Genomic DNA, 55513 nt, shown 5'->3' with positions numbered 1-55513 from the left:
ACTCCCGACTCGAGGCCAAGGGCCAGCTGACGGCCGCTAAGTGGGAACCATTCCTGACCGGCAACCTCTGGAAGACCTACGTGCTGCCCGGCGTGCAGGGCACGCTGACGGCGGCCGCGGTGTCGATCGTGCTCGCACTACTGCTGGGCTTCGCGCTGGGCATCGGGCGCCTGTCCCACCGCGACGCGATACGCCGCCCATGCGCGGTGATCGTCGAATTCTTCCGTGCCGTACCTGTGCTGATCATGATGATCTTCGCGTACTTCCTCTACGCCACCTACGACGTCTTCCCGTCGAAGTACCTGGCACTCGCCGGCGTCATCACGGGTTTGACGCTCTACAACGGCGCAGTGATCGCCGAGATCGTCCGCGCCGGCGTCAACGCCCTGCCCCGCGGTCAATCCGAGGCCGCCGAAGCCCTGGGCCTGCGGTGGGGTCAGGTCATGCGGTCGATTCTGCTGCCCCAAGCCGTCACCTCGATGCTCCCGGTCCTGGTGTCCCAAATGGTGGTGGTGCTCAAGGACACCGCCATCGGCTACCAGATCACGTTCCTGGAGATGGTCCGCCAAGGCACCCAGGTGGGTTCCGCCTACGGCAACTACGTTCCGGCGTTGATCGTCATCGCCGTCCTCATGATTTGTGTGAACTTCAGCCTCGGCGCCTTCGCGACGTGGCTGGAAGGCCGACTACGCCGTTCCAAGCGCGGACCCGAACCCCTGCACGCCGCCCCGGTCACCCAGGGCACCTTCGGGGCGGGTGCCGGCGGGACGATCTAGGTGTACTGCCCAGGCAACGCCGACGGCTAGACCCGGCGACGTTCCCGTTCGCTGGCCAACGCGACCTTCACGACGTCGAAGGCCATAGACTGGGCGTATCCCTTGCGGGCCAACATCCCGACCAGCCGACGCGTGACCTTCACGTCGTCACCGTCGTCGTCGAGGCGCTCGCGTCGCAACTTGTCGGCGACGAGTTGCTCGGCACGAACCCTCTCGGCGTCGGAGTCGACGTCGGCCAGCGCATCGGCGATCACGTCGTCATCGACGCCCTTGGTGCGCAATTCGGCAGCCAAGGCGCGCTTGCCCTTTCCGGCGTGGACGTGTCGCGACCGGACCCACTGCTCGGCGAAGTCCTGGTCGTCGACGAGCCCGACCGTCGCCAGTCTGTCGAGCACCCGTTCACCGACGTCGTCGGGAAATCCCCGCTTGGTCAGTCGCTCGGCGAGCTCGGCCCGGGTGCGGGCCCGCACGGTGAGCAGACGCAGGCACAGGTTGCGTGCCTGCTCCTCGCGTTCGCGGGGATCCTGCGTCTGCTCCTCGTCGGACTCAGAAGTCGACTGGGGCGGGAAGGGCTTCGACATTGCTGGCGTCGTCGGTCAGCACGGCACCAATGCCGAGCTTCTCCTTGATCTTCTTCTCGATCTCGGCGGCCACTTCGGGATTCTGGAGCAGGAAGTTGCGCGCGTTCTCCTTGCCCTGCCCCAGTTGCTCACCCTCGTAGGTGAACCAGGAACCGGACTTGCGCACGAATCCGTGCTCGACGCCCATGTCGATGAGCGAGCCCTCCTTGGAGATGCCCTTGCCGTAGAGGATGTCGAACTCGGCCTGCTTGAACGGTGGCGCCATCTTGTTCTTGACGATCTTGCAGCGGGTACGGTTGCCGACCGCGTCGGTGCCGTCCTTGAGCGTCTCGATGCGGCGGACGTCCAACCGAATGGAGGCGTAGAACTTCAACGCCTTTCCACCGGTGGTGGTTTCGGGCGAGCCGAACATGACGCCGATCTTCTCGCGCAGCTGGTTGATGAAGATCGCCGTGGTGTTCGAATTGCTCAGGGCACCGGTGATCTTGCGGAGCGCCTGGCTCATCAGCCGGGCCTGCAGACCGACGTGGCTGTCGCCCATCTCGCCCTCGATCTCGGCGCGGGGCACCAAGGCGGCCACGGAGTCGATGACCAGGATGTCCAGCGCGCCGGACCGGATCAGCATGTCGGCGATCTCGAGGGCCTGCTCACCGGTGTCCGGCTGCGAGACCAGCAGTGAATCGGTGTCCACGCCAAGCCTCTTGGCGTATTCCGGGTCCAGCGCGTGCTCCGCGTCGATGAACGCCGCGATGCCGCCGGCGGCCTGGGCGTTGGCCACCGCATGCAGCGCGACGGTGGTCTTGCCCGAGGATTCCGGACCGTAGATCTCGACGACGCGGCCGCGGGGCAACCCGCCGATGCCGAGTGCCACGTCCAAGGCAATCGACCCCGTCGGGATGACCGAGATCGGCTGACGCACCTCCTCGCCGAGTCGCATCACCGACCCCTTGCCGTGACTCTTCTCGATCTGAGCGAGGGCCAGCTCGAGGGCCTTCTCGCGATCTGGGGCTTGTGGCATGGTGCTCTCCGTCCTGGTGAGTTCTCGATCGGTTCCGATCGGTTGGCCGTGACGCTAGAGGAGGCCACCGACAAGATGTCCGTCGAACAGAGCCCACAGTAGACGAACACGTGTTCGATTCAAGAGGACACGCCGGTGACGTTGCGAGCTAGCGGTTCACCACTGGTCGCGGGGCACGTCGAAGTCGGCGCACAGCGCCCGCCAGACCTCGCGCGGGTCGACGCCCTCCTCGATGGCCTGAAGGGCGGTTCGACCGCCGATGCCGCTGAGGACGTGGTCGACGAGCAGTGAGGCGCCGCGCACTCGGCCAAACTGTCCGTCGACCAACTCGTGGAATTCCGTCAGCCGCACGCCCACCAACTTACCGAGAGGACACCAGCGCGTCGTGGCACACCCGTACCGGATCGGCGACGGAGTCGACGCTTCCGCCGGCCCGCCGGGCCCGTTCGCGATATCCGGGTGAGGTCAGCACCTCGTCGACGGCGGCGGTCAACGCACCGGCGGTCAGCGGTCGGACGAGTCGGCCAAAGCCTTGGCGCGCAACGCGATTGGAGATCTCCCACTGGTCTCCCCCGCCCGGTACCACGACCATCGGCACGCCGGCCAGCAGCGCCTTGGCCACCAGACCGTGCCCACCGCCGCAGACGACCACGTCCGCCCGGGAGAGCAGCTCGTCCTGACGGCCGAGTCCCACGACGGCCCATGGCGGCACCGCGGCCCCCTCGCCCCCGAGGCGCGAGACGACCACCCGTGCGCCGGTGGGCACCGTGCGCCCCGGCGTCAACGCCTCCAGTGCCAGTTCGGCGAGACCCTGCGTGCCGGTCACCGCCGTCGACGGAGCGACCACGATCACGGGCCCGGCGCCCTTGGGAATCTCGAGGACCGTCGACGTGGGTTCGAAGTGCAGGGGCCCGACGACGACGGCCTCGGCGGGCCAATCCGGGCGCGGCACCTCGAGTGCGGGCAGGGTGGCGATCAGGCGGCGCACCGGGCCGGGATCCGAGGCCGGCAGACCGATCTCGACGCGGGCGGCGCTGCGTTGCCGCTGCCCCGCGCGCCACGACCGCGCGGTCAGCGCCCGCATCACCGTGTCGCGCAGGTGTCCTCGCACGCCCACCCCCGGCGCCAGCCCCGAGCCCAGCGGCGGAAGGCCCGTCGACGGTCGGTACAGCGGGTGCGGATTGAGCTCCACCCACGGCAGGCCCAGCATCTCGGCGGCCATCCCGCCACAGGAGGTGATGACGTCGGACACCACCAGGTCGAGGTCGAGGTCGGCGAGCCCGCGCTCGTTGGCCACCGCCATGCGCGCCGCCCGCCGGTGCAGCTTGGCACCGGAGTCGGTGTCGTCGTCACCGTCGACGGGGTCCAGCCCGGCCAACGGCATGGCCCGCAGACCATGGTCTCTGGCCAGGTCCAGCCACGGGGCTCCGGTCAGCAGTATCGGCTCGTCCCCCGCGGCCAGGAACTTCAGGCACAGCGCCATGGCGGGGAAGGCGTGTCCCGGGTCGGGTCCGGCCACCACCGCCACGCGCATCGCCCTACCCTGCCACAGTGCTCGCCAACTACCCTTAGTCCATGACCGACCAGAATTCAGTCGTCGCGAGCACCACCAACGCCCACACCGTCGAGGCGTTCCTGTTCGCGCTGAGGGACGAGGACTTCGACGGGGCCGACGCACTGCTCGCCGACGACCTGGTCTACGAGAACGTCGGGCTGCCGACCATCCGTGGTCGTGCCCGCGCGATGAAGCTGTTTCGTGCCATGCAGGGCCGCGCGCGCTTCGACGTCGTGTTCCACCGCAACGTCGGCGAGGGCTCGACGGTCCTCAACGAACGCACCGACGCGCTCATCCTCGGCCCGTTGCGCCTGCAGTTCTGGGTGTGTGGCGTCTTCGAGGTTCACGACGGACGAATCACGCTGTGGCGGGACTACTTCGACACCCTCGACATGGTCAAGGCGACGGTGCGCGGTATCGCCGGAGTCGCGGTACCCGCCCTGCGCCCCCGGTTCCGGTGACCTCGCCGGCCGGGCGCAGCACGCCCAATCTCCTGCAGTACGTCGGCTACTGCTACGGAAGGCGCCTGCCGACGTCGATGCGCCAGTGGGTGGCCGACGACCTCGCCGGCCCCGGTGCCACGCGACGCATGATGGTCCGCATGATCGTCCCGGCGGTGTTGATACTGACGCCGTTCTGGATCGTTCCGATGTCGTTGTACCTGCATCTGTCGACGACGTTGCCGATCCTGATTCCGTTCGTCTTCTTCTCGCACGCGCTCAACAAGGTGTGGCGTCGCCACATGCTGCGCAAGCACGGACTGGACACCAGCCTGGTGGACTATCGAAACCGCCAGCGCGACGCCCACATTCACGACGCGTACGCCGAGAAGTACGGTCCCCGCTCGGGCCCGCCGAGCAGCAGCGCCGTCTGAGCCCTCAGGCGCCGCGCCGGTGCCCGAGTTCGTCGAAGGCCTGCGCCCAACCCGCGAGCCGGTCCGTCGCGTTGCCCAGTTCGTGACGCTGCCGCTGCGCAGACATCGCCGAGTTGGACATCGACCCGGAGCTGGCAGCCGACACCAATTGGGCTGCGGCCTCGACCATTTCGTCGTATTGCCGCACGCCGCCGTCGAGTTGGGCCGCGAACGCCCGGATCGTCGGGGTCAGGTGAACGCGAGACTGGGGTGCGGCATTGGCCGCCTTCTCCATCGACACCACCTCGTTGGCCGTCGCCATCATGGCCGCCGAGGTCTGGTTGGCGACGGCCGCGATCTCGGACAGTTCGTCGGCCGGGAGCATGTGACCCCGCTCCATCACCCCGAGGAGCGAGAACAGCCCCCGCTCAGCCGAATTCAGTGCCGCGATCGGCTGGCGGGCCGCAGAGCCCCACGGCGGCAACCGGCGCACCCGTCGTTCCGCAGGTAACGGGGACCGCTTGAGCCACCGATACCGCAGCACGGCCAGGGTGGCGAGGAAGGCGGCGCCGACGGCGATGGAGGCCGGGATCGGGAGCACCCAGGCGGGGATGACGTCCCAGGACGCGAGCACACAGGTCACGGCGATCCACAGCCCCGTCGAGAAGGCGAGGAACACCGCCGCGCGAAGCGCCCACTTACGCTTGCGCAGCAGCTTGGCTCGCGGGTCGGCGGCGAGGCCGAGTCGCTGCGCCACGACGTCGGACAACTCCGCCGCGGTGTCGACGCCCCGCTGGGCCAGCGTGCGCCACCCGTCGACCCGTCCGGTTCGAGGTTCCGCTGCCATGGCCCACCTACCTTCGAGAACTATTGCGAGAGCGGATTTTCCGGCGTGGCCGCCGGCGGATTGGTCGCAGGCGTCGCGGGTGCCGAGGTGCCGTCACCGGCGGGCAGCGCATCGCCACGCATGGACGCGCGAATCTGCTCCAGGCGAGAGTGTCCGGCCATCTGCACGCTGGCCTGCTGGACCTCCATCATGCGACCCTGCACGGAGTTCTGGGCCAGCTCCGCCGACCCCATGGCGTTGGCGTAACGGCGTTCGATCTTGTCGCGCACCTGATCGAGGCTGGGAGTGTTGCCCGGCGCGGCGATCTCGCTCATCGACTGCAGCGAGGCGCTGACCTGTTCCTGCATCTTGGCCTGCTCGAGCTGGCTGAGCAGCTTGCTGCGCTCGGCGATCTTCTGCTGCAGCACCATGGCGTTCTGCTCGACGGCCTTCTTGGCCTGGCCGGCTGCCTGCAACGCCTGGTCGTGCAGCGTCTTGAGGTCCTCGACGCTCTGCTCGGCGGTGACGAGCTGGGCGGCGAACGCCTCGGCGGCATTGTTGTACTCGGTAGCCTTGGCGGCGTCACCCGACGTCGCGGCCTGATCGGCGAGCGTCAGCGCCTGGCGCACGTTGACCTGGAGCTTCTCGATGTCGGCCAACTGGCGGTTGAGACGCATCTCCAGCTGACGCTGGTTGCCGATCACCGACGCCGCCTGCTGGGTGAGGCCCTGGTGCTGGCGCTGCGCGTCCTCGATGGCCTGCTGGATCTGCACCTTGGGGTCGGCGTACTCGTCGACCTTGGAGCTGAACAGCGCCATGAGGTACTTCCACGCCTTGCTGAACGGGTTGGCCATCAGTGCGTTCCGCCTTCGTGTTGGAGTAAGTCCAGTGTGCCCGTCCCACGGCTCACCGACATGCGTTCGAATTCGCTGACTGCCAACTTATCGGTTGCGCGCAGATCACCACACCCCCTGCTCGCGTTTCCGACGTGGCAGAGCAGCTGAACGGCCCTCAGGCCACCGCCATCGACACGGCCTGCGGAATCACCACGCGCGTGGAGTAGTCGATGGTGGCTCCACTGGCCGTGGCCACCGGGCGGGCAGCGGTCTTCTCCTGCCGTTCCATGGTCTCTCCGGCATTGGTCAGCACCCGGGACAGCGGAACCTCCAAAGCCCCACAGATGGCGCTGAGCAACTCGCTCGAGGCCTCCTTGCGGCCGCGCTCCACCTCGGACAGGTAGCCGAGGCTGACCCGGGCGTCGTCGGACACTTCTCGTAGCGTCCGCCCTTGCGAGAGCCGGACTTGACGCAGCACGTCGCCGATCACTTCGCGAAGCAATGTCGTCATCGCGGTCTCCTCACAACGAAGGACGTGGTAACTGATCTTTTCGGTTTCACTATCAACCAGAACGCCCGCGGCTGCCAGATTGGTTCCCGAACGCCGCTCGGATCACGTGCGGACGCCGCGCACCGCGGAGACCAGGTAGTCCACGCCGGTGAGGACCGTGAGCACGATCGCGGCCCACATGAACACCCATGCCCCCGTCAGCCACGCCCCGCCAAGGGGCAGCACGAACAGGCCGATGGCCACCGACTGCACCAGCGTCTTGACCTTGCCGCCCCGGCTGGCGGGGATCACGCCGCTGCGGATGACGACGAGTCGCAGGATCGTCACGCCGATCTCGCGGACCAGGATCAGGATGGTGACCCACCACGGCAGGTCACCGAGCATGCTGAGACCGACCAGGGCCGCCCCGATGAGCGCCTTGTCGGCGATCGGGTCGGCGAGCTTGCCGAACTCGGTGACCATGCCGTAGCTGCGGGCGATGGCACCGTCGACGCGGTCGGTGACGACCGCCACCGTGAAGACGATGAACGCGACTACGCGCCAGTACGTTTCGTGGCCGTCCCCGACGAAAAGCGCCGCGAGGAACACCGGGACGAGCACGATGCGCACGCCGGTGAGCGCGTTGGCGACGTTGACCACACTCACGCGCGGGGTCAACGGATCGACGTCTGACTGACCCGGCACGTGACCAGAATATCGGTAGCGTGAACCGATACCCTCACTGCTGTGACCGGAGCTCCCATCGACGACGATCTGGTGGTCCGTCGCGCCCGCACGTCGGACGTCCCTCAGATCAAGGCACTGGTCGACGTCTACGCCGGAAAGATCCTGCTGGAGAAGAATCTCGTCACCCTCTACGAGTCGGTCCAGGAGTTCTGGGTGGCCGAAGTGGACGGCGAGTTGGTGGGGTGCGGAGCGCTGCACGTGCTGTGGGCCGACCTCGGCGAAGTGCGCACCGTCGCGGCGCACCCGCGGATGCGGGGCCGCGGGGTCGGGCACGCCGTGGTGACCCGCCTACTGGACGTGGCCAGGGAGCTGCGGCTCAAGCGGATCTTCGTGCTGACCTTCGAGACCGAGTTCTTCGGCAGCCACGGCTTCCAGGAGATCGAGGGCACCCCGGTGACGTCTGAGGTGTACGACGAGATGCGCCGCTCCTACGACATCGGCGTGGCCGAATTCCTGGACCTGTCCTACGTCAAGCCCAACATCCTAGGTAACACCCGAATGCTGCGGACCTTGTAAGCGCCGAACGTGACGCCACTGCGAGAATCCGGCCCGAAAGCCGCAGTGGGTTCACGTTCGGCGTTGGGGGTCAATCCTCGTCGTCGGCGTCGGCTCCGTTGGCGTCGGCACCGCCGCGGATCAGCATCAGGGTGCCCGCCAGCTCGTCGGGTTTGACCAGCACCTCTCGAGCCTTGGAACCCTCGCTCGGGCCGACGATGTTGCGGGTCTCCATGAGGTCCATCAGGCGACCGGCCTTCGCGAACCCGACCCGCAGCTTGCGCTGCAACATCGAGGTGGACCCGAACTGCGACGAGACCACCAGCTCGACGGCCTGCAGGAAGACGTCCATGTCGTCCCCGATGTCGGGGTCGACGTCGGTGCGCTCGCCGCTCGGCTTGGCCGCGGTGACACCCTCGGTGTAGTCGGGCTCGGCCTGGTCCTTGCAGGCGGCGACGACGGAGTAGATCTCCTCGTCGCTGATGTAGGCGCCCTGGAACCGGACGGGCTTGTTGGCGCCCATCGGGAGGAACAGCCCGTCGCCCATGCCGATCAGCTTCTCGGCGCCCGGCTGGTCGAGGATCACCCGGCTGTCGGTCAGCGACGACGTCGCGAACGCCAGACGCGACGGCACGTTGGTCTTGATCAGACCCGTGACGACGTCCACCGACGGCCGCTGGGTGGCCAGGATCAGGTGGATGCCGGCGGCACGAGCCTTCTGGGTGATGCGCACGATGGCGTCCTCGACGTCGCGCGGCGCGGTCATCATGAGGTCGGCGAGCTCGTCGACGATGGCGATGATGTACGGGTAGGTCTTGTAGACCCGTTCGCTGCCCAGCGGCGCGGTGATGACGCCGGACCTGACGTTCTTGTTGAAGTCGTCGATGTGGCGGACCTTGTTGGCCTGCATGTCCTGGTAGCGCTGCTCCATCTCCTCGACGAGCCAGGCGAGCGCGGCCGCGGCCTTCTTGGGCTGCGTGACGATCGGGGTGATGAGGTGCGGAATGCCTTCGTACGGCGTGAGTTCCACCATCTTGGGGTCGATCAGGATCATCCTGACCTCTTCGGGGGTGGCCCGCGACAGCAACGACACCAGCATGGAGTTGACGAAGCTGGACTTGCCGGAGCCGGTGGAACCGGCGACCAGCAGGTGCGGCATCTTGGCCAGGTTCGCCGAGATGAAGTTGCCCTCGATGTCCTTGCCGAGGCCGATGACCAGCGGGTGGTGGTCGCGGCGAGTGGTCGGCGCGGTGAGGACGTCGGACAGCCGCACCATCTCGCGGTCGGTGTTGGGCACCTCGATGCCGACGGCGGACTTGCCGGGGATCGGGGCCAGCATGCGGACGCTCTCGGTGGCCACCGCGTAGGCGATGTTCTTCTGCAGCGCGGTGATCTTCTCCACCTTGACGCCGGGCCCGAGTTCCACCTCGTAACGGGTGACGGTCGGCCCGCGGGTCAGTCCCGTCACCGCGGCGTCGACCTTGAACTGGTCGAGCACCGACTGGATGACGTCCATCATCTTGTCGTTGGCCGCGCTGCGCAGCTTCGGCGGATCCCCCGCGACCAGGAGGTCCAGGGACGGCAAGGTGTAGGGCCCCTCCACCACGCGATCCAGGGAGAGGGTCTCCTCGGCGACGGGCATGGCGGCTGGCGCCTCGGGCTTCTTGCGCTTGGCCCGGACCTTGGGCTCGGGCGCCGTGGGCGTCTCGTCGGCTTCTGCCCAATCCCCGGTCGCGGCGCTCCTGCCCGCCGGGGGTTCGTCGAGCGGGTAGTTGTCCATCGGTGTGCCGAGGCGGCTGGCCGAGGCTGCCGCGCCGGCACGAGGGGCGCCGGGCCACTGCGCCTCGTCGGCGCGGGTCGACGCGGGATCGTCGTAGTAGCCGTCGGAGTAGTCGTCGGCGGGATGGGCCCCCGCGTCGTCGTAGTCCGCGTCGTCGTCGTAGTCGTCGTACTCGTCACGGGTGTCGCCGCGGTAGGCGCCCATGAACATGTCCTGCAGGGCGCCGGGCACTTCCCGAATCGTCGTGCCGGTCACCAGCAGAAGGCCGAACAGGATGCCGATGATCAACAGCGGCGTGGCGATCCACGGGGTCAGGCCGTCCGAGAGCGGCCCGCCGATGGCGAAGCCGACGAACCCGGCCACCCGCTGCCGGTCGGCCGGGTCGGTGGGGGCGCCGGACCACAGGTGCCACAGGCCGAGCACGGGCAGCGCGATCATCGACGTGCCCAGGACCAGCCGGGGCCGCGCCTCGGGGTTCGGTTCGGTGCGCATCAGCAGGATCGCCACCGCAATCAGGGCGACGGGCAGCAGCACGACGGCGGACCCGATGACGGTACGGACGCTCGCGTCGATCCAGCCGCCGACTGGGCGCGCGGCGTCGAACCACGAACTGGCGGCGAGCACGACGGCCAGCGCGAGGAGGCCGAGTGCGATGCCGTCGCGGCGGTGGCCCGGCTCGAGTTCCCGGGCCCGTCCGACGGACCGGGCGGTGGAGCCCGCACCCTTGGCGAGCATCAGCCAGCTCGCACGTGCCCCCTTGCCGATCGCGGTGCCAGCGACGGCCACCGGAGAGGGGTTGCGTCGCGGCGCGGGTTTGCGCCGCGGAGCGGCGGGGCGCGTCGTGCGCGCTCGGGGCTTTGAGCTGCTCGAACGAGCCCCCGAGCGGGCGGCGGTCTTACTAGCCATGGGGAAAGACTAGTCGCTTTAGCCCCAATTTCACCATTAGCCACACAGGTAACGAATAGCCAACGATGCCACCACGAATTCGCTGGCCGACTTGACGCCGCGAGGACCATTCGAGGTACTCCCGTGATCCCGCCGACGGCTGGGTAATGTGATGCGCGCCGACCTCACTCGGCGCCAACCCACTCGATGAGGAGTACCCGCCCATGCCCGTCGTCGTCGTCGCCACCATGACCGCCAAGCCCGAGTCCGTCGACGCCGTGCGAACCGCGTGCACGCAGGCGATCGAGGCGGTTCACTCCGAGCCGGGATGCGAGCTGTACTCCTTGCACGAGGCCGACGGCACCTTCGTCTTCGTCGAGCAGTGGGCCGACGAGGAAGCGCTGAAGGCGCACGGCACCGCCCCGGCGATCGGCACCCTCTTCGGCGCCATCGGCGAACACCTCGACGGCGCCCCGGACATCAAGATGCTGAAGCCGATCGTCGCGGGTGACCCCACCAAGGGTCAGCTGCGTCCCTAGCCATGGGAACCCTCGAGGGCAAAGTCGCCTTCATCACGGGTGCGGCTCGCGGCCAGGGTCGCGCCCACGCGCTGAAGCTGGCGTCCGAGGGCGCCGACGTCATCGCCGTGGACCTGTGCGACCAGATCGCTTCGGTGCCCTACCCGATGGCAACCCCCGACGACCTCGCCGACACCGTGAAGCTGGTGCAGGACACCGGCGCTCGCATCGTGGCGCTGCGGGCCGACGTGCGGGACCGGACGGCGCTCAAGACGGCGTTGCGGACCGGGGTCGAGGAACTCGGCGGCCGCCTCGACGTCGTGGTTGCCAACGCCGGCATCGCGCCGATGGCCGACGAGAACGCATGGCACGACGTGATCGACGTCAACCTCACCGGCGTGCACCACACGGTGGACGTCGCGATGCGGCCAATGGTCAAGGCGGGCAACGGCGGTGCCATCGTGCTGATCAGCTCGGTGATGGGATTGGTCGGCCTCGGATCGCCGTTCGCGGGGTCGATCGGATACGCGGCCGCCAAGCACGGCGTGGTCGGGCTGATGCGCTCCTATGCCAATCTGCTCTCGCCGCAAGGAATTCGGGTGAACTCGATCCACCCTGCGGGCGTGCGAACGCCGATGATCGACAACGAGTTCACCCGGAAGTGGCTCTCGGACATGACCGACGGCAACGCCGACGGACTGGACATGGCAAGTGTCGCCAACATGGAGACCGTCGAGCCCGAGGTCATCGCGGACACCGTCGCATGGTTGGTGTCCGACGCCGGCAAGCACATCACCGGGGTGGCCCTGCCCGTCGACGACGGGTACGTCAACAAGCGCTGATCGGCGACGTGGCTGATCCAGCCGGGTTCAGCCCCGGCAGGGCGATCCCGGCGCACGACTCGTCGCGCCGACAATAGTCCGAGGCGCAAATTGCAGCTAACTTCAGGACTAGCGTCGAGACCACGCATGTGGATATGCTGCGATCTGCCTGTCATTAGCTGAATGTGGGCAATTGCATCATCCAGCTGTTGGTTCAATACAGCGAACACAGGTAGATGATTAGCTGTGCCGTCTCCGACACCAGCGTCGGGGCATCATCCGGGGGGATTGACGTGTCACAGGCAAACGAAACATCGACGAGCATCGCGAGCAGGGCTCGAGTCGGTACCCATAGCAGCTACGTCGGCCGCGTCGGCGCGCTGGCACTCGCGCTTGGCATCGGCGTCGCTTTCGGCGCCTCCCCGGGGATGGCGTGGGCCAGCCCGGAGGCCGCGTCGGACGAAGCCGGGGCGGCGCCCGCGTCGGCCCCGGAGTCGCCCGGACCCCAAGCAGTCGGCGCCGGCGGATCGTCCAATGCAGGGAAGACACGCTCGCCTGGAACGGGAACCAAGGACGACGACGAGCATCCGCGCGCCACCGTCGACGTTTCCGGCGGAGCCAAAGCCACCGTCAACGGTCAAGCCGCCACGTCCACCAGCGACGACCCGATTGATGAAGCGGTGGACGACCCGGTGACGGAGCCCGAGAAGTCCGCCGTCGACGACGACGACTCTTCAGACGACGCTTCGACGGATACCGAGGAGTCGCCTTCGAACACCGGACCCATCCGAAGATCCAAGAACGACGACATCCGACGGCAAGCCACGTCATCGCAGGCAGCTCCCGTGACCACCGTCGCCGACACGGGGACCAGCGTCGCGCCTGCTGCGCCGACCGCGGACGCACCCACCACCACGCCGACACCCGCGAGCCCGACCGTGGCGGCGACACCCGCCATGGCCATGCGCGTTACGTCAGAATCCGAAAACCCAACCACCGCAACTCATTACACCGGGGTTAGCGCCACCTTCACGCAGCTGGTGGCCAACGCGCTGTCCCCGTTCGTCACCCCCGGACCCGAATCACCTGCGACACCCCCCGTCATGTTCGCCATTCTGGCCTTCGTGCGTCGCGAATTCGACTCCCTTGCAAACGATGTCGGCTTGCGATCTCGGGCTCGAACCGCGACCACCCAGACCATCGCGCCGGCATCCACGGCGGCACCGGTTGCCCGTGCCGCCGCGGCGGCGCCGGCACCACAGGCAACCAATACCGTCGGCTCAACGCTCGGGTTCGTGGTCACCGGCGTGGGCAATGTCGTCGGCGGCATCCTCGGATTTCTCGGCGGCGTCATCGGGGGTGTCTTCAATGCGCCTCCGACCGCGTCACCGCAGATCACCAACATCGACGGCACTTCCGGCGTCGTCACCGGACAACTCAACGCCACCGACCCCAACAACGACGCGTTGACCTATCAGGTCACCACCCAAGCCGGGAAGGGCACCGCAACGGTCGATCCCGCGGGCACCTTCAGCTACACGCCTACGGCGCCGGCCCGCGCCACCGCACTGACCACGCCAGGGCCGGACTACGACACCTTCACCATCACCATCACTGACGCCAGAGGCGCCAGGACGGCCGTCACCATCAACGACGTACCCGTGACCCCAGCCAACAGAGCGCCGGTCACGTCGGGCCCACCGAGCATCACGGGCATGACTCCGGCTGGAGTCGTCACGGGCAATCTCAACATCAGCGATCCCGACGGCGACCCGTTGCGCTACACCTTCACCAGCACGCCCACCAAGGGCATCCTCAACCTTCAATCCAACGGTGTGTTCACCTATACGCCCACACCTCAGAGCCGAGTCGACGCCTTCAACTCCGTTGGACCGGACAGTGATTCGTTCACGGTGGTGGCCAGCGACGGACGCGGAGGGACCAAGACCGTCGACGTCGGGAACATTCCGGTCCTGCCCAGCGCCGGCGCCTATACCGCGACGATCGACCTTCAACCCAACAGCATGCCGCGTTCTGAGGCGATTTCCCCCGACGGGACGCGCGTATACGTGACGCACGACAATGCCAACCTGATATCGGTGATCGACACCGCGTCCAACACCGTCACCGCAGTGCCCGTCAACGACCGACCCCGAGCGATCGTGATCTCGCCGGACGGCAAGCGGGTGTACTACACCGCCTACGGGCACGTTTCGGTGTTCGACACCCAGTCGTACTCCGTCGTCGCACAGGCCGACGTGACGCCCGATGGAGCGTCGAATTCCCTGTTTGCCTACGACGTTGCCCTCTCCGCCGACGGAACACGCGGATTCGTCGGCGCGGGCACCGACGACTCGACCGCCATGGATGGGCAGCTGGCGGTACTCGACACCGCGACGAATCAGATCGTCGACCGAATTCCGCTTCACGACGCAACGCCGATCGCGGTCGAAGCATCGTCGGACGGCCGGCACGTGTACGTCATCAGCCAGGCGAGCGCCGGCCCCTACGAGGCTCACCTGCTCGTCGTCGATACCACCACCAGGCAGGTCCAGAGAACGATCGTCTTCCGGCAGCAGGATGGATTCGTCGACGACCTGACGCTCAGCCCCGACGGCAAGAAACTCTACGTGACGGGGTCCTCGCTCCTCACCGTCGACACCGCGACGAATCAGGTGGTCGGCAGGACGGACACGGTGAACAGGAAGGTCACCGTCAGCAGCGACGGCAAGAGGATCTACTACGGAGAGAGCACCAGGTTGTCCGTCTTCGACGTGGCGACCGGCATGCTGGTGGACAGGATCGCGATACCGACTGCCACCCCGAATCAATCGAGCGATGCCGAAGTGGTGCTCGCGCCGGACGGTTCGAGAGCCTACGTCACGGGCTACTACGAGAACACGGTGTCCGTCGTCTCGCTGACACCTCGTTAGGGCCGGTCGACGCGGATCAGACCTCGAGGACCGTCGGCACGATCATCGGCTGCCGGCGGTACTTCTCCCCCACCCACTTGCCGATCGCACGTCGGGCGGCCTGAGCCAGACGGGTCGGGTCGGTGACCTTCTCCGCGGCCAGCGATGCCAAGGCCTCTTCGACGAGCCGGGTGACGGGCTCGAGTGCCTTGGGATCCTCGGAGAAGCCGCGCGACTGCAGGTGCACCGGTGCCACGACCTTGCCCGTGGCCCGGTCGACGGCGATGGTGACGGCGATGAATCCGGACGACAGCACGAGCCGCTCGCCCAACGTGGCGTCCCCCACGTCGCCGGTGACCAGACCGTCGATGAACATCTTTCCGACCGGCACGGCTCCGGAGATCTTGGCCCGACCCTTGACCAGGTCGACGCTGACGCCGTTCTCGGCGAGCACGATGTTCTCCTCGGGCACACCGGACTTGGCCGCAAGTGCCGCGTTGGCGCGCATGTGGCGCCAGGTGCCGTGTACCGGCATCACGTTGCGTGGTCGCACCCCGTTGTAGAGGAACAGCAGCTCACCGGCGTAGGCATGGCCTGAAACGTGAATGCGCACTTGGGCATTGGTGACGACGCGCACCCCGATCTTGGCCAGCGAGTCGAGCACGTCGAAGATGGCCTCTTCGTTGCCCGGGATCTGCGACGACGACATGATGATGAGGTCGCCCTGGGTGAGGGTGATGCTGCGGTGCTCGCCGCGCGACATCCGCGACAACGCGGCCATCGTCTCACCCTGCGTGCCCGTGGTGACGAGCGTGACCCGCTCGGCCGGCAGCATCTCCGCCGCCGCGATGTCGACCACGTCGTCGTCGTCGACGGTGAGGAAGCCCAGATCCTTGGCGATGCCCATGTTGCGCACCATCGACCGCCCGACGAAGGACACCTTGCGCCCCAAGGCCACCGACGCGTCGATGATCTGCTGGACGCGAGCGACGTTGGAGGCGAAGCACGCGACGATGACGCGCCCCTCGGCACCGCGGATCAGCCGGTGCATGTTCGGCCCGATCTCGCTCTCCGACGGTCCCACGCCGGGGATCTCGGCGTTCGTCGAGTCGCACAGGAACAGGTCGACGCCGGCGTCGCCGAGCCGCGACATGCCGGGCAGGTCGGTGGGTCGGCCGTCGAGCGGCAGCTGGTCGAGCTTGATGTCACCGGTGTGCAGCAGCGTGCCCGCCCCGGTGTAGACGGCGATGGCCAGCGCGTCGGGGATGGAGTGGTTGACGGCGAAGTACTCGCACTCGAAGACGCCGTGGTTGCTGCTCTGCTTCTCGGCGACCTCGACGAAGACGGGTTTGATGCGGTGTTCGCGACACTTCGCGGCGATCAGTGCCAGGGTGAACTTCGATCCGACCACGGGGATGTCGGGCCGCAGCTTCAGCAGGTGCGGGATGGCACCGATGTGGTCCTCGTGGGCGTGGGTCACCACCAGCGCCTCGATGTCGTCGAGACGGCCCTCGACGTGGCGCAGATCCGGCAGGATCAGGTCGACGCCGGGTTCGTCGTTGCCGGGGAAGAGCACTCCGCAGTCGATGATCAAGAGGCGCCCGAGGTGCTCGAGAACGGTCATGTTGCGGCCGATTTCGCTGATGCCGCCCAACGCGGTCACCCGCAATCCGCCCGGCTCCAGCGGCCCGGGGGGCGCCAGTTCGGTGGTCATCGGAGCACGCCGGCTGTCCGCATGTCTGCCTCCAGCGCCTCGACTTGGGCGCTCGTCGCGGGGACCTGCGGAAGGCGCGGATCCCCAGTGTTGAAGCCCAACGAGCGAAGGCCCGTCTTGGCCATGGTCACGCCGCCGAGGCGGTTCTGGGCGTCGTTGAGGACGCCGAGGCTCACGTGAATCTTGCGCGCGGTCGCGGGATCACCGGAGGTGAACGCCGACAGCATGTCTCGCAACTGGCTGGCCGCGAAGTGGCCCCAGACGCTGATGAATCCGGTCGCACCCATCGCCAGCCACGGCAGGTTGAGGGCGTCGTCGCCGGAGTAGTAGGCCAGTCCGGTCTCGGCCATGATCATCGCGCCGCCGTGCAGGTCGCCCTTGGCGTCCTTGATGGCGACGATGTTCGGGTGCGGCGCGATCTCGCGCACGGTGTCCCATTCGATGGGCACGCACGACCGGGGCGGGATGTCGTAGAGCACGTTGGGCAACGCGGTGGCGTCGGCCACGGCGCGGAAGTGCGCGACGAGCCCGGCCTGCGGCGGCCGAGAGTAGTAGGGCGTGACGACGAGGAGACCGTGGGCACCCTCGGCCTCGCAGGCCTTGGCGAGGTGCACGCTGTGCGCGGTGTCGTAGGACCCCGCCCCGGCGACGACCCTGGCGCGGTCCCCGACCGCCTCGAGTACGGCGGCGAGCAACGCGAGCTTCTCGGCGTCGGTGGTCGTCGGCGACTCGCCGGTGGTTCCCGAGACAACCAGCCCGTCGCACCCGGAGTCGACGAGGTGCTTGGCGAGCTTCTTGGCGACGGCCAGGTCCAACGAGCCGTCCGGGCCGAACGGCGTCACCATGGCCGTCAGCACGGTGCCCAGACGTGCGCTGACATCGAATCCGCTGGTGGTCACGCGGTTGAGATTACCCGCTCGACCCCGGCGATCACGAGCACCGGTGCTAGTCGTCGAGCACTCCGGCGCGGCGCATCGCGGCGGAGATCAGTTCGAAGTCGATGCCGACGTGGGCACGGGCCACGGCGTCGGCGTCGTCGGCGCGACCGTCGGCGATCGCACTGACCAACTCCTCGTGCTCGTGCAGCGAGCGCAACTCCATGTCCCGCATGGTCAGGGGCTCGCCCCACAGATGGGCCGGCGCGCCGATGCTGACCGAGGCCTCGAGGTCGACGAGCACCTGGGTGAGCACAGCGTTGTGGGCCGCGTCCATGATCGCCAGGTGCAACCGGCTGTCGGCCTGCTGGGAGGCCAAGCCGGTGTCGGCGGTGCGATACGCCTCGAGCGCGGCCCACAACCGGTCGACGTCGGCCGCGGTCCGGGCGTCGGCCGCGGCGCGGCAGACCGCACCGTGGAGTCGCGCGATGGCGTCGCACCGGTCGCGCAGCTCGCCGAGCCGCATCGCCAGCGTGCGACGCACCGCCTCGGTGGAGGACTCCGGCCATTGGTCGACGACGTAGGAACCGCCACCCCGGCCGCGGCGCGTCTCGAGCAGGCCCCGCTCGACCAGTCTGGCGAGCGCGGCACGCACCGTCATGCGTCCGACGCCCAGCGCACCGGCGAGGTCGCGTTCGACGGGAAGGCGGGCACCGGGCAGGTATTCGCCGATCGCGATGGCCGTGACGAGCCGGTCGGTGATCTCGTCGACCCGCGTCGGCATGTCCAATTGCTGGGCGAGCAGTCCCGGCCGCGTGGCGGCTGCCGTCGGGGATGCCTCGGCCATGCGTGCCCTCCCCCGCTCGTCGGTACCGAAATGTTAATTCCCATCGATTGGTCTTGCAGCAAGACCATTGTGGGTACATGCTGAGCGCCATGCCCGTCCAGACCCGCACGGTGCCCTTCCTCGACGGCGAGACCTGGGTACAGATCACCAGTCCCGACTCCCCCCGCGCAGACGCCATCCCACTTCTCGTGTTGCACGGCGGTCCCGGCATGGCGCACGACTACGTACGCAACATCGCGGCCCTCGCCGACGAGACCGGCCGCGTCGTCGTCCATTACGACCAGATCGGCTGCGGCCGGAGCACGCATCTGCCCGACGCTCCTCGCGACTTCTGGACCCCGGCCCTGTTCGTCGACGAGTTCCACGCCGTGCGTGCGGCCTTGGGAATCGACCGCTACCACGTGCTCGGTCAGTCGTGGGGTGGCATGCTCGGCGCCGAGATCGCCGTTCGCCGGCCCGACGGCCTGGCTTCCCTGTCGATCTGCAACTCGCCGGCGTCGATGGAGCTGTGGATGGCAGCCGCGGCCCTGCTGCGCTCCGAACTGCCCGAGGACACCCAGCGAGCACTCGACCGCCACGAGGAAGCGGGCACCGTCACCGACCCGGAGTATCTCGCCGCGACGCAGGAGTTCTACCAACGCCACGTCTGCCGTCTGACGCCCACGCCGCGGGACTTCCTCGACAGCGAGGCCCAGATGGAAGCCGAGCCCACGGTGTACCACACCATGAACGGCCCCAACGAGTTCCACGTCCTCGGCACGCTCAAGTCGTGGTCGATCGAAGACCGCCTCGACCAGGTCGCGGCGCCGACGCTGGTGGTCGCCGGCGAGTTCGACGAGGCCACTCCCGCCACCTGGAAGCCGTTCGTCGACCGGATCCCCGACGTACGCAGTCACGTCTTCCCCGGTGCCAGCCACTGCACGCATCTCGAGCAACCGGCGGAGTTCCGGGCCGTCATCTCCTCCTTCCTCTCCGAACACGACCGATAGGAACCCTCGTGGTCAACTCCGACGCGCAGCCCGCACAGGGACAGCGCACCCTCGAATCCTTCGGCTACACACAGGAACTCAACCGCTCCGTGTCGACGGTGGACCTGCTGGTGTACGGGCTGGTGTTCATGGTGCCCATCGCACCGTGGGCCATCTTCGGCACCGTGTACAACAGCGCGTCGGGCATGGTGCCGCTGGTCTACCTGATCGGCCTGATCGCGATGATCTTCACCGCGCTGGCCTACTCGCAGATGGCGAAGTCGTTTCCGCTCGCCGGCTCGGTGTTCTCCTACGTCGGCCGCGGCATCCACCCCAGCGTGGGATTCTTCGCGGGGTGGGCGATCCTGCTGGACTACCTGCTGGTGCCCACGCTGCTGTACGTGTTCGCGGCCGAGTCGATGGTGGGACTGTTCCCCGACAGCCCGAGGTGGGTGTGGGCGATCGTCTTCGTCATCGTCAACACCATCATCAACCTCGCCGGGATCAGCCTCCTGAAGTTCGCCAACCGGGTGTTCCTGGCCATCGAACTCGTCTTCGTCGTGGTCTTCGTCGTCATCGCGGTGCGCGCCATCAACGGCCAGACTCTGCCGAACGTGGGGTGGAGCACGCTGCCGATCTGGGACTCGAGCACCGTCACCGCGCCGCTGATCGCGACCGCGCTGTCGATCGCCGTGCTGAGCTTCCTTGGCTTCGACGGCATTTCGACGCTGGCCGAGGAGTCGACGGGTCGCAAGAACCCCGCGGGTCGAGCGATGATCATCGCGCTGTTCGTGGTCGCGTTCCTGTTCATCACGCAGACGTGGCTGGCGAGCCTGCTGGCCGGTGGTCGAGAGTCCTTCAGCGACGACGAGGCGGGCAACGCGTTCTTCACGCTGGTGCAGGCGGCGTCCAACACCGGCTGGATGAACGCGTTCTTCGCGGTCAACGTCATGGCGGTGGGCTTCGCCAACGCGATGGCCGCTCAGGCCGCGACGAGCCGGCTGCTGTACTCGATGAGCCGCGACGGCCAACTGCCCCACTTCCTGTCGAAGATCAGCGCCCGCAAGGTGCCCGTCGCGGCCATCCTCGTGGTCAGTGCGCTGAGCCTGGTGCTGGTGCTCTTCTTCGTCGGTCAGATCGGCCTGATCTCCTCGCTGGTCAACTTCGGCGCCCTGTTCGGCTTCTGCCTGCTGCACGTGTCGGTGGTCTGGTACTACCTGGTGCGCCAGAAGTCCAAGAACTACCTGCTGCATCTGGTGGTGCCGACTCTGGGCTTCCTGATCATCGGCTACGTGCTGTTCAACGCGGACTCGCTGGCCAAGATCGGCGGATTGGTGTGGCTGGTGATCGGCGCAATCGTGTTCGGCATCAACGTGTTCCGCGGCAAGGGTGTACCAGAGCTGGCCGAGGAGAAGGCTTGACCATCGCCGCTCGCCTACTCGCCGTCGTCGCCGACGACATCCTTCCGCTGACCGAGCAGGGGGTCGCCGCGGGCAACAAGGTGTTCGGCGCGGCGATCTTGCGCAAGTCCGACCTTTCGCTCGTGGTGGCGGGTACCAACGACGAGACCGACAACCCGCTGCTGCACGGGGAGATCAACACCCTCAACCAGTTCTACGGGTTGGCGCAACGCCTGCCAACCAGTGAGTTGGTGTTCCTCACCACCCACGAACCGTGCACGTTGTGCATGTCGGCGATTACGTGGGCGGGATTCGACAACTTCTACTACTTCTACAGTCACGAGGACTCCCGGGACAGCTTCGCCATTCCCCACGACCTGGTGATCCTCAAGGAGCTCTTCGGGCTCGAGCCCGGCGGCTACCGGCGGTCCAACGCGTTCTGGACCGCGTACGCGCTGGCCGACCTCGTCGAGTCCGAGGAGGAACCGCTGCGGTCGGAGTTGCGCATGCAGACCGCGCGGATCAAGAGTCGCTACGCCGCGCTGTCGGATCGCTATCAGGAGTCCAAGGGCGACAACGACATCCCGTTGAGCTGACGGAGGCGCGCCCGTCGCCGCGCGTGGGTCTCGTGGCGAGAATCGGACCGAATCTCGACCGTCAGCCACACGCTCGGCGCAGCTCGCCCACCAGGTCGCCGCGGTCCCCCACCACGACGTCGTCGAGCTCCAACCACGTCGCCATCGTGCGCAACTCACCGGCGAGCGCCTCGGCCACCCGACCTGGATCCTGACCGGGCTCCGCGAACGCGCCGACCGCGTTCAGCGCACCCCGGGCACGGTCGGCCTTGAGGTCCACCCGGCCCACCAGCTCCCCGTCGAGCATCAGCGGCCAGACGTAGTACCCGAACTGCCGCTTGGGCTCCGGAACGTAGATCTCGATGCGGTAGTGGAAGTCGAACAGCCGCTCGACGCGCGGCCGGAAGAAGATCAACGGGTCGAACGGGCACAGCAACGCCGTCCCCCGATTCGTCCGCGGCACGGTCTGACCCGCCCGCAGGTACGCCGGTGCAGTCCACCCCTGCACCTCGACGGGCTCCAGCTCCCCCTCGGCGACCAAGTCGGCGATCACCGGCTTGGCCTGACCCGCACCCAACCGAAAGTAATCCCGGATGTCGGTCTCGGTACCGACGCCGAGCGCCGTGGCCGACCGAAGCACCAACGCCCGCACCGCCTCGGCGTCGGGCACCTCACGCGCGAACACCTCCGGTGGCAACACCCGCTCGCTGAGGTCGTAGTGCCGGGCGAACCCCACCCGGGTCGCCGTCGTCAGCGTTCCCGACGCGAACAGCGCCTCGGCCACCCACTTGGTGTCGCTGCGGTCCCACCACGGGCCCTTGCGCCCACGCGGTTCGGCGGCGAGGTGCGCCTCGATCTGACCCGCGGTCGACGGACCGATCTCGGCGACCGCCGCGACGACGTCGGCGGCCAGTCTCCGGTTCTTGCGGACGATCTCCTTACCCCACCTGCCGTCGGCGTATTCGCGCATGCGCCAACGCAACAACGGCCAATCGTCGACCGCCATCAGGGCCGCCTCGTGGGCCCAGTACTCGACGAGAAGGCGCGGCGACCGAGCGGAATGACTCCAGGCCGCCCGCTCCAGGAGACCGCGGTCATACGGCCCGAGCCGACTGAAGATCGGCGCGTAGTGCGCCCGCACGGCCACCGACACCGAATCGAGTTGCAGTACCTGAATGCGGGACACCAGGCGCTTGAGGTGGGCACGCGTCACCGCCCCGGTGGGCTTGGGCTCGGTGAACCCCTGGGCAGCGACGGCGATTCGGCGCGCCTGCCCGCTCGTGAGCCTCATGCCCGTACGTAGCTGGAGAACCGGTAGCGCAGGCCCGAGGTACTGCTGAGCCACTCACCGTCAGTGCCTACCCAGCCCTCGTCGAGCACGGGTGCGACAGCGTCGTCGTCGTCGCGGGTCAGTTCGACGTCGACCTCGGTGACCTCGCAGCGGTCCGCACACGCCAGCGCGAGTGCGTAGATCTGCGCGCCGCCGATCACCCAGACGTCGCCGTCGCCGAGCGCTTCCTCCACGCTGCCGACGACCGTCGCCCCGTCGGCCTCGTAAGCGGCGTCCCGGCTGACGACGACGTTGTGGCGTCCTGGCAGCGGCCGCACCTTCGGCGGCAGGGACTCCCACGTCAGCCGACCCATCACGACGGTCTGGCCCAGGGTCAATTCCTTGAAGCGCGCCTGGTCCTCGGGCAGTCGCCACGGGATGCCGCCGTCGCGCCCGATGACGCCGGAGGTCGACTGCGCCCAGATGAGACCAACGCTCATGAACGACGCTCCGACCTGCAAGCAGTCCTCATACGGCGACGGGGGCCTTGATCCCCGGATGCGGATCGTAGTCGACCACCGCGATGTCGTCGTAGGTGTAGTCGAAGATCGAATCACGTGGAGCCAGAACGAGTTTCGGATATGGCCGGGGATCACGGGTCAGCTGCAGCCGGACTTGGTCGACGTGGTTGTCGTAGACGTGGCAGTCACCGCCGGTCCAGACGAACTCGCCCACGTCGAGACCGGACTGGGCGGCCATCATGTGGGTCAGCAGCGCGTAGCTGGCGATGTTGAACGGTACGCCGAGGAACAGATCCGCACTGCGCTGGTAGAGCTGACACGACAACCGTCCGTCGGCGACGTAGAACTGGAAGAACGCGTGACACGGCGGCAGCGCCATCTGCGGGATCTCGCCGACGTTCCAGGCCGAGACGATGTTGCGCCGCGAGTCCGGGTCGGCCCTGAGCAATTCGAGCGCTGCGCTGATCTGGTCGACGTGCTCACCAGAGGGCGTCGGCCAGGATCGCCACTGGACGCCGTACACCGGGCCCAGTTCACCTGTCGGACTTGCCCATTCGTCCCAGATCGTCACGCCGTGCTCCTGCAACCAGCGCACGTTGGAGTCACCGCGCAGGAACCACAGCAGCTCGTAGACGACGGACTTGAGGTGCACCTTCTTGGTGGTGATCAGCGGGAAGCCCTCGGCCAGGTCGTACCGGAGCTGATGCCCGAACAGGCTGCGGGTTCCGGTGCCCGTGCGATCCGACTTGGGCGTCCCGGTCTCCAGCACCAGTCGCAGCAGATCCTCGTACGGCGTCCGGAGGGCAGGAGCGGAGCGACCCGGGACATCAGACGGCACCTGGCCAGTTTACGGGCAGCGTCGGGGAGTACAACGGAGGCCATGCCCACCATTACCGACACCATCGAGACCGACGACGGAACGTGTTCGGTCACCCTGGCCACACCCGACGGCGACGGGCCGTGGCCGGGGGTCGTGATGTACCCCGACGCCGGCAGCCGACGCCCGGTCTTCGACGAGATGGCCCAGAAGCTGGCCGACTACGGCTACGCCGTGCTGGTCCCCGACGTGTACTACCGCCACGGCGACTACGCACCCTTCGACCTCAACACCGCCTTCAGCGACCCCGACGAACGCGCCCGGGTCATGTCGATGATGGGCAGCGTCACTCCCGACCGGATGGCGCAGGACGCGATCGCGTTCTTCGACTACCTCGAATCGCGGCCCGAGGTCACCGGCACGACGTTCGCCACCACCGGGTACTGCATGGGCGGACGCACGTCCCTCGTCGTCGCCGGGCGGGTCCCGCAGCGGGTGGCGGCGGCGATGTCCTTCCACGGCGGCGGTCTGGCATCCGACGATCCGGGCAGCCCGCACCTGCTGGCCGATCAGATCACCGCCGCGGTATACGTCGCCGGCGCAGAGAACGACGGCTCCTTCACCGCCGAGCAGGCGCAGACCCTCGAGAAGGCGCTCACGGCCGCGGGTGTCGAGCACACCATCGAGACCTATCCCGCCGCGCACGGATTCGCCGTCTCCGACCACGACGCGGTCTACGATCCCGACGCCGCCCAGCGGCACTGGGAGGCCATGAAGAGCTTCTTCGGCGCCAAGCTGGGCTGAGGTCGCCGACGGGGCCGTTTTGCCTAGTCGTCGCGCCGTAGGCGACCATTGACCCGTGTACGACCAAGCCTCCTCCGAAACCGATCCCTCCGACCCGGGATTTCGCATCGATCCGGTCCTGGCCAGGAGCTGGCTGCTGGTCAACGGAGCACAGGCCGACCGGTTCGCGCCGGCCGCGCACTCTCGCGCCGACATCGTCGTCCTCGACATCGAGGACGCCGTCGCACCGAAGGACAAGGATGCCGCGCGCGACAACGTGCACACCTGGCTGACCTCGGGGAACGACGATTGGGTGCGCATCAACGGCTTCGGCACCCGGTGGTGGGCCGACGATCTGGAGATGCTGGCCGGCACGTCGGTCGGCGGGGTGATGCTGGCGATGGTGGAATCCGTCGACCACGTCATCGAGACCGCCAAGCGGCTGCCGGACGTTCCGATCGTGGCGCTGGTCGAGACCGCCCGGGGTTTGGAGCGGATCACCGAGATCGCCGCGACCAAGGGCACGTTCCGGCTCGCCTTCGGCATCGGCGACTTCCGCCGCGACACCGGCTTCGGCGACAACCCGGCCACACTGGCCTACGCCCGGTCGCGCTTCACCATCGCCGCCAAGGCCGCCCATCTGCCCAGTGCCATCGACGGACCGACCATCGGGTCGAGCGCGCTCAAGCTGATCGAGGCCAGCGCCGTCTCCGTCGAGTTCGGCATGACCGGCAAGATCTGCCTGACACCGGACCAATGTCCCGCGGTGAACGAGGGACTGTCACCCTCCCAAGACGAAATCAGTTGGGCTAGAGAGTTCTTCGCCGAGTTTCAGCGCGACGGCGGGGAGATCCGCAACGGCTCGGACCTACCGCGCATCGCGCGGGCCACGAAGATCCTCGATCTCGCCAAGGCCTATGGCATCCACACCTCGGAGTACGGTGACGAACCCGATCACGCCCCGGCCCCGTCGGACACCTATCACTTCTGATCGCGGTGACGCCCAAATGACGCCAGCGCGCGGAAGATCCCGCGGGCGGCGTAGACGGCCGCGACCACCGACACCACGATCATCAGGACGAACATCACCAGCCAGTTGGTGCGGCTGTGGCTCACGTTCCACCACACGATGGTGAACAGCACCGCGCACACGAACACCACGATGTCGCGCCAGTTTCCCCGGTAGGACTGGGCGACCTCCAGCAGAGACCGGTTCTTGTCGACCGCGGCGATCAGGTCGTCGACCCGAAGGTCGATGACGCGTTGGAGTTCGGCTCGCCGCTCGGTCTGTTCGGGCGGCAGCCGTTCCAGCAGATCCATGTCCTGCTTGATCAAGCCCCTGACGTCGGGCCCCCGCAGATTGCCCGCGACGACCCCAAGCAGTGCGCCACCGGCGATCGGCGCCCCTGCGAGGGCGAAATCGGCGATCCCCATCTGCGGCCCCTTCGTCGTGGATGAGCGTGGCCGTCAGCGTAGACGTCGACGAGCGCAATGATGCATGAAACGCGTCCGGTCACGCGTCCGTCTCCATCAGCTGGGCGGCGACCGTGGCGCCGAGGTTCCAGCACGCCTGTAGGTGCGCCTTGGTCGGCCGGCCCGAAACCACGACGTACTCAGCAGCTTTCACCCAGCCGAGCCCGGTGGTGATGGTCGAGACACCTCGTTGGGCACCCTCGGTCCCCTCGTTGCCGTGCAGGTACAGGCCGAACGGCCGCCCCCGGGTGGTGTCGAGGCAGGGGTAGTAGCAGACGTCGAAGGCGTGCTTGAGAGCCCCGCTCATGTAGCCAAGGTTGGCGGGCGTGCCCAACACGTACCCGTCCGCGTCGAGCACGTCGGTCGGCGACACCGTCAGCGCGGCCCGACGCACCACGTCCACGCCCTCGATCTCCGGGGTGGTGGCCCCGGCGAGCACCGCCTCGAACATCTCCTGGGCGTGCGGCGACGGCGTGTGGTGAAGGATCAGTAGCGTCCTGCTCACCGCTCTTGCTCCTGCATGGCGACGGCCTTGCGCATCGTCTCCCTGGCGCGGCCGCGGTCACCGGCATAGTCGTAGGCGCGGGCCAGGCGGTACCACCGCACCCAGTCGTCGGGGTGTTCCTCGACCTCGGTGCGCACGCTGTCGAAGAGTTCGTCGGCGGCCGCGCGTTCGATGCGTCCCGACGGCCGCCGCGGCAACGCGTCGACGTCGAGTTCCATGCCCCTCTCCCTCGCGAGGCGGGCCAGGCGTTGATGCGCGAAACCGGCACGCAGCGTGGCGATCAGGGCCCACAGACCCACCACCGGCAGCAGGAAGATCGCAATGCCGAGACCGATCGCCGCGGGTCGACCGGACGCGACGAGGAGCACCCCGGCCCGGCCCAGCAACACGAAGTACACCAGCATCGCCAGGGACATGAAGCCGATGAGAACCTGGATGCGCAGCGCCCGCGAACCCTCGCCGGAGGCGGACTTCGTCACGATCGTCGGTTCCTCGCGCTAGCGCTCGTCACAATCCCATGAGGGGTTCGATCCCCACCGTCAGCCCCGGGTGGTCGGCGACGTTGCGTACGCCCAGCAGGACACCCGGCACGAACGACGTGCGGTCCAGGCTGTCGTGGCGGATCGTCAGCGTCTCCCCCATGGTGCCGAACAACACTTCCTGGTGGGCGACGAGTCCCGCGAGACGCACGGAGTGCACCCGCACCCCGTCGACGTCGGCGCCGCGGGCGCCGTCGATGCCGGTGCTGGTCGCATCCGGACTGGGCGCCATCCCCCGGCGGGCCTCGGCGATCATCCGCGCGGTGCGAGTCGCGGTGCCCGACGGAGCATCGGCCTTGTGCGGGTGGTGCAGTTCGACGACCTCGGCGGATTCGAAGAAGCGGGCGGCCTGCCGGGCGAACTCCATCGACAGCACGGCGCCGATCGCGAAGTTGGGTGCGACGAGCACCGAGACGCCGGGCGCGTCCTCGAGCCACGACCGCACCCGGGCCAACCGCTCGTCGGTGAATCCGGTGGTACCGACGACGGCGTGGATACCGGCGCCGACCAGGAACTCCAGGTTGTCCATCACCACGTCGGGGTGGGTGAAGTCGACGACGACCTCGGTCCGGTGGTCGGTGAGCAGGGTCAGCGGATCGCCGGCGTCGACGCCCACCGTGAAGGTCAGATCGTCGGCGGCCGCGACGGCGTCGACGATGGTGGCCCCGACCTTGCCCTTGGCACCCAGCACTCCCACACGCATGGGGGCAGCCTACTTCCCGACAGGGTCCTCAGCGGGGCAGGGCGGCCCTGGCCTTGAGCGCCAACCACAGCTCCATCCGGTCGTCACCGTCGTCGAGGCGCCGGCCCGTCAACGCGGCGATCCGGTCGACCCGATTGCGAACGGTGTTGCGGTGCAACGACAGTCGTTGTGCCGCCGGGTCCCAGGCGCCGTTGACACGCAGCCATTGGTCCAAGGTGCGCAGTAGTTCCAACCGGTCGCGGGGATCGAGGTGGTCCAACGGGGCCAGCACGGCGTCTGCGAACCCGCGCACCACCTCGGGCGGACCCAACGACAGCAGCAGCGACACCGTCTCCCCCTCGCTGGCGCTGACCACGCGGCCGAGCTGTTCGCTGATCGGCAACAGCGAGCGCGCCTGCATCGCCGAGACCGCCAGCGTCTCGGGTGCGGTGGCCGCACCGATGCCCGCGGGCCTCCCGTCGGCGTGGGTCGCGACCGCTTGGGCCAGCGTCGCCGGGTCGGAGTGCGCGACCTCCACCGTGGCGCCGTGCACCCGCACCAGGGCGCCGTCGAGGCCCAGGTGCACGCGGAACGCCAGCGCGTCCGGGTCCCCGGCCGAGATCACGGCGACCTGGTAGTGGCTGCCGGTCAAACCGATGCTCGCCGAGAGATGTTGGGCGCGTTCGGGTTTGATCCCGGGGCGCAGCAGCTGGGTCAGTACCTGCCCGCGTCGGCGCCACTCGGTCTGGTCGGAGAGGTTGCGCCGCTCGACGTCCAACGCGATCAGCGACACCAACACGGTCGAGGAATTGCGCGAGGTCGCATCCATGTCCGCCCCGAGCACCACGTAGGCCAGCGTGACGTCGGCCCCCACGCGGTGGACCTCCACGTCCCCGACCATCGCCCAACTCCCGCGTCCGGCCCGCGGGTCGAACGGGGCCCGGCAGGCCCGGTCGACGAAGTCGGGGTCGGCGCTCTCCGTCGCCGCCATCAGACGCCCCCGGCTGTCGCAGACCACGCACGGCGTGTCGCTGGCCGCCGACCACGCCGCCAGCAGCGCTGCCAACGGCGCCGCATCGGTGGCCACCGCCGTCAGCGTGCGGTTGATCTCCATCGCGGTCTGCAGGTCGTGGCGTTCCTGGGCGGCGATGGTCTCGAAGACCCACTTGGTGACGGCGATGAAGGGCGTCTCGTCGGGGACCACCAGCAGCGGCACGCCGACCTCCCCGGCGGCCCGCCGCAGCGCATCGGGGCAGTCTCGATAGGGCAGGCCGTGCCCCAACCCCAGGGCGACACCCGCGACGCCGGCCTGGTCGCACTCGGAGAGGTAGTCCCGGCACCGCGGCACGGTCATCGGCAACAGCAGGCCGACGGTCATGAGCAGTTCACCGCCGCGCAGCCAGTCGCGTGGGGACGTCAGTTCGGACACGTGCGCGGAGGTGACCTGGCGGTTGAGGCCGGTCGATCCGGCGACGACCTGGAGATTCAGGGTGGGATCGGTGACGACGTCGGCGACGGTGATCATCTCGCGAACCTCCGGGCCACGCGGCAATTGTGCAATTCGCCCAATCGTAATGGATGGATTGAACACTTCGGCCATGGCGCCGCGCCGGCGACTGGCGCAAGGTGACGTGCACCACCTTCGCCGTCAGGCGAAGACCGACACCAGACCTGCGGGAGACAGCATGTCCACCACGTCCGCGGCCGCCGACGGCCGCGCGGGTTCGATGATCGAGACCAGGTCCATCGACTACGTACCCGACGACGAACGCCACGGGAAGGTGTCCCACCAGGGCCCGTTCTGGTTCGTCGGCAACTTCCAGCCGTTCACCCTCGCCCTCGGGTTCGTCGGCCCCAGCCTCGGGCTGTCCCTGTCGTGGACCATCGTCGCGGGCCTGGCGGGCATCGCCTTCGGCACGCTGTTCATGGCATTCCACGCCACCCAGGGACCAGTGCTCGGCCTGCCACAGATGATTCAGTCCCGGGCCCAGTTCGGCTACCGCGGCGTGCTGCTGCCGCTGATCGGCACGCTGTTCACCTTCGTCGGCTTCAACGTGGTCGACGTGGTGATCATCAAATCAGGTCTCGAATCGATCTTCGGCTGGAACCCCGTCGTGGTGGCCGTGGTCATCACCGTCATCGCAGCACTGGTCGCGATCTTCGGACACGATCTGCTGCACAAGAGCTTTCGCGTGCTGTTCTGGGTCTCACTGCCGCTGTGGATCGTGTTGACCTGTGGCGTGTTGTTCGGCGGAGTGATCGGAACTGCCTCCAATCCGGGCGGTTTCACGTTCGTCGCGTTCCTGGTCCAGTTCAGCGTGGCGGCGTCCTACAACATCACCTACGCGCCGTACGTGTCCGACTACAGCCGCTATCTGCCACGAAACACCAAGCCGGCCGCGATCATCGGCTCGGTGTTCGTCGGCGCCGCCGCGTCGCCAGCCTGGCTCATCCCGCTCGGCGCCTGGATGGCCACCTACCTCGGCGCGAGCGACGCGTTGGCCGGCATCAACCAGACCGGCAACGACGTCTTCTCCTACCTGGGCAGCGTGCTGGCGGTCGTCTCGACCCTGGTGCTGGTGGCCACGATGGGACTCAACGCCTACAGCGGAATGCTCACCGTCGTCACGGGTCTGGACTCGCTGAGATCGGTGACGCCGACGCGCAACCTGCGCGTCGTGACCATCACCGTGTTGGCGGTGGCGTGGTTGGTGATGAGCCTGCTGCTGTCCGACGCGACCACGGCGCTCAACACGACGCTGCTGATCATGCTCTATCTGCTCGCCCCCTGGACCGCCGTCAACCTGACCGACTACTTCTTCGTCCGCCGCGGGCACTACGCAATCGCCGACCTGTTCACGCCCAACGGCATCTACGGTGCGTGGTCGTGGCGCGGGTTGGTCGCCTTCGGCGCCGGCGTGCTGGCCGAGATTCCCTTCGTCGACCTGCCGTTCTTCGTCGGCCCGGCCGCCGAGGCGCTCGGCGAGGTCGACATCGCCTTCATCGTCGGCCTCGTCGTCTCCGGTCTGGTCTACGTCGCCGTCACCCGATCGCTGGACGTGTCCGGCGAACTCGCCTCCGTCGACTCCAAGGAGATCTCGTGACAGACCGTCCCGTCGTCGGTCCCCCCGATGCCAGCCGCGTCCCCAGGTACACCGACCCGGCCACCTTCGCCCGCCTACCTCGCGCCGACCAGATCACCGATCCCGACGTGTGCATCGTCGGCATCCCGTTCGACAGCGGTGTGTCCTACCGGCCCGGCGCGCGCTTCGGCCCGGGCCACGTGCGGGCGGCCTCGAAGTTGTTGCGGCCCTACAACCCCGCCCTCGACGTCTCGCCATTCGCCAGCCAACAGGTCGCCGACTGCGGTGACATCGCCGTCAACCCGTTCGACATCGAGGACGCGATCACCACGATCGACTCCTCGATGACCGACCTGCGCAAGCACGGGTCGACGGTGCTCACCATCGGCGGCGACCACACCATCGCCCTGCCCATCCTGCGCTCGCTGGCGCGCGACCACGGACCGATCGCGGTGCTGCACTTCGACGCTCACCTCGACACCTGGGACACCTACTTCGGCGCCCCCTACACCCACGGCACGCCGTTCCGCCGGGCCAGCGAAGAGGGCCTGATCGACATGGAACGCTCCCAGCACATCGGCATCCGCGGCCCGCTCTACGGCAAGCAGGACCTCGAGGACGACGCCGTACTGGGATTCCAGGTGATCCGTTCCGACGACTACCAATTCGACGGGGTCAAGAGCATCGTCGACCGGATGCGGGCCCGCCTGGACGGCGGCCCGGTGTACGTCTCGGTCGACATCGACGTCCTCGACCCAGCTCACGCGCCGGGGACCGGGACCCCGGAGGCCGGCGGCATGACCTCGCGCGAACTGCTCAACACTCTGCGCGGACTGGTCGGGCTCAACGTGGTCGGCGCGGACATCGTCGAGGTGGCCCCGGCCTACGACCATGCCGAGATCACCGGCATCGCCGCTGCACACGTCGGCTACGAGCTGTTGTCGGTGCTCGCCGCCAACCGCTGACAGTCGGCCTCGGCGCCGGCGAGTTCGGTCTCCGCCGCGGCGGTCCGCCCGGCCACGTCCGCGGCGTCCCGCGTGGCTTGCTCCAACGCCTCGTCGGCGGCGTTCAGCGCCTGCTCGGCGGCGTCGACGGATTCGAGCAGCTTCTCGTACCGGCGGCGTGCGGTGGCGAGCGCCGCGGTGCGTTCGGACACCTGCTCGACCGCGGCGGCATTCGCCGCCTCGGCGGCCTCGAGGTCCGCCGCAGCCCTGGACCGGCGCTCCCGCGCTGCGGCGAGCTCCGCTCCGCGATCGGCCGGGGCCCCGCGCTTCGGCGGCGGCGGAGTGCGCTTGGTGGGCCCCACCGCGGTGACCGTGCCGAATTCGCCGAAGCCCGACCACCTCTCGGCCTTCGCGAGGCGGCCCAGCCGGCCCGCGACGTCGGGATCGGCGACGGCTGCCTGCAACGTGCCCACGACGTCGTCGCGCAGCGCGGCCGACGGGTGCAGCACGCCCGCAGCGGCGAATCCCGCGCGCACCAGCTCGTCGATCAGCCGGCGTTGCGCCGCCGACGCCTCGCGGATGCCGCTGCCGTTCATGGCCGCGTGCGCGGCACGCAGCCGGTTTCCGAGGTCGTCAAGCCTGCCCCTGGCGGTGGGGTCGGCCCGGACCAATGCGTTGACCACCCACGCGGCGGTCGTCGGTCGCCGTGACGCACCGATCACCTTGGCGCCGTCGACGTCGCCACGGGCCTTTGCCGCCGCCGCCAATTCCTTGCGCAATTCGGTGAACTCGGCCGGGTCGACGCCATAGAGCCGGTCGAGGTCACCGCCGGACCCCACCCCCGGGTCGCTCCGCTCCTGCCCGCCGGACCCAATCCCCGGGTCGCTCCGCTCCTGCCCGCCGGACCCAATCCCCGGGTCGCTCCGCTCCTGCCCGCCGGACCTCACAGCGGCGAAGCTCCGCGAAGGTGCTCGAAGATCAGCGACGTCTGGGTGCCGGCCACGTCGGCGTCGGAGTTGAGGTTCTCCACGACGAACGAGCGGAGGTCGTCGGTGTCGCGCGCCGCCACGTGTAGCAGGAAGTCGTCGGCGCCGGCGAGGAAGTAGACGTCCATCACCTGCGGCCGGGTGCGGATGTTCTGGATGAAGCTGCCTATCTTGCCGCGGGCGCTGGCCTGCAGGCTGACCGAGATCATCGCCTGCATCGGCAGTCCTATCGACGACGGGTCGATGTCAGCGTGAAATCCGCGGATGACGCCGATGTCCTGCAGGCGCCGCACCCGCCCGTGACACGTCGACGGCGCGATCCCGACCAGGTCGGCCAGGGCGGTGTTCGACATCCTCGCGTCACGGTGCAGAGCGGTCAGCAGGCGACGATCGGTGGCATCCAGATCCGCGCCGCGAACATTCTTCGGCGGCTCCGGCGTTGCGCCGACGATTTTCGAAGATCGTTCTGACATGAAGCGACTTTATCGAATCTATCTCGATCCCGTTGCCATCGAATCGCACGTTCTTCACAATTCAACCCAAGAGATGTCGACTGAAGGAGCTGTCATGCGCGTCGGAGTCCCGACCGAGATCAAGAACAACGAGTACCGGGTGGCGATCACCCCGGCCGGCGTGGCCGAACTGACCCGCCGCGGCCATGACGTGCTCGTTCAGACCGGCGCCGGCGACGGCTCGGCCATCTCCGACACCGACTTCAAGGCTGCCGGCGCGCAGATCGTCGACGGTGCCGAGCAGGTCTGGGCCGAGGCCGACCTGCTGCTCAAGGTCAAGGAGCCCATCGAGGCCGAATACGGCCGGATGCGCAAGGGGCAGACGCTGTTCACCTACCTGCACCTCGCGGCGTCGCGGCCCTGCACCGACGCGCTGATGGCGTCGGGCACCACGTCGATCGCCTACGAGACGGTGCAGACCGGTGACGGCGCACTGCCGCTGCTGGCACCGATGAGCGAGGTCGCCGGTCGGCTGTCGGCCCAGGTCGGCGCGTATCACCTCATGCGCACCCAGGGCGGCCGCGGCGTTCTGATGGGCGGCGTTCCCGGCGTCGCCCCGGCCAAGGTCGTCGTGATCGGCGGCGGCATGGCGGGCGACAACGCCGCTGCCGTGGCGTGGGGCATGGGTGCGCACGTCACCGTGTTCGACCTCAACGTCAACACGCTGCGCAAGATCGACGCGGAGTACGGCGGCGCCATCGAGACCCGCTACTCCTCGGCGCTCGAACTCGAGGAGGCCGTCAAGCAGGCCGACCTCGTCATCGGCGCCGTGCTCGTCCCCGGGGCCAAGGCGCCCAAGCTGGTCACCAACTCGACCGTGGCCGGCATGAAGTCGGGTGCCGTGCTGGTCGACATCGCCATCGACCAGGGTGGGTGCTTCGAGGACTCCCGTCCGACGACGCACGACGACCCCACGTTCGCCGTCCACGACACGGTGTTCTATTGCGTCGCCAACATGCCCGGAGCCGTGCCGCGGACGTCGACGTTCGCGTTGACGAATGCGACCATGCCGTACGTGGTCAAGCTCGCCGACAAGGGCTGGAAGGCCGCCTGCGCCGCCGATTCAGCTCTGGCCAAGGGGCTTTCGACCCACGAGGGCGCACTGGTCTCCGAGCAGGTCGCCGCCGACCTCGGTCTGCCGTTCACCGATCCGGCGGGGCTGCTGGTCTAGCCGCCCGATTGGGCGGTCGTCGAACTTGACACCTGTCAAGTACGCTGTGGGCATGCTGCTGACCGACGTTCTGCCCGACGCACCCGCGACGGCCTCCGAGGCACTGACGATCTTCGACGCCGCGCCCGCCGCCGACCCGGACTTCATGATCGGTACCTGGCGCGGCGCCGAACTGCCGACCAACCACCCCCTCGACGGCCTGCTGGCGGCCAGCGGATGGTGGGGCAAGCAGTTCGTCGACGCCGAGACCGTCCACCCCCTGCTGTTCCCGACCGCCGACGGCTCGGCGCTGTGGGCTCTCAACCCCGCGCTGGCCTTCGGCGGCCTCGGCGTAGTCACCCGCATCCCCGGGCTCAAGGGTCTCGACTTCTCCGGTCCGATCGCCAAGCTCAAGCCCGTCCTCGGCACCACCGCACCCAAGGCGCGGTTGCGTACGACGCGCTATCGCGGGGTCGAGGCGGCCACCATGGTCTACGACCAGTTGCCCATCAACGACGTGTTCCGGGTGCTCGACGACACGCCTGGATCGCAGACCGTGCTCGGAGCCATGGATTTGCGCGGCTCGTCGCGCCCGTACTTCTTCGTGCTCCGGCGCGACGACTCGCTGCCGGTACGCTAAGCCGCCGTCAGCCGGCGATCGACCGAAGGGCGCGGGGCAGAGACCTCTTGGACCGGTGCGGCCCGAGCACGGCGGCACCGTAGGGACGGCTCAACAACTGCTTCGCCACGGTGTTGACCTCCTCGAGACTTACCGCGTCGATCATGGCCAGCGTCTCGTCGATACTGCGGTGTTTGCCAAAATTCAATTCGCTGCGGCCAATTCGGTGCATGCGTGATCCCGAGTCCTCTAGTCCCAGCACCAGGCCGCCACGCAGCGAGCCCTTGGCGATCCGGCACTCGGCCTCGGTGATGCCGTCGCGGGCCACCTCGGCCAGCACGTCGGCGGCGACTTGGGTGACCTCGTCGAACCGTTCCGGCAGGCACGCGGCGTACACCGACAGCGCTCCCGAGTCCGAGAACGTGTCGATGCTGGAGTAGACCGAGTAGGCCAGCCCGCGAGTTTCCCGAATCTGTTGGAACAGACGCGAACTCAGGCCGCCACCGAGGGCACTGTTGAGCACCGAGAGCGCCCAGCGATGGTTCCAGTGCCGGCCGGGTGTCCGCACGCCGAGGAACACGTGCGTCTGCTCGCCGTCGCGGTTGACCAGTTCCACGCTCGGCCGCCCGGGCACCCGGCCGGTGCCCTTGCGGGGCGCGACGGGTTCACGACCGTCGAGTAGCCGCGGACCGAAGTGTTCGCGCACCAGCGCGACGACCTCGTCGTGGTCGACGTTTCCGGCGACCGCGACGACCATGCGCTCCGGCGTATAGCGCCGGACGTGGAACGAATGCAGTTGCGTGCGAGTCATCGTAGAGATCGACTCCACGCTGCCGATCACCGGACGGCCGACCGGATGGTGGCCGAACATCGCCGAGAGGAAGACGTCGCCGAGGGTGTCCTCGGGATCGTCGTCGCGCATGGCGATCTCCTCGAGCACGACGTCGCGCTCGACCTCCACGTCCTCGGCGGCGCACCGACCCCGCAGCACCACGTCGGCCACCAGGTCGACGGCCAACTCGAGGTCGGTGTCGAGCACGTGGGCGTAGTAGCACGTGTGCTCACGCGAGGTGAACGCGTTCAGCTCACCACCGACGGCGTCGACCGCCTGGGCGATCTGCACCGCCGACCGCGTCGGAGTCGACTTGAACAGGAGGTGTTCGAGGAAGTGGGCGGCCCCGGCCACGCTTTGACCCTCGTCGCGCGAACCGACGCCCACCCACACCCCCACGGACGCCGAGCGCACCGACGGGACGAACTCCGTGACTACCCGGAGCCCGCCCGGCAGTGTGCTGCGGCGGACGTGGTTGCTGACAGGTGCGGACGTGTGGTGCGACGAGTCAGTTGATCGTGGCATCGGCGGGTTCGGCACCCGTGTCCGTCGCGACGTCCGACGGGGCGTCGGTCGGCTCCGCTGCACCTTCCTCGGCCACCAGAACCAAGGAGATCTTCCCGCGGTTGTCGATGTCGGCGATCTCGACGCGCAACTTGTCGCCGACCTTGACCACGTCCTCGACCTTGTTGATCCGCTTGCCGCGGCCCAACTTCGAGATGTGGACCAGGCCGTCACGACCGGGCAGCAGCGAGACGAACGCACCGAAGTCGGTCGTCTTGACCACGGTTCCGAGGAACCGCTCGCCGATCTTGGGCAGCTGCGGGTTGGCGATGGCGTTGATCAGGTCGATCGCCGCCTGCGCCGCTTCGCCGTTGGAGGCGCCGACGAACACGGTGCCGTCGTCCTCGATCGAGATCGACGCACCGGTCTGCTCGGTGATCGAGTTGATCATCTTGCCCTTGGGCCCGATGACCTCGCCGATCTTGTCGATCGGCACCTTGATCGTGGTGATGCGCGGCGCGTAGAGGCTCATCTCGTCGGGCTCGTCGATGGCCTCGGCCATGACCTCGAGAATGGTGATGCGCGCGTCCTTGGCCTGGGCCAGCGCACCCGCGAGCACCTTGGACGGAATGCCGTCGAGCTTGGTGTCGAGCTGCAGGGCGGTGACGAAGTCCTTGGTGCCGGCGCACTTGAAGTCCATGTCGCCGAAGGCATCCTCGGCGCCCAGGATGTCGGTCAGGGTGACGAAGCGACGCTCGGTCTTTCCGTCCACCTCGACGTCGTCGGACACCAGACCCATCGCGATGCCCGCAACCGGTGCCTTCAACGGCACACCGGCGTTCAGCAGCGACAGCGTCGAGGCACACACCGAGCCCATCGAGGTGGAACCGTTGGAGCTCAACGCCTCCGAGACCTGACGGATGGCGTACGGGAACTCCTCGATGCTCGGCAGCACCGGCATCAGGGCGCGCTCGGCGAGCGCTCCGTGGCCGATCTCGCGACGCTTGGGCGAACCCACGCGACCGGTCTCACCGGTCGAGAACGGCGGGAAGTTGTAGTGGTGCATGTAGCGCTTGGACGTCTCCGGTCCCAGCGAGTCGATCTGCTGGGCCATCTTGACCATGTCGAGCGTGGTGACGCCCATGATCTGGGTCTCGCCACGCTCGAACAGCGCGCTACCGTGCGCACGCGGGATGACGGCCACCTCGGCCGACAGCGCGCGGATGTCGGTGATGCCGCGGCCGTCGATGCGGAAGTGATCGGTCAGGATGCGCTGGCGGACCAGCTTCTTGGTCAGCGACCGGAACGCCGCACCGATCTCCTTCTCACGACCGGCGTAGGTCTCGCCGAGACGCTCGAGCACCTCGCCCTTGATCTGGTCGGTGCGCTCGTCGCGCTCTTCCTTGCCCGCGATGGTGAGCGCCTTGGCCAGCTCGGCGGTGGCCACCGAGGACACCGCGTAGAACACGTCGTCCTGGTAGTCGGGGAACACCGGGTAGTCGGCGGTGGGCTTCGCAGCGGACTCGGCCAGCTCCTGCTGGGCGTTGCACAGCGCGGCGATGAACGGCTTGGCGGCCTCCAGGCCCTCGGCCACGACGGCCTCGGTAGGCGCACCTGCGCCCGCGGCGATCAGCTCGATGACCTTGTCGGTGGCCTCGGCCTCGACCATCATGATCGCAACATCGTCACCGGCCTTACGACCCGCGACGACCATGTCGAAGACCGCACCCTCGAGCTGCTCGACCGTCGGGAAGGCGACCCACTGGCCGTCGATCAGCGCGACGCGGACGCCGCCGACGGGGCCCGAGAACGGGATGCCCGAGATCTGCGTGGACGCCGACGCGGCGTTGATCGCCAGCACGTCGTACAGGTCCTTGGGATCCAGGCTCAGAATCGTGACGACGACCTGGATCTCGTTGCGCAGGCCGGAGATGAACGTCGGCCGCAGCGGCCGGTCGATCAGGCGGCAGGTCAGGATCGCATCGGTGGAGGGACGACCCTCACGGCGAAAGAACGAACCGGGGATGCGGCCCGCGGCGTACATGCGCTCTTCGACGTCGATGGTCAACGGGAAGAAGTCGAAGTGGTCCTTGGGCTGCTTGCTGGCCGTGGTGGCGCTCAGCAGCATGGTCTCGTCGTCCAGGTAGGCGACGACCGAGCCGGCGGCCTGCTTGGCCAGCCGGCCGGTCTCGAAGCGAATGGTGCGGGTGCCGAAGCTCCCGTTGTCGATCACGGCGGTCGATTCGAATACGCCGTCTTCGATTTCAGTTGCAGACATACGTGTGTCAGGCCTCTTTGGTTCTCGTGTGGTGCCCAGTGGCACCCCTTTTTCGAGCGCCACGCAGGAGAACCCGGGAAATGCCGACGGCCGTCGATCGAAGCGGTCGGAGCCTCCCCGGTGTGGGGGGCTCCGGCAGCCACTACCGAAGACCGCCCATTCGAAGACGGATCCTGCCGGTGACGCACTGGAACGGTGCCCGCGGATATGCGCGAACCGCACCGACGTTAGAGCCAGAACAGGCTCAAAACACGTTCATGTTACACCGGGGCAACCTCGGAACCCGCCGGTGGGCGTCCCGCGTCACCCTCACCGCGTCCCCGAGCGGGGCCGGTTACGACACGTCCTCCACGCACACCGTGAACCGGCGCTCGCCGTAGGCATAACCGGTGCCGGTCGCGCACTGGTCGACGTTGGCGACGTTGCGCATGATCTGGGTGGCTCGCTGGCGATTCGACGCCGACCGGTCACGGCAGTCGACGCGGACCGGGTCATGGGAGTTCTCGGGGTCGACGCTCATGCAACCGCCGACCACCCAGTCGACGTCCAGGCAGATGGTCGAACCAGATCCACTGAACGAACTGCGCGTCGAATAGTAGGTGTCGACGTCGCCGGGGCAGTCGTCGGAGTCCTGCACCACGTCGACGACGCGGAAGTTCGATTCCGAACTGCCGCACTGAACTCGAGCGGTCTCCGGCCGGTCGGGCGGACCGCCAACCTGAAGACAGTCACCGGCCCGGACGTCGGCTTCCGCCGCCGACGAACACCCCGCCAGGGCCATCGCCACGACGACGACCGCAGGCAGGGCCTTCATGGAAGGGGACTAGCGGCGCAGACCCAGGCGCTCGATCAGGGAGCGGTACCGCGCCACGTCGACCTGCGCGATGTACTTGAGCAGACGGCGACGACGACCCACGAGCAGCAGCAGACCGCGACGCGAGTGGTGGTCGTGCTTGTGCATCTTGAGGTGCTCGGTCAGATCGGAGATGCGCTTGGTCAGCATGGCGATCTGGGCTTCCGGAGAACCGGTGTCGGTCTCGTGCAGGCCGTACTGGCCGAGGATTTCCTTCTTCTGCTCTGTGGTGAGCGACATTAGACAAACTCCATCCATGGGTTCGCGAGTTACAACTGAGGCGAGGCCGCCGCGAACTGCAGCACACGCTGGGTCGCCCGGGAGTCTAACAGCGACTCGGGGCGTGAACCGAATCCTCAGGACTGGGCGAGCACCGTCCGGGCCCGCTTGGTGTCGCGGTCCATCGCGACCACGAGGTCGTCGACCGAGCCGAACTTCTCCTGCCCACGGAGCCGCGAGACGAAGTCGACCGCGACGTGCTGGCCGTAGAGATCGGCCTCGGTGTCCAGGACGAAGGCCTCGACGGTCCGGGTGCGACCGGAGAAGGTGGGGTTGGTGCCCACCGACACCGCGGCCTGATACCGCTCACCCGGGGTGACGGTGCCCATCACGGGACCGTGCCCGAGCACGGTGAACCAGGCCGCGTAGACGCCGTCGGCGGGAATGGCCGAGTACATCGGCGGGGCGACGTTGGCGGTCGGGTACCCCAGGCCTCGGCCACGGCCGTCGCCGCGAACCACGACGCCCTCGACGCGGTGCGGCCGGCCCAACGCCTCCGCCGCCGCGACGACGTCCCCGGCGTCGACGCAGGACCGGATGTAGGTCGAGGAGAAGGTGACGGTCTCGTCGCGGGCGGTGCCCGACGCCTCGGCGACCAGGGACATGCCCTCCACCGCGAACCCGGCCCGTTCGCCGGCCTTGCGCAGCATGTTCACGTTGCCGCCGGCCTTCTTGCCGAAGGTGAAGTTCTCCCCCACGACGACTTCGACCACGTGCAACCGCTCGACGAGCAGTTCGTGGATGTAGCGCTCCGGGGTGAGCTTCATGAAGTCCGAGGTGAACGGCATGACGAGGAAGACGTCGACGCCCATCTCCTCGACGAGTTCGGCACGCCGCGTCAGCGTGGTGAGCTGAGCGGGGTGGTTGCCGGGGAACACGACTTCCATGGGGTGCGGGTCGAAGGTCATCAGCACCGTCGGCACGTCCCGGGAGCGGCCCGCCTTGACCGCGTGGTTGATCAGTTCGGCGTGACCGCGATGGACACCGTCGAACACACCGATCGTGAGGACGCACCTGCCCCAGTCCGTGGGGATCTCGTCTTGGCCCCGCCAGCGCTGCACGACGGCAAGCCTACGACGCCCCCGCCCGGCTGGCACCGTCAGATGCCCGGACGGGCGGCGGATTGCCTAAACTTCTCTGATTATGAGCGCCGAGGACACCGCACGCGACTTGTCATCGGTTGCCGAGGACTACCTGAAGGTGATCTGGACCGCCCAGGAATGGTCCGTCGACAAGGTCAGCACCAAGATGCTGGCCGAGCGCATCGGGGTGTCGGCCAGCACGGCCTCGGAATCCATTCGCAAGCTCGCCGACCAAGGTCTGGTCGACCACGAGAAGTACGGTGCGGTGACGCTCACCGACGCCGGCCGTCTCGCCGCACTCGCCATGGTGCGCCGCCACCGGTTGATGGAGACGTTCCTGGTGCGCGAGCTCGGATACGGCTGGGACGAGGTTCACGACGAGGCCGAGGTGCTCGAGCACGCCGTGTCCGACCGCATGCTGGACCGCATCGACGCCAAGCTCGGCTTCCCCACCCGTGACCCGCACGGTGACCCGATTCCCGCCCGCGACGGTCGGGTGCCGACCCCCGCCGCCCGCCAGCTGTCGATGTGTCACGACGGTGACACGGCCACCGTGGCCCGCATCTCCGACGCCGACCCGGAGATGCTGCGTTACTTCTCCGACGTCGGCATCACCTTGGATTCGCAGCTGACGGTGCTGGCGCGACGAGACTTCGCCGGGATGATCTCCGTCGGCGTGACGACGCCCGGTGCGGCCGAGACCACCGTCGACCTGGGAAATCCTGCGGCAGAAGCAATCTGGGTGGTCTGACCGAACGAGCAACGCTCGGCCGCAGAGCCAGCCGAGGCCAACTCTGCGGCCGTCCACCGTTGGCGGACAACGCGTTACACGTCTTGCGACTACCGCCCGGCGGTCGCGGGCGTCGACGGCGGCTCGACCCGTTCGACGACGGCTTCCTCGTCCGACCCCTCCAGTGAGCCGAACCCCGGGTCGTCGGCGAAGGACTTGAGCCGGGCGATCCGGAAGACGAGCAGACCGTAGAGCGCCTTGGCCAGGATGTCGGCGATCGAGTAGCCGGCCTGCTTGCCCACCCAGGCGTCGGCACCGTCGAAGCCCAGCAACGGAATCAGGTAGGCGATGGGGTAGACACCCCACGTCGCGAACAGCAGGATCCTCATCCGGCTCACGGTTTGGCGCACCGCCGGTGGCTGACGATCCAGCGAGCGGGTCAACTCCACGAACAGCACGTACAGGATGTAGAGGAACGGGATGGTCGACAGCAGCCCGAAGACGTTGCGCGTCAGGTTGTCTCCGCTGATCTCACCGGGATAGCCCAGGGCGATCATCAGAGCCGAAGCGGGGATCAGTCGCAACAGCAACGAGGTTTGAAGCTTCCTGGCCAGTGCCAGCACCACGACGAGTTCGAGCAGAAGCAACGGCACGGTCAGAAACCAGTCCACGTAGCGGTAGCCCTCGTTGAACTCCGCGCCCGGCGCCTGGGTGTAGATCCCGCGGCCGCCGACCGAGTCGGTGACGAAGGCCGCCTTGAAGGAGTCGAAGATACGGAAGTAGTGGTAGGCCGCGATCCCGCAGACGATGGCGGCGACGACCAGCGCCTGCCGGTACCGCGGAAGTACTCGAGGCTGGACCACGAGCAGGTAGATCGAGGTGAACAGCTGCGCCGCGATCACCAGCGACAGCAGGTTGTAGACCGTGTTGAACTGACCCTGGGTCAATTGTTCGGGAATCATTGCACTCCTTTTGTGGCACTACGACTTTCGCGCACGGCGAATTCGACGCAGAGGGGCGATGCACGTGGGGCAGGGTGGACGCAGCGAGTCGGCGAATAGCGGTCGTTGGCTCGATGAGCCGTCGTGTTCGAGCGACCTCGTCCGACGTCGGGAGCAGCCCCGGTCAATTCCACTGTTGGTCCGGATCCTTTGTCGCCGCGGCTTCGTGGCGACCGGAGGAAGTGGCTGTGACCCGACATTCGTGACGTTACACCTGCGACAATTAGGACTGTCATTACGCAATGGTGACGCATGGCGGGGGACGTCACATTTGACGGCCATTTCATGTTCCGGCGTCAAATCGATTGGCATGGTCCCACTTTGGCCATATGCGGTGAAGGAACGAGAGCGTAGAGTCGCGCTGTGCTCCCGCCACGCCGCACCGGCATCCTGGTCGACGCCCCCTCGCGGCTCCGGTGACCGCGACGGCGGGGCTGACGACCCGGACGTCGCCGCCGCCGCATGCCCTCGACCGGTGGGCGACGCTACTGAGCCTGACCGCGGTCGCCGCGATCGTCGGATGGGCGTGCGTCGACCGCAGCGGCCTGGAGACGGTCGCCCCGGCCGTCGCCGCCGCAGGCATCGTCGCCGGAGTGCCGCACGGCGCGATGGATCATCTGGTGCCGGGGCTGACGTCGCGGCGCTGGCAGGCGCCCGCCCGGATGGCGCTCGTCGCCGGGGTGTACGTCGTCATCGCCGCGGTGGCGAGCGTGGGGACGCTGTTGGCCCCCAGCTTCGGATTCGCCACGTTCCTCGTGGTGTCGGCGTGGCACTTCGGGTGGGCGGAGACGACCTACGTGGCAGAACGCCACGACCGCCCCGTGCCCCGGTTGCGCGAGGGCTGGTGGGATGCCGTCACCCACGGCGTGGTCGTGGTGGCGTTGCCGCTCTGGTCGGTCGACGGTCGATCCGCCATGAAGCCGCTCCTGCCCCAGCTGGTCGACTGGGTGAACGCGATTCCCGCACAGGCGGTTACGGTCGCCGTCGTCTCGATGTGCACCGTCTCCACGCTTCGCCAACTCTGGCGGCGACACGTTCTCGAGGCGGTGGAGTCGGTCGCCCTGCTGACGTTGTTCCTCACCGTGCCCGTGTTCGCGGCATTCGGGGTGTACTTCGGCCTCTGGCACGCCCTCCGACACACGACCAGACTGATGGACGCCCTCGCTCCCGGTCAGCCAATTCGACTGCAGGCCAGGTCGTTCGCCCGTTCGGCGGCCCTGCCCACCGCAGCGGCGCTGATCGTGCTCGCCATCCTCTTCGCCTACCGATCCGACGTCGGCGTGGTGATGACCGGGGTGTCGGTCCTACTCGCCCTCACCTTCCCGCACGTCGTCGTGGTCGCATGGCTCGACCACGACCGCCGGGTGTCTAGAGCGTCGACGGACGGATGACGACGACCGACGTCGTCCGAGCACCGTCGTCGGACAGCAGCGCGATCACCCGACCGTCGGCGGCCGTTGCGGCGTACACGCCGTCGATGCCGGCCGGCGCCAACGCGCGGCCGTTGGACGCGGCGTCGACTTCCTCGTCGCTCAGCTCACGGCGCGCGAACCCCAGCAGGCAGGCCTCGTCGAGCGAGTAGCTCAGCTGCGGCGCGTCGGCGAGCTGGTCGAGGGTGCGCGCCTCCTGCAGCCCGTAGCGGCCCACCTTGGTCCGGCGCAACGTGGTGAGGTGCCCGCCGACGCCGATCCTCGCTCCGACGTCGCGTGCCAACGCCCTAACGTAGGTGCCCGACGAACAGTCGACCTCCACGTCGACGTCGACGAAGGACTCGACCCGACGCACCGCGACGACCTCGAAGCGTGAGATACGCACCCGGCGGGCGGCCAACTCGACCACCTTGCCCTCGCGCGCCAGCTTGTAGGCCCGCTGCCCGTCGACCTTGATGGCGCTGACCGCCGACGGGATCTGGTCGACCTCGCCACGGAGGGTGGCGACCGCCGCCTCGACCTCGGCGTCGGTGACGTGCCGGGCCGAGACCGTCTGCAGGACTTCGCCTTCGGCGTCCTCGGTGGAGGTGGTCCGACCCAGCCGGATGGTGGCGGCGTAGGACTTGTCGGTCGCGGTCAGCAACCCGAGGATCTTGGTGGCGCGTTCGATGCCCACCACCAGCACGCCGGTGGCCATCGGATCCAACGTGCCGGCGTGTCCGACCTTGCGGGTGCCGAAGACCCGGCGACAACGGCCGACCACGTCGTGGCTGGTCATCCCGGCGGGTTTGTCGACGATCACCAGACCGGGGCGGGGAGGGCTCACAGCACGATCGCCGTCAGCACCAGCCCGCCGTCGACCGACCAGCGTCCCGACAGCGAAGTCAGCGGCGGCCCCGACTCGGCCCGGGGGTCGACCAGGATCTCCGAGGTGAAGGTGCCGGTGGCACCGGATCCGTCGACGGTGAAGGTGATGCGCGCGTCCTCGAAGCCCAGCCACCGATGCGTCATCGGGAACCACGCCTTGTAGGTTGCCTCCTTGGCGCAGAACAGGATCCGGTCCCAATGCGCGCCGCCGGGCAGCGTCCCCATCTCGGCGCGCTCGGCGGGCAGGCTGATCGCGTCGAGCACGCCCTTCGGCAGCACCGCGTGCGGTTCGGCGTCGATGCCGACGGAACGCACCTCGCCGGCCCGTCCCACCACCGCGCCCCGGAAACCCTCGCAGTGCGTCAGGCTGCCGACCACCCCGTCGGGCCAGCACGGTTCGCCCTTGTCGCCCTTGAGGATCGGCACCGGGGGCAACCCCAGCTCGGCGAGCGCCTGACGGGCGCAGTGGCGCACCGTGACGAACTCGTTGCGCCGCTTGGCCACCGAACGCGCGATCAGCGGCTCCTCCTCGGGGAGCGGCACAAGGTCGACGGGGTCGGCGTACATCTCGGCCGACGCGATCACGGCGGGGACGACGTGGGACAGCAACGTGCCCGTCACGAGCGCCGGCTCCTGATCTTCTCCTGCATCTTCTCCGCGTTGGCGCGCATCTCGGGGGTGATCTCGAAGTGCCCACCGAAGTCGTTGAGATAGCCGGGTGGATACTGCGGGTCGGGCAGGATTTGGCGCATCCATCGATAGGGCTTGCGGCGCCGCCACTCTCGCGGATAGCCTACCGACACCTCCTCGAACCGCACCCCGTCGTACCAGGTGGTGCGCGGAATGTGCAGGTGCCCGTACACCGAGCACAGGGCGTTGTACCGGGTGTGCCAGTCCTTGGTCGCGGTGGTGCCGCACCACAGCGCGAACTCGGGGTAGAACATCGCGTCGCAGGGCTCGCGCACCAGCGGGAAGTGGTTGACCAGGATCGACGGCGTCAGCCAGTCCAGGTCCTCGAGCCGCTCCCGCGTCACCTTGACCCGCTCGCGGCACCACGCGTCGCGGGTGGCGTACGGCTCGGCTGAGAGCAGGAACTCGTCGGTGCCGACGACGTTGCGCTCCCGCGCGATGGCCAGACCCTCGGCCTTGGTGGCCGTGCCCTCGGGCAGGAACGAGTAGTCGTAGAGCAGGAACATCGGCACGATGGTCGCCGGACCGCCCTCGTCGTTCCACACCGGATACGGGTGCTCGGGGGTCACGATGCCCATCTCGTCGCACATGGTGACCAGGTAGTCGTAGCGGGCCTTGCCGAAGATCTGCATGGGGTCCTTGGCGGTGGTCCACAGCTCGTGGTTGCCGGGCACCCAGATCACCTTCGCGAACCGCTTGCGCAGCAGGTCCAGCGACCACCGGATCTCGTCGGTGCGTTCACCGACGTCGCCGGCGACGATCAACCAGTCGTCGGGCGAGGACGGATGAAGCGACTCGGTGACGGGCTTGTTGCCGGTGTGGCCGACGTGGAGGTCGCTGATCGCCCACAGCGTGGGATGGCGACGGTCGTGAGACTGCGGAGACACAACGCTCCAGCCTACGTGCGCCGCGGCGCGAACTTCACCCGGCAACTAGAACGTGTTCTGCTTTTCGGTCAGATCGCGGTCGTGACGCTTGTACACTCCCGGCAATGGACGACGTGCGCGAGACGGCTGCCCCGCGGGGTGGCGTAGCCCCCCGACTGCGCCTGTTGTCGGCGATGTGCGCACTGGTCGCAGCCGTGATCGTCGTCTGGCAGACCAACCCGCTCACCCCGGCCGACACCGGGTCCGTCCAGCTGCGGTCGACCTCGATTCCCATCAGCGGGGTGTCCAGCAGCATCAAGTGGCCCGTGATCGAAACCACCGATCCGCGCCCGTTCGACCCCTGCGAGGACATCCCGGTCGACGTGATCAACGGCCTGGGCCTGGGCTTCACCCCGCCCGAGCACGAAGACGGCCTGCGCTGCCACTACGACGCGGGCAACTACCAAATGGCCGTCGAGGCGTTCGTCTGGCGCACCTACGAGCAGACGCTGCCCGCCGACGCCGTCGAGATGGACATCGCCGGCCACCGGGCGGCGCAGTACTGGATCCTCAAGCCCTCGGACCGCAACAATCGGTTCTGGTTCAGCTGCATGATCGCCTTCGACACCAGCTACGGCGTGTTGCAGCAGTCGCTCTTCTACGCCCCGGTCTACAGCGCCGACGACGTCGACTGCATGCAGACCAACCTGCAGCGCGCTCAGCAGCTGGTGCCGTACTACAAGTTCTGAGCACCTGATCGGGTTGCGTAACGTGCACGGCGTGGCTTCCCGACTGACCGCCAAGCGCATCGCCTCGCACGCCCTGAGCCGAGTCCTGCACCTCCCCCCACCCACCACGGACTTCACCGTGACACGCCGACTGCCGGTGCCGATGCGCGACGGCGTCGACCTCCTCGCCGATCACTACGCACCGCGCACGGCCGAACCGAGGGGAACGCTGCTGGTGCGCTGCCCCTACGGCCGCGCCTTCCCGTTCTCGAGCCTGTTCGGCACCGTCTACGCCGCCCGCGGGTACCACGTGGTCATCCAGAGCGTGCGGGGCACGTTCGGGTCCGGCGGAGAGTTCACCCCCATGGTCCACGAGGTCGCCGACGGGGCCGACACCGTCGAATGGCTGCGCCGCCAGACTTGGTTCACCGGAACCTTCGCCACCATCGGGTTGTCCTATCTCGGCTTCACCCAGTGGGCGATCCTGATGGATCCCCCGCCGGAGCTGAAGGCCGCGATCATCACCGTCGGCCCCCACGACTTCAGCGAGTCGAGTTGGGGAACCGGCTCGTTCACGCTCAACGACTTCCTCGGATGGAGCGACATGATGTCGCACCAGGAGGACGGCAACCGCCTGCTCGACGCGCTCGGGCAGGCCCGGTCGCGGCGCCGGGTGGCCCGCACCGCCAACGAGGCGCCGATGGGACCCTCTGGACGCGCCATGCTGGGGACCGGCGCGCCGTGGTGGGAGTCGTGGGTCGAGCATCCCGACCGCAAGGACCCGTTCTGGGAACCGTTGCGGCTCACCGACGCCCTGGACCGCGTCGACGCCCCGGTCCTGTTGTTCGGCGGCTGGCAAGACCTCTTCCTCGACCAGACCCTCGGCCAGTTCGCCCACCTGCGCGAGCGCGGCGTCACGACGGCGCTGACCGTCGGCTCGTGGACCCATACCCAGGTGATGACCAAGGGCGCACCGATCGTCCTGCGCGAGTCGCTCGCGTGGCTCGACGAGCACCTCGGCGGACGGCCCGCCCCGCCGCGAAGCCCGGTGCGCGCCCACGTGCACGGCGGGGACTGGCTCGACCTCGACGCGTGGCCCCCGACGATGCCGGAGCGGGTGTCCTACCTCCATCCGGCACACCGGCTCTGCGACGAGCCACCGCAGGATTGCGCGCCGTCCTCGGAGTCGTCCACGTTCACCTTCGACCCGGCCGCGCCGACCCCCACCGTCGGTGGTCGCCTGCTCTCACCCGACGGCGGCTACCGCGACGACAGTGGACTGTCGCTGCGCTCCGACGTCCTCGACTTCACCGGTGACCCCCTGGCCGCGGATCTCTACCTCGTCGGCAGCCCGGTCGTCGAGCTGGCCCATTCCTGCGACAACCCCCACCACGACGTCTTCGTGCGGCTGAGCCAAGTGGATCCCGACGGTCGTTCGACCAACGTCACCGAGGGATTCCTCCGGCGCAACACGCATTCCGGCGAGGACATCGAGGTTCTTCGGCTCACCCTCGACGCGGTCGCACACCGGTTCCCCGTCGGGTCCCGGCTGCGCGTCGCGGTCGCCGGCGGCTCGCATCCGCGGTTCGTGCGCAACCTCGGCACCGACGAGCCGGCAGTCTCCGGCACGACGATGGCGGTGCAACGACACACGGTGCACCACGGCGCGGGCAGGGTGTCCAAGCTGGTACTGCCCGCCGGGACGCAGCCACCGTCAGCCCACTGACGCCCTGACCCGCTCGACGACCGACGCCAGCACCGCGTCGTCGTGGACGGGATCGCCCCACCTCGGCGTAACCGGCACGTCGACCCAACTCTTGCATCCGGCGTAGGACGAGTCGCGGGGCAACCGCACCGGTTCGAGCAGTGGGCGCGCTTGGACCACGAGCACCGTCAGCCGGTGCCGCGGCCGGAAGTCCAGCCGATCCGTGCGCACCGACTCCGCCGTCCACACGTGGGCGTCGGCCACCTCCTCGAGCCCGTCGGGCCGCTCGACGGGGATCGCGGCGACGACGCGCGCACCGGCCCGCAACATCACCCCGTCCTCGGTGCTGTCCGGTGCGGCGCTCTCGAGCAGATGGCGGTACTCGGGGCGGACGCGTTCGGCGTGGCCGTGGGCGACGGTCGGAAAGAAGACGAATTCGCGGGCCGAGACGTCGAAGCGCTTCTCGTGGATGCCGCCCTTGCGCAGCAGCACCGTCTGGTGACCGTCGAGCATGGCGTGGACGGCCGCACTCCACTCCTTGAGCGCGGGCGTGCTCACGTGGCGGCGAGCCTCGCCCGCACCTCGGGTCGCCGCAGCGGCGGCACCGTCTTCGGGGGCTGACGGCGCGGCGGCAATGCGGCCAGCAGACGCGTCGTCGTGGCGGTCACCTCGGCGACGGCGGCCTCGAATGCCTCGGCGTTGGCGGCCGTCGGACGCGTGATGCCGCTGACCTTGCGGACGTACTGACGTGAGGCGGCCTCGATCTCCTCGGCCGTCGCCGAGGGCTCCAGGCCGCGCAGTTCGGTGATGTTGCGGCACATGCCGTCAACGATAGGTCGAGCGGTCGATACGGTGAAGGCATGCCGAGCACCGAAGCCGATTCCGTCCTGCTGGTCGACACCGCCGACCGGGTGCGCACCCTGACGCTGAACCGACCGCAGGCCCGCAACGCGCTGTCGGCGGAGCTGCGCACCCAGTTCTACGCCGCGCTCGCCGAGGCCGAGGCCGACGAGGCGGTCGACGTCGTCATCGTCACCGGTGCCGACCCCGTGTTCTGCGCGGGCCTGGACCTCAAGGAACTCGGCAACACGACCCAGCTCCCCGACATCTCGCCGAAGTGGCCCGCGATGGGCACGCCCGTCATCGGTGCGATCAACGGTGCCGCCGTCACCGGCGGCCTCGAATTGGCGCTCTACTGCGACATCCTGATCGCCTCGGAGAACGCCCGGTTCGCCGACACCCATGCCCGCGTCGGACTGCTGCCGACCTGGGGCCTCAGCGTCCGACTGCCGCAGAAGGTCGGCATCGGGATGGCCCGGCGGATGAGCCTGACCGGTGACTACCTCTCGGCCGGGGACGCCCTGCGGGCCGGGCTGGTGACCGAGGTCGTCGCCCACGACGACCTGCTGCCCAAGGCCCGCGCGGTGGCGGCCGCCATCGTCGGCAACAACCGCAAGGCCGTTCGCGCGCTGCTCGAGTCCTACCACCGCATCGACCAGGAGCAGACCGACGCCGGTCTGTGGATCGAGGCCACCTCGGCCACGCGGTGGATGCAGGTCGCCACCGGAGACGACATCGCCTCGAGCCGGGCGGCCGTGCTGGAACGCGGACGCACCCAGGTCCGCTGACCGATGTCGGGAGTCTCACGCAGGACGTTGTTGACCGGTGGCGCCGTCGTCGCGGGCGGGGCGGCCGCGTTCGGTGGGTACGAGTTCCTTCGTCGGCCCGGTCGCACCGAGTCGGCAGCGGGTGGGGGTGCCAAGCCCAACATCCTGGTCATCCTCGTCGACCAGATGCGAGCACCCCAGTGGTTTCCCGGCACGGGTGATCTCGACGCCTACCTGCCCAACCTCGCGCGGCTGCGGCAGAGCAGCGTGTCCTTCGGCGCGCACTACACCGCCTCCAACGCCTGCACCCCGTCTCGCGGCGTGCTGACCACCGGGCTGTATTCACATCAGACCGGTTGCCTGTACACCGGCGAGGGCCCGAGCGAGTCGAGCCTCGCCCCGCAGTTCCCCACCTGGGGCACGATGCTGCGCGAGCAGGGCTACCGGACGTGGTGGTGGGGGAAGTGGCACCTCGGTGCGGCCGCCGACACCACCCCCGACGGTCTCGACGCGCACGGCTTCGCCGGCGGCACCTACCCGTCCCCCAACGGCGCGCCCAATCAGGGCCTGCGCAAGGATCCTGGCATCACCGACCAGTTCGTCGAGTGGTTCGACCAGCACGCCGCCGACGGGCCATGGTGCACGACGGTCTCGCTGGTCAACCCGCACGACATCATGTGGTGGCCGAAGACGCCTCTGCCGCAAGACGTTCCGCGGGTGTTCACCGCCACGCCACCCAACTTCGAGACACCCGAGGACCTCCGGCGGCGCGGCAAACCCCGGTTGCAGCTCGACTACGTCGACTTCATCGCTCCGCTGCTCGCCGGCGCGCTGCCGTTCAGCGGTCCCGACGTCGACGAGCAGTGGGCCCGCGGCCTCGACGTCTACCTGTGGCTGCAGCAACAGGTCGACCACCAGATCGGCAGGGTCCTCGACACGCTGGCGGCGCGTCCCGACGTCGACCGTGACACCGTCGTCGTCTTCACCTCCGATCACGGCGAATACGGCGGATCCCACGGCATGCGTGGCAAGGGGGCCGCGGTCTACGACGAGGCGATCCGGGTACCGCTCTACATCCGAGATCCCGCCGGAGCACTCACGCCCTCCCCCGGCGACGTGCGCACCCAGTTGACCTCGAGCGTCGACCTCGCACCGCTGCTGCTGACGATCGGCACCGGAGGCAACGGGTGGCGCAGCGATCCCCGCTACGCGCACCTGGTGACCCGCGCCGACATCGCCTCGATAGCAGCGAGGCCGGGTGAGCGGGGTCGGCCGTGGGTCGCCCACGTCACCGACGACATCACCGTGGAGGAAATGGCCACGATGCTGCCCACGGCGGGGATGCCGAACGCGCCCAGCGTGCGGGCCGGCGAGGTGCCGACCGCGGCACCCAGCCACATCGTCGCCGTCCGCACCGCGGCCGGGAAGCTCGGCGTCTACTCCCACTGGAAGCCGGGCACCACGGTCGTCGACCCCACTCGCGAGGTGCAACGGGAGTTGTACGACTACTCGACCCCGGACGGCCTCCGGGAGATCGACAACCAGGCAGGGCGCAGCCCGTTGCAGCAGAAGCTCCAGGGTCTTCTCGACGGCGAGGTCAAATCCGAGATCGAGGCGCCGCTGCCCGCGGGGCTGCAAAGGGCCCAAGAGCTCGGGCTGGCCAACATGGCGCAGGTGAGCGCGGCCCGCGGAGGGTGACCGTCACGCCGCGCCCGGCACCAGCCACCGACCCGAGAACGCCCGCCACCCGACGAACACCAGGCGCAACGACATGAACGTCGTCAGCCCCGACCAGATCCCCACCAGCCCCCAGCCGTAGATCAGCGACAGCCAGATCAACGGCAGGAATCCGACGAGCGCACTGGCCAGCGTGGCGTTGCGCATGAACTTCGCGTCGCCCGCGCCGAGCAGCACTCCGTCGAGGGCGAACACGACACCGGCGATCGGCAACTGCGCCACCAGGAACCACCACGGCACCCCGATGGCGTCGAGTACCGACTCGTCGGAGGTGAACAACCGTGGCAGCGCCGAGGACCCCACCGCGAACACCGCCGCCAAGACCGCCGCGGCGATCGTGGAGAAGACGCTGACCCGCCATGCGACCGACTTGGCCTGCGCCAGCAGACCCGCGCCCAGCGCCGCCCCGACCAGGGACTGCGCGGCGATCGCCAACGAATCGAGCACCAGCGCAAGGAAACTCCACAGCTGCAGCACCACCTGGTGCGCGGCCACCGCGGCCGCGCCGAAACGCGCGGCCACCGCCGCAGCCGAGACGAAGCAGGCTTGGAACGCCAGCGTCCGGACCACCAGATCGCGGCCCATCACCACCTGCGCGCGCAGCACCGCGAGGTCCAGCCGCAGTGGCACCCCCTCGGCCAGCAGAGCCCGGCAGAACAACGACCCCGCCAACCACTGGCCAACCAGATTGGCCACCGCCGACCCGCTCAACCCCAGGCGCGGCGCACCCAGCCAGCCGAACACCAGCACCGGGCACAGCACCGTCGACACCGCGAAGCCGGCGACGACGTACCGCAACGGTCGCGCGGTGTCCTGAACGCCCCGCATCCACCCGTTGCCAGCCAGCGAGACCAGGATGGCGGGTGCCCCGAAGATGGCGATTCGCACCCACGGCAGGGCCTCGTCGGCGATCTCGCCCCCATCGGCGATCACCGCCAGGATCGGCACGGCCGCCGCCTGCACGACCACCACCACGACCGTCCCCAACCCGACGGCGAGCCAGGTGGCCTGCACACCCTCACCGACGGCCGCCGCGCGGTCACCCACCCCGAAGAACCGGGCGGCCCGCGCAGTCGTGCCGTAGGACAGGAACGTCAGCTGCGACGACAGCAGCGACAGGATCAGCCCGCCGATGGCCAGCCCGGCAAGGGCCACCGCGCCAAGGCGCCCCACCACGGCGACGTCGAATAACAGATACAGCGGCTCGGCGGCCAGCACCCCGAGTGCGGGCAACGCCAACCCGGCGATGCGACGGCCGGTGACCGATTCAGCCAACGTGCGCGCTGGGGGTCTCAGCCAAGAGCATTTGCCAGCGCCTTCACCACGGCCTCTGCGGGCCCGGTCGCCGAGTAGCCCGCCGCAAGGCGATGACCGCCACCGCCGAAGCCGCTCGCGACCGCGGCCAGGTCGATCTCGGACTTGGCGCGCATCGACACCGTCCACTGCTGCGGCTCGATCTCCTTGAACACCGCGGCAACCTCGGCCTGGGCCGTCGTCCGGACGATGTCGACGACGCTCTCGACCTCTTCGGGCCGAGCGTCGCACCAATCCTTATGTCTCACAACGGCATACACCAGACCGCGACCGGCCGCGGCCTCCGGTACCAATTGCGCGGAACCCAGTACCCGCGACAGCATCGGCAGCCAGGAGAACGGGTGGGTGTCGAGCAGCGTCCGACTGATCGAGGCGTTGTCGATCCCGAGCCGCAACAGACGCGCGGCCAACTGATGAGCACGTTCGCTGGCCCAGCGGAAGGACCCGGTGTCGGTGGTCAGGCCGGCGTACAGACAGTGGGCGACCCGCTCGTCGATGGGCTTGCCCCACGCGTCGAGGAGGTCGGCGATCAGCATCGTCGTCGAGTCGGCGGTCGGGTCGACGAAGTGGGCCGTGCCGAACAGCTGATTGGAGGCGTGATGGTCGATGACCAGCACCTCACGGCCCGATGCGGCCAGCGCGGACAATTCACCGAGCCGGTTGACACTCGGGACGTCGACGGTCACCACCAGGTCGGCGTCGTCGCGCATCCCGCCGGGCTCGACGAGCAAATGCCCACCGGGCAGCGACTGCAGCGACTCCGGAAGGCGAGCCGGTGCGGCGAAGCCGACCTCGACCCGCCTGCCGGACCGCTCGAGGACCAGCGCCAGCGCGAGACCGGCGCCGATGGTGTCGGCGTCCGGGAAGACGTGGCACACCACGCTGACCGAGTCCGCCGCGTCGAGGAGCTCGGCAGCTCCCCGACCGTCGACGCTCGACGATGACCGAGTTGGATCAGTCTTCGGGTCGATCGCGGTCATTGGTGTCCTCAGGGTCGAGCACGTCGGTGTTGTCCTCGGGCCCCCCGGCCACGTCGTCGGTCTCCGTCACACGGTACGGGTCAGGATCCCCGGCCGGAGTGGCACCCTGTCGAATCCGCGCCAGATCGGCATCCGCCTGCCGCGCACGCGCCAACAGGTCCTCCATGTCGCGTGCCGTGTCCGGCAGCTTGTCGAGGACGAACGTCAACGTCGGCGTGAACCGCACACCCGTGCCGGCTCCGACCTTGGAGCGCAACACGCCCTTGGCGCGCTCCAGCGCCGCGGCCGCACCCTCGTAGTCCGGTTCCTCGGACAGGGTCTCGCCCCGAACCGTGTAGAACACCGTCGCATCGTGGAGGTCGCCCGTGACCTTCGTGTCTGTGACGGTCACGAAGGCCAGGGGCGGATCCTTGATCTCGAACTCGATGGCCGAGGCGACGATGGTGGCGATGCGTTTGGAGAGCTTTCGGGCCCGCCCCTCGTCAACCATCAATCCTCCTCGCGCAAGCGCTCGTCAACCATCAATCCTCCTCGCGCAAGCGCTCGTCAACCATCTACGTGCGCGCCTTTTCCACGAGCTCGTACGCCTCGATGACGTCGCCTTCCTTGATGTCGTTGTACGTCACGGTCAGACCGCACTCGTACCCGTCGCGCACCTCGGTGACGTCGTCCTT

At 68.4% G+C, this 55513-nt stretch carries 58 protein-coding genes and 1 pseudogene (2 of these 59 cut by a window edge); 22 read left to right on the top strand and 37 right to left on the bottom strand.

Going from position 1 to position 55513, the window contains the following annotated elements:
• Positions 1-776 carry the 3' portion of an amino acid ABC transporter permease gene (locus tag ABZ195_RS02980; RefSeq protein WP_355214689.1) on the top strand. It extends 112 nt beyond the left edge of the window, so only the last 776 of its 888 coding nucleotides appear in the window; its start codon lies off the left edge, out of view; its stop codon occupies positions 774-776.
• A gap of 26 nt (positions 777-802) precedes the next feature.
• On the opposite strand, the gene recX is transcribed toward ABZ195_RS02980, so the two are convergent.
• The 4 genes from recX to ABZ195_RS02960 all read right to left on the bottom strand — a co-directional run bounded on the left by recX (position 803) and on the right by ABZ195_RS02960 (position 3909).
• Positions 803-1357: a recombination regulator RecX gene (gene recX, locus ABZ195_RS02975; RefSeq protein ID WP_355214687.1), complete on the bottom strand. Its 555-nt coding sequence runs from the start codon at positions 1355-1357 to the stop codon at positions 803-805.
• Positions 1323-2375 (bottom strand): recombinase RecA, encoded by a 1053-nt coding sequence (gene recA / locus ABZ195_RS02970; RefSeq protein ID WP_355214685.1) that lies wholly within the window; start codon positions 2373-2375, stop codon positions 1323-1325. Before recA ends, recX begins: the two co-directional genes overlap by 35 nt.
• 156 nt (positions 2376-2531) lie before the next feature.
• Positions 2532-2726 (bottom strand): DUF3046 domain-containing protein, encoded by a 195-nt coding sequence (locus ABZ195_RS02965; RefSeq protein WP_355214684.1) that lies wholly within the window; start codon positions 2724-2726, stop codon positions 2532-2534.
• 10 nt (positions 2727-2736) lie between these two features.
• Complete coding sequence (locus tag ABZ195_RS02960) at positions 2737-3909, bottom strand: glycosyl transferase (RefSeq protein ID WP_355214682.1); 1173 nt, start codon at positions 3907-3909, stop codon at positions 2737-2739.
• Positions 3910-3950: 41 nt separating this feature from the next.
• Between ABZ195_RS02960 and ABZ195_RS02955 the strand changes: the two genes are divergently transcribed.
• Positions 3951-4391: a limonene-1,2-epoxide hydrolase family protein gene (locus tag ABZ195_RS02955; RefSeq protein ID WP_355214680.1), complete on the top strand. Its 441-nt coding sequence runs from the start codon at positions 3951-3953 to the stop codon at positions 4389-4391.
• A complete protein-coding gene (locus ABZ195_RS02950) occupies positions 4388-4804 on the top strand; it encodes a DUF5313 domain-containing protein (protein ID WP_355214678.1) in 417 nt (138 codons plus the stop codon). Before ABZ195_RS02955 ends, ABZ195_RS02950 begins: the two co-directional genes overlap by 4 nt.
• A 4-nt stretch (positions 4805-4808) precedes the next feature.
• Here the strand turns inward: ABZ195_RS02950 and ABZ195_RS02945 are convergent, their stop codons facing one another.
• The 4 genes from ABZ195_RS02945 to pgsA all read right to left on the bottom strand — a co-directional run bounded on the left by ABZ195_RS02945 (position 4809) and on the right by pgsA (position 7640).
• A complete protein-coding gene (locus ABZ195_RS02945; RefSeq protein ID WP_355214676.1) occupies positions 4809-5630 on the bottom strand; it encodes a hypothetical protein in 822 nt (273 codons plus the stop codon).
• A gap of 20 nt (positions 5631-5650) precedes the next feature.
• Positions 5651-6463 (bottom strand): phage shock protein PspA, encoded by an 813-nt coding sequence (gene pspA / locus ABZ195_RS02940; protein WP_355214674.1) that lies wholly within the window; start codon positions 6461-6463, stop codon positions 5651-5653.
• A gap of 157 nt (positions 6464-6620) precedes the next feature.
• On the bottom strand, positions 6621-6956 hold the full coding sequence (gene clgR, locus ABZ195_RS02935) for a transcriptional regulator ClgR (RefSeq protein WP_355214673.1): 336 nt from the start codon (positions 6954-6956) through the stop codon (positions 6621-6623).
• Positions 6957-7058: 102 nt separating this feature from the next.
• A complete protein-coding gene (gene pgsA / locus ABZ195_RS02930; protein WP_355214671.1) occupies positions 7059-7640 on the bottom strand; it encodes a CDP-diacylglycerol--glycerol-3-phosphate 3-phosphatidyltransferase in 582 nt (193 codons plus the stop codon).
• A 42-nt stretch (positions 7641-7682) separates the two neighbouring features.
• On the opposite strand from pgsA, the gene ABZ195_RS02925 reads away from it, so the two are divergent.
• Positions 7683-8198: an amino-acid N-acetyltransferase gene (locus ABZ195_RS02925; protein ID WP_355214670.1), complete on the top strand. Its 516-nt coding sequence runs from the start codon at positions 7683-7685 to the stop codon at positions 8196-8198.
• Between the two features lie 70 nt (positions 8199-8268).
• Here ABZ195_RS02925 and ABZ195_RS02920 read toward each other — a convergent pair.
• Positions 8269-10922 (bottom strand): annotated as a pseudogene (locus ABZ195_RS02920) (DNA translocase FtsK); the annotation flags it as partial.
• 144 nt (positions 10923-11066) lie between these two features.
• On the opposite strand from ABZ195_RS02920, the gene ABZ195_RS02915 reads away from it, so the two are divergent.
• From ABZ195_RS02915 to ABZ195_RS02905, 3 genes are all read left to right on the top strand, one after another.
• Positions 11067-11381 (top strand): putative quinol monooxygenase, encoded by a 315-nt coding sequence (locus ABZ195_RS02915; protein WP_355214668.1) that lies wholly within the window; start codon positions 11067-11069, stop codon positions 11379-11381.
• Positions 11382-11383: 2 nt separating this feature from the next.
• Complete coding sequence (locus ABZ195_RS02910; protein ID WP_355214666.1) at positions 11384-12202, top strand: mycofactocin-coupled SDR family oxidoreductase; 819 nt, start codon at positions 11384-11386, stop codon at positions 12200-12202.
• A gap of 272 nt (positions 12203-12474) precedes the next feature.
• Entirely contained in the window at positions 12475-15114 is a 2640-nt protein-coding gene (locus ABZ195_RS02905; protein WP_355214664.1) for an Ig-like domain-containing protein, read from the top strand.
• Positions 15115-15130: 16 nt separating this feature from the next.
• Here the strand turns inward: ABZ195_RS02905 and ABZ195_RS02900 are convergent, their stop codons facing one another.
• The 3 genes from ABZ195_RS02900 to ABZ195_RS02890 are packed head-to-tail and all read right to left on the bottom strand — an operon-like array spanning position 15131 to position 18529.
• Positions 15131-16807 (bottom strand): ribonuclease J, encoded by a 1677-nt coding sequence (locus tag ABZ195_RS02900; RefSeq protein WP_355214662.1) that lies wholly within the window; start codon positions 16805-16807, stop codon positions 15131-15133.
• The gene (gene dapA / locus ABZ195_RS02895; protein WP_355214660.1) at positions 16804-17706 is read right to left on the bottom strand and encodes a 4-hydroxy-tetrahydrodipicolinate synthase; all 903 of its coding nucleotides are present in this window, start codon (positions 17704-17706) and stop codon (positions 16804-16806) included. The genes ABZ195_RS02900 and dapA overlap by 4 nt, the downstream gene beginning before the upstream one ends.
• A gap of 46 nt (positions 17707-17752) precedes the next feature.
• Positions 17753-18529 (bottom strand): GntR family transcriptional regulator, encoded by a 777-nt coding sequence (locus ABZ195_RS02890; protein WP_355214658.1) that lies wholly within the window; start codon positions 18527-18529, stop codon positions 17753-17755.
• Between the two features lie 89 nt (positions 18530-18618).
• On the opposite strand from ABZ195_RS02890, the gene ABZ195_RS02885 reads away from it, so the two are divergent.
• The 3 genes from ABZ195_RS02885 to ABZ195_RS02875 are packed head-to-tail and all read left to right on the top strand — an operon-like array spanning position 18619 to position 21493.
• Complete coding sequence (locus tag ABZ195_RS02885; protein WP_355214656.1) at positions 18619-19518, top strand: proline iminopeptidase-family hydrolase; 900 nt, start codon at positions 18619-18621, stop codon at positions 19516-19518.
• Between the two features lie 8 nt (positions 19519-19526).
• Positions 19527-20918, top strand: a complete 1392-nt coding sequence (locus ABZ195_RS02880; RefSeq protein ID WP_355214654.1) for an APC family permease — start codon at positions 19527-19529, stop codon at positions 20916-20918.
• Complete coding sequence (locus ABZ195_RS02875; protein WP_355214652.1) at positions 20915-21493, top strand: nucleoside deaminase; 579 nt, start codon at positions 20915-20917, stop codon at positions 21491-21493. Before ABZ195_RS02880 ends, ABZ195_RS02875 begins: the two co-directional genes overlap by 4 nt.
• 61 nt (positions 21494-21554) lie before the next feature.
• Here ABZ195_RS02875 and ABZ195_RS02870 read toward each other — a convergent pair whose 3' ends face one another.
• Genes ABZ195_RS02870 through ABZ195_RS02860 form a run of 3 tightly spaced genes read right to left on the bottom strand, consistent with a single transcriptional unit; the run spans position 21555 to position 24101 of the window.
• Positions 21555-22763 carry a crosslink repair DNA glycosylase YcaQ family protein gene (locus ABZ195_RS02870; protein ID WP_355214650.1) on the bottom strand — a complete coding sequence of 403 codons (1209 nt, stop codon included), beginning with the start codon at positions 22761-22763 and terminating at the stop codon, positions 21555-21557.
• On the bottom strand, positions 22760-23242 hold the full coding sequence (locus ABZ195_RS02865) for a dihydrofolate reductase (RefSeq protein WP_355214648.1): 483 nt from the start codon (positions 23240-23242) through the stop codon (positions 22760-22762). The genes ABZ195_RS02870 and ABZ195_RS02865 overlap by 4 nt, the downstream gene beginning before the upstream one ends.
• A 28-nt stretch (positions 23243-23270) precedes the next feature.
• Positions 23271-24101 carry a thymidylate synthase gene (locus ABZ195_RS02860; RefSeq protein ID WP_355214646.1) on the bottom strand — a complete coding sequence of 277 codons (831 nt, stop codon included), beginning with the start codon at positions 24099-24101 and terminating at the stop codon, positions 23271-23273.
• Positions 24102-24143: 42 nt separating this feature from the next.
• Between ABZ195_RS02860 and ABZ195_RS02855 the strand changes: the two genes are divergently transcribed.
• On the top strand, positions 24144-24884 hold the full coding sequence (locus tag ABZ195_RS02855) for a dienelactone hydrolase family protein (protein ID WP_355214645.1): 741 nt from the start codon (positions 24144-24146) through the stop codon (positions 24882-24884).
• Positions 24885-24939: 55 nt separating this feature from the next.
• Positions 24940-25854, top strand: a complete 915-nt coding sequence (locus ABZ195_RS02850) for a CoA ester lyase (RefSeq protein ID WP_355214644.1) — start codon at positions 24940-24942, stop codon at positions 25852-25854.
• Here the strand turns inward: ABZ195_RS02850 and ABZ195_RS02845 are convergent.
• From ABZ195_RS02845 to ABZ195_RS02825, 5 genes are all read right to left on the bottom strand, one after another.
• On the bottom strand, positions 25845-26297 hold the full coding sequence (locus tag ABZ195_RS02845) for a hypothetical protein (RefSeq protein ID WP_355214643.1): 453 nt from the start codon (positions 26295-26297) through the stop codon (positions 25845-25847). The genes ABZ195_RS02850 and ABZ195_RS02845 overlap by 10 nt on opposite strands.
• Positions 26298-26376: 79 nt before the next feature.
• Positions 26377-26787 (bottom strand): NAD(P)H-dependent oxidoreductase, encoded by a 411-nt coding sequence (locus ABZ195_RS02840; protein ID WP_355214943.1) that lies wholly within the window; start codon positions 26785-26787, stop codon positions 26377-26379.
• A 50-nt stretch (positions 26788-26837) separates the two neighbouring features.
• On the bottom strand, positions 26838-27257 hold the full coding sequence (locus ABZ195_RS02835) for a hypothetical protein (protein ID WP_355214941.1): 420 nt from the start codon (positions 27255-27257) through the stop codon (positions 26838-26840).
• Positions 27258-27348: 91 nt separating this feature from the next.
• The gene (gene dapB / locus ABZ195_RS02830; protein WP_355214642.1) at positions 27349-28083 is read right to left on the bottom strand and encodes a 4-hydroxy-tetrahydrodipicolinate reductase; all 735 of its coding nucleotides are present in this window, start codon (positions 28081-28083) and stop codon (positions 27349-27351) included.
• Between the two features lie 28 nt (positions 28084-28111).
• Positions 28112-29587 carry a PucR family transcriptional regulator gene (locus tag ABZ195_RS02825; protein WP_355214641.1) on the bottom strand — a complete coding sequence of 492 codons (1476 nt, stop codon included), beginning with the start codon at positions 29585-29587 and terminating at the stop codon, positions 28112-28114.
• A 160-nt stretch (positions 29588-29747) separates the two neighbouring features.
• On the opposite strand from ABZ195_RS02825, the gene ABZ195_RS02820 reads away from it, so the two are divergent.
• Positions 29748-31166 carry a cytosine permease gene (locus tag ABZ195_RS02820; RefSeq protein WP_355214640.1) on the top strand — a complete coding sequence of 473 codons (1419 nt, stop codon included), beginning with the start codon at positions 29748-29750 and terminating at the stop codon, positions 31164-31166.
• Positions 31163-32110 carry an agmatinase gene (gene speB / locus ABZ195_RS02815; protein WP_355214638.1) on the top strand — a complete coding sequence of 316 codons (948 nt, stop codon included), beginning with the start codon at positions 31163-31165 and terminating at the stop codon, positions 32108-32110. The genes ABZ195_RS02820 and speB overlap by 4 nt, the downstream gene beginning before the upstream one ends.
• Here speB and ABZ195_RS02810 read toward each other — a convergent pair.
• Together ABZ195_RS02810 and ABZ195_RS02805 are read right to left on the bottom strand one after the other, a co-directional pair.
• Positions 32074-33036 carry a hypothetical protein gene (locus tag ABZ195_RS02810; protein WP_355214636.1) on the bottom strand — a complete coding sequence of 321 codons (963 nt, stop codon included), beginning with the start codon at positions 33034-33036 and terminating at the stop codon, positions 32074-32076. The two genes, speB and ABZ195_RS02810, sit on opposite strands and share 37 nt — an antisense overlap.
• Entirely contained in the window at positions 33033-33548 is a 516-nt protein-coding gene (locus ABZ195_RS02805) for an Lrp/AsnC family transcriptional regulator (RefSeq protein WP_355214634.1), read from the bottom strand. The genes ABZ195_RS02810 and ABZ195_RS02805 overlap by 4 nt, the downstream gene beginning before the upstream one ends.
• Positions 33549-33642: 94 nt before the next feature.
• Here ABZ195_RS02805 and ald point away from each other — a divergent pair, with 94 nt between their 5' ends.
• Together ald and ABZ195_RS02795 are read left to right on the top strand one after the other, a co-directional pair.
• Positions 33643-34758, top strand: a complete 1116-nt coding sequence (ald, locus tag ABZ195_RS02800; protein ID WP_355214633.1) for an alanine dehydrogenase — start codon at positions 33643-33645, stop codon at positions 34756-34758.
• 52 nt (positions 34759-34810) lie between these two features.
• Positions 34811-35377, top strand: a complete 567-nt coding sequence (locus ABZ195_RS02795) for a DUF4334 domain-containing protein (RefSeq protein WP_355214631.1) — start codon at positions 34811-34813, stop codon at positions 35375-35377.
• Positions 35378-35384: 7 nt separating this feature from the next.
• On the opposite strand, the gene ABZ195_RS02790 is transcribed toward ABZ195_RS02795, so the two are convergent.
• The 5 genes from ABZ195_RS02790 to ABZ195_RS02770 form a co-directional block, all read right to left on the bottom strand.
• Positions 35385-36713 carry a pitrilysin family protein gene (locus ABZ195_RS02790; protein WP_355214629.1) on the bottom strand — a complete coding sequence of 443 codons (1329 nt, stop codon included), beginning with the start codon at positions 36711-36713 and terminating at the stop codon, positions 35385-35387.
• Positions 36697-38970, bottom strand: a complete 2274-nt coding sequence (locus ABZ195_RS02785; protein ID WP_355214627.1) for a polyribonucleotide nucleotidyltransferase — start codon at positions 38968-38970, stop codon at positions 36697-36699. The genes ABZ195_RS02790 and ABZ195_RS02785 overlap by 17 nt, the downstream gene beginning before the upstream one ends.
• A 334-nt stretch (positions 38971-39304) precedes the next feature.
• Positions 39305-39784 (bottom strand): hypothetical protein, encoded by a 480-nt coding sequence (locus ABZ195_RS02780; protein ID WP_355214625.1) that lies wholly within the window; start codon positions 39782-39784, stop codon positions 39305-39307.
• 9 nt (positions 39785-39793) lie between these two features.
• Positions 39794-40063: a 30S ribosomal protein S15 gene (gene rpsO, locus ABZ195_RS02775; protein WP_140688001.1), complete on the bottom strand. Its 270-nt coding sequence runs from the start codon at positions 40061-40063 to the stop codon at positions 39794-39796.
• A 116-nt stretch (positions 40064-40179) separates the two neighbouring features.
• On the bottom strand, positions 40180-41163 hold the full coding sequence (locus ABZ195_RS02770) for a bifunctional riboflavin kinase/FAD synthetase (protein WP_355214623.1): 984 nt from the start codon (positions 41161-41163) through the stop codon (positions 40180-40182).
• Positions 41164-41245: 82 nt separating this feature from the next.
• On the opposite strand from ABZ195_RS02770, the gene mntR reads away from it, so the two are divergent.
• The gene (gene mntR / locus ABZ195_RS02765; RefSeq protein ID WP_355214622.1) at positions 41246-41935 is read left to right on the top strand and encodes a manganese-binding transcriptional regulator MntR; all 690 of its coding nucleotides are present in this window, start codon (positions 41246-41248) and stop codon (positions 41933-41935) included.
• Between the two features lie 89 nt (positions 41936-42024).
• Here the strand turns inward: mntR and ABZ195_RS02760 are convergent, their stop codons facing one another.
• The gene (locus ABZ195_RS02760; RefSeq protein ID WP_355214620.1) at positions 42025-42876 is read right to left on the bottom strand and encodes a bacteriorhodopsin-like; all 852 of its coding nucleotides are present in this window, start codon (positions 42874-42876) and stop codon (positions 42025-42027) included.
• Between the two features lie 455 nt (positions 42877-43331).
• On the opposite strand from ABZ195_RS02760, the gene ABZ195_RS02755 reads away from it, so the two are divergent.
• Positions 43332-44306: a Brp/Blh family beta-carotene 15,15'-dioxygenase gene (locus tag ABZ195_RS02755; protein WP_355214618.1), complete on the top strand. Its 975-nt coding sequence runs from the start codon at positions 43332-43334 to the stop codon at positions 44304-44306.
• On the opposite strand, the gene truB is transcribed toward ABZ195_RS02755, so the two are convergent.
• Genes truB through ABZ195_RS02740 form a run of 3 tightly spaced genes read right to left on the bottom strand, consistent with a single transcriptional unit; the run spans position 44284 to position 46789 of the window.
• Entirely contained in the window at positions 44284-45171 is an 888-nt protein-coding gene (truB, locus tag ABZ195_RS02750; RefSeq protein ID WP_355214616.1) for a tRNA pseudouridine(55) synthase TruB, read from the bottom strand. The genes ABZ195_RS02755 and truB overlap by 23 nt on opposite strands.
• Positions 45168-45779, bottom strand: a complete 612-nt coding sequence (locus ABZ195_RS02745; protein ID WP_355214940.1) for a 4'-phosphopantetheinyl transferase — start codon at positions 45777-45779, stop codon at positions 45168-45170. Before ABZ195_RS02745 ends, truB begins: the two co-directional genes overlap by 4 nt.
• 50 nt (positions 45780-45829) lie before the next feature.
• The gene (locus tag ABZ195_RS02740) at positions 45830-46789 is read right to left on the bottom strand and encodes a metallophosphoesterase (RefSeq protein WP_355214614.1); all 960 of its coding nucleotides are present in this window, start codon (positions 46787-46789) and stop codon (positions 45830-45832) included.
• A 104-nt stretch (positions 46790-46893) separates the two neighbouring features.
• Between ABZ195_RS02740 and ABZ195_RS02735 the strand changes: the two genes are divergently transcribed.
• Both ABZ195_RS02735 and ABZ195_RS02730 read left to right on the top strand, forming a co-directional pair.
• Positions 46894-47517 (top strand): DUF3558 domain-containing protein, encoded by a 624-nt coding sequence (locus tag ABZ195_RS02735; RefSeq protein WP_355214613.1) that lies wholly within the window; start codon positions 46894-46896, stop codon positions 47515-47517.
• 31 nt (positions 47518-47548) lie between these two features.
• On the top strand, positions 47549-49222 hold the full coding sequence (locus ABZ195_RS02730; RefSeq protein WP_355214611.1) for a CocE/NonD family hydrolase: 1674 nt from the start codon (positions 47549-47551) through the stop codon (positions 49220-49222).
• Here ABZ195_RS02730 and ABZ195_RS02725 read toward each other — a convergent pair.
• Together ABZ195_RS02725 and ABZ195_RS02720 are read right to left on the bottom strand one after the other, a co-directional pair.
• The gene (locus ABZ195_RS02725; RefSeq protein WP_355214609.1) at positions 49211-49759 is read right to left on the bottom strand and encodes a DUF1802 family protein; all 549 of its coding nucleotides are present in this window, start codon (positions 49757-49759) and stop codon (positions 49211-49213) included. The genes ABZ195_RS02730 and ABZ195_RS02725 overlap by 12 nt on opposite strands.
• Positions 49756-50022 (bottom strand): DUF2277 domain-containing protein, encoded by a 267-nt coding sequence (locus ABZ195_RS02720; RefSeq protein ID WP_355214608.1) that lies wholly within the window; start codon positions 50020-50022, stop codon positions 49756-49758. The genes ABZ195_RS02725 and ABZ195_RS02720 overlap by 4 nt, the downstream gene beginning before the upstream one ends.
• 39 nt (positions 50023-50061) lie before the next feature.
• Between ABZ195_RS02720 and ABZ195_RS02715 the strand changes: the two genes are divergently transcribed.
• Both ABZ195_RS02715 and ABZ195_RS02710 read left to right on the top strand, forming a co-directional pair.
• A complete protein-coding gene (locus tag ABZ195_RS02715) occupies positions 50062-50829 on the top strand; it encodes an enoyl-CoA hydratase (RefSeq protein ID WP_355214606.1) in 768 nt (255 codons plus the stop codon).
• 3 nt (positions 50830-50832) lie between these two features.
• Positions 50833-52506 (top strand): sulfatase-like hydrolase/transferase, encoded by a 1674-nt coding sequence (locus tag ABZ195_RS02710; RefSeq protein ID WP_355214604.1) that lies wholly within the window; start codon positions 50833-50835, stop codon positions 52504-52506.
• A 3-nt stretch (positions 52507-52509) separates the two neighbouring features.
• On the opposite strand, the gene ABZ195_RS02705 is transcribed toward ABZ195_RS02710, so the two are convergent.
• From ABZ195_RS02705 to infB, 4 genes are all read right to left on the bottom strand, one after another.
• Complete coding sequence (locus ABZ195_RS02705) at positions 52510-53820, bottom strand: MATE family efflux transporter (protein ID WP_355214602.1); 1311 nt, start codon at positions 53818-53820, stop codon at positions 52510-52512.
• 17 nt (positions 53821-53837) lie between these two features.
• A complete protein-coding gene (locus ABZ195_RS02700; protein ID WP_355214600.1) occupies positions 53838-54839 on the bottom strand; it encodes a bifunctional oligoribonuclease/PAP phosphatase NrnA in 1002 nt (333 codons plus the stop codon).
• Positions 54814-55329, bottom strand: a complete 516-nt coding sequence (gene rbfA / locus ABZ195_RS02695) for a 30S ribosome-binding factor RbfA (RefSeq protein WP_355214598.1) — start codon at positions 55327-55329, stop codon at positions 54814-54816. The genes ABZ195_RS02700 and rbfA overlap by 26 nt, the downstream gene beginning before the upstream one ends.
• 64 nt (positions 55330-55393) lie before the next feature.
• On the bottom strand, positions 55394-55513 hold the 3' portion of the coding sequence (gene infB, locus ABZ195_RS02690; protein ID WP_355214596.1) for a translation initiation factor IF-2. Its footprint extends 2685 nt past the window's final position; only the last 120 of its 2805 coding nucleotides appear in the window; its start codon lies beyond the right edge, outside the window; the stop codon is at positions 55394-55396.

The sequence above is a fragment of the Mycobacterium sp. NPDC006124 genome, from assembly GCF_040614235.1.
Taxonomy (GTDB): Bacteria; Actinomycetota; Actinomycetes; order Mycobacteriales; family Mycobacteriaceae; genus Mycobacterium.
Note: the sequence above shows the minus strand (reverse complement) of the source record. Positions and strands in the feature narration are given on the sequence as shown.

Excerpts from the sequence above, each read along its gene's own strand:
- ABZ195_RS02955 (WP_355214680.1), top strand. The coding sequence starts at position 3,951 with ATGACCGACCAGAATTCAGTCGTCGCGAGCACCACCAACGCCCACACC.
- ABZ195_RS02820 (WP_355214640.1), top strand. The coding sequence starts at position 29,748 with ATGTCCACCACGTCCGCGGCCGCCGACGGCCGCGCGGGTTCGATGATC.
- ABZ195_RS02805 (WP_355214634.1), bottom strand. The coding sequence starts at position 33,548 with ATGTCAGAACGATCTTCGAAAATCGTCGGCGCAACGCCGGAGCCGCCG.
- ABZ195_RS02710 (WP_355214604.1), top strand. The coding sequence starts at position 50,833 with ATGTCGGGAGTCTCACGCAGGACGTTGTTGACCGGTGGCGCCGTCGTC.
- ABZ195_RS02865 (WP_355214648.1), bottom strand. The coding sequence starts at position 23,242 with ATGAGCGTTGGTCTCATCTGGGCGCAGTCGACCTCCGGCGTCATCGGG.
- ABZ195_RS02760 (WP_355214620.1), bottom strand. The coding sequence starts at position 42,876 with ATGATTCCCGAACAATTGACCCAGGGTCAGTTCAACACGGTCTACAAC.
- ABZ195_RS02785 (WP_355214627.1), bottom strand. The coding sequence starts at position 38,970 with ATGTCTGCAACTGAAATCGAAGACGGCGTATTCGAATCGACCGCCGTG.
- ABZ195_RS02910 (WP_355214666.1), top strand. The coding sequence starts at position 11,384 with ATGGGAACCCTCGAGGGCAAAGTCGCCTTCATCACGGGTGCGGCTCGC.
- ABZ195_RS02960 (WP_355214682.1), bottom strand. The coding sequence starts at position 3,909 with ATGCGCGTGGCGGTGGTGGCCGGACCCGACCCGGGACACGCCTTCCCC.
- ABZ195_RS02945 (WP_355214676.1), bottom strand. The coding sequence starts at position 5,630 with ATGGCAGCGGAACCTCGAACCGGACGGGTCGACGGGTGGCGCACGCTG.
- ABZ195_RS02840 (WP_355214943.1), bottom strand. The coding sequence starts at position 26,787 with ATGTTCGAGGCGGTGCTCGCCGGGGCCACCACCCCGGAGATCGAGGGC.
- rbfA (WP_355214598.1), bottom strand. The coding sequence starts at position 55,329 with ATGGTTGACGAGGGGCGGGCCCGAAAGCTCTCCAAACGCATCGCCACC.
- ABZ195_RS02745 (WP_355214940.1), bottom strand. The coding sequence starts at position 45,779 with ATGTACGCCGACCCCGTCGACCTTGTGCCGCTCCCCGAGGAGGAGCCG.
- ABZ195_RS02825 (WP_355214641.1), bottom strand. The coding sequence starts at position 29,587 with ATGATCACCGTCGCCGACGTCGTCACCGATCCCACCCTGAATCTCCAG.
- ABZ195_RS02735 (WP_355214613.1), top strand. The coding sequence starts at position 46,894 with ATGGACGACGTGCGCGAGACGGCTGCCCCGCGGGGTGGCGTAGCCCCC.
- ABZ195_RS02715 (WP_355214606.1), top strand. The coding sequence starts at position 50,062 with ATGCCGAGCACCGAAGCCGATTCCGTCCTGCTGGTCGACACCGCCGAC.
- ABZ195_RS02700 (WP_355214600.1), bottom strand. The coding sequence starts at position 54,839 with ATGACCGCGATCGACCCGAAGACTGATCCAACTCGGTCATCGTCGAGC.
- recA (WP_355214685.1), bottom strand. The coding sequence starts at position 2,375 with ATGCCACAAGCCCCAGATCGCGAGAAGGCCCTCGAGCTGGCCCTCGCT.
- ABZ195_RS02870 (WP_355214650.1), bottom strand. The coding sequence starts at position 22,763 with ATGAGGCTCACGAGCGGGCAGGCGCGCCGAATCGCCGTCGCTGCCCAG.
- ABZ195_RS02795 (WP_355214631.1), top strand. The coding sequence starts at position 34,811 with ATGCTGCTGACCGACGTTCTGCCCGACGCACCCGCGACGGCCTCCGAG.
- recX (WP_355214687.1), bottom strand. The coding sequence starts at position 1,357 with ATGTCGAAGCCCTTCCCGCCCCAGTCGACTTCTGAGTCCGACGAGGAG.
- mntR (WP_355214622.1), top strand. The coding sequence starts at position 41,246 with ATGAGCGCCGAGGACACCGCACGCGACTTGTCATCGGTTGCCGAGGAC.
- ABZ195_RS02900 (WP_355214662.1), bottom strand. The coding sequence starts at position 16,807 with ATGACCACCGAACTGGCGCCCCCCGGGCCGCTGGAGCCGGGCGGATTG.
- ABZ195_RS02915 (WP_355214668.1), top strand. The coding sequence starts at position 11,067 with ATGCCCGTCGTCGTCGTCGCCACCATGACCGCCAAGCCCGAGTCCGTC.
- ABZ195_RS02855 (WP_355214645.1), top strand. The coding sequence starts at position 24,144 with ATGCCCACCATTACCGACACCATCGAGACCGACGACGGAACGTGTTCG.
- ABZ195_RS02780 (WP_355214625.1), bottom strand. The coding sequence starts at position 39,784 with ATGAAGGCCCTGCCTGCGGTCGTCGTCGTGGCGATGGCCCTGGCGGGG.
- clgR (WP_355214673.1), bottom strand. The coding sequence starts at position 6,956 with ATGACGACATTGCTTCGCGAAGTGATCGGCGACGTGCTGCGTCAAGTC.
- ABZ195_RS02885 (WP_355214656.1), top strand. The coding sequence starts at position 18,619 with ATGCCCGTCCAGACCCGCACGGTGCCCTTCCTCGACGGCGAGACCTGG.
- dapB (WP_355214642.1), bottom strand. The coding sequence starts at position 28,083 with ATGCGTGTGGGAGTGCTGGGTGCCAAGGGCAAGGTCGGGGCCACCATC.
- pspA (WP_355214674.1), bottom strand. The coding sequence starts at position 6,463 with ATGGCCAACCCGTTCAGCAAGGCGTGGAAGTACCTCATGGCGCTGTTC.
- rpsO (WP_140688001.1), bottom strand. The coding sequence starts at position 40,063 with ATGTCGCTCACCACAGAGCAGAAGAAGGAAATCCTCGGCCAGTACGGC.
- ABZ195_RS02890 (WP_355214658.1), bottom strand. The coding sequence starts at position 18,529 with ATGGCCGAGGCATCCCCGACGGCAGCCGCCACGCGGCCGGGACTGCTC.
- ald (WP_355214633.1), top strand. The coding sequence starts at position 33,643 with ATGCGCGTCGGAGTCCCGACCGAGATCAAGAACAACGAGTACCGGGTG.
- ABZ195_RS02720 (WP_355214608.1), bottom strand. The coding sequence starts at position 50,022 with ATGTGCCGCAACATCACCGAACTGCGCGGCCTGGAGCCCTCGGCGACG.
- ABZ195_RS02845 (WP_355214643.1), bottom strand. The coding sequence starts at position 26,297 with ATGGGGATCGCCGATTTCGCCCTCGCAGGGGCGCCGATCGCCGGTGGC.
- ABZ195_RS02790 (WP_355214629.1), bottom strand. The coding sequence starts at position 36,713 with ATGCCACGATCAACTGACTCGTCGCACCACACGTCCGCACCTGTCAGC.
- ABZ195_RS02835 (WP_355214941.1), bottom strand. The coding sequence starts at position 27,257 with ATGTCCCTGGCGATGCTGGTGTACTTCGTGTTGCTGGGCCGGGCCGGG.